Genomic DNA, 57,671 nt, shown 5'->3' with positions numbered 1-57,671 from the left:
GCTGCTTTTTAATAATTAATGGCGCTTTCTCATAAAAGATTATCGTCCTATTTTCCTGAGTAAAAAAGATATCTTTTTTCATATTTTGTGTTAGTTTTATTAGTTGTAGATAGGGAGGGAACTATATATTTTTGAATTTAGCTATGCGTATAATACTAATTACCTGAACTTCAATAAAAAAGCTCCGACCAATTAGCATGGTCGATAATAAATATGTAAAAGGGGGTCAAAATGAAAATAGTGTGAAAAACAAAATAACCTGTGAGGAGATCTTTCAAACTCCTTGACAATGTAGATAAATTTAATTATCCTTTTAAAAAACCTAATGAACTACTCAAATTCGTATAACTCCAATAATATGGTTTGGAGGTCTCTACCAGGAACCAATAATTCCTGATTACGAAGAAGATACAAGCATTTATTTGTATTTTCTTCGTAATCAGGAATTTTTTTTTTGAAAATATTGAGGAGGTCCAACGATGAATTTTTCTATAATGCCTAAAATTGAACTTCACTGCCATTTGGATGGGAGTGTTAGACCTGAGACCATCATTGATATCGCGAAGAGAGAAAGCATAAGTATACCTTCCTTTGATAAAGAAGAGATCAAAGAAAAACTAATTGCCCCATTGGATTGCGAATCCTTAGATGAATATTTAAAAAGATTCTCCATCCCTAATTTAGTGATGCAGTCAAAGGAAAATTTAAAAAGAATTACTTTTGAGCTTTTTGAAGATGCAGCAAAGGAAAATGTGAAATATATGGAGGTTCGATTCGCCCCATTACTTCATACGCGAATGGGGTTATCTGTAGAGAAAATCATTCAAAGTGTGATAGAGGGAATGAAAGAGGCAGAAGAACAATTTGATATTAAAGGAAATATCATTTTGTCATGTATGAGAACGATGTCGGTGGAAAATGCTTTTGAGGTCGTCAAAAAGGGTAAGATATTCCTTGGAAAAGGGGTTGTCGCGATCGATTTGTGTGCTTCCGAAGAGGAAGGATTTTGCGGGAAGTTCATTGAACCAATCGCATTGGCTAGAGAATATGGCTACAGAGTCACAATCCACGCCGGGGAAACGGGAATTGGAAAAAATGTGCTTGAGGCCGTTGAATGGTTAGGGGCTGAAAGGATTGGACATGGTGTATTTATTAAGGACTGTGTTGAGGCTTATAACATTGTTAAGGAACAACAGGTAGTGCTTGAGATGTGTCCAACAAGTAATGTTCAAACCAAAGCAGTAAACCAATTTAGTGAGCATCCAATTTATGACTTTCATAGGGATGGAATAAAAGTAACCGTTAATACGGACAACAGAACGGTATCAAATACAACGATGGCAAAGGAATGTGATTTAGTCTGTAATGAATTTGCTATGAGTGATGAAGATTATAAACAAATTTACATGATTAGTGTGGAAGCCGCTTTTGCAGATGAAAATACAAAGGAAAGGCTGAGGAAATATCTGCTGGACATTCAGAATTAAAAGTGCCTAATAAAAGAGAAAACAACTTGAAGAAAGGGCCTGAACCTTGCTGTGTCCCTACGTTAAGGAGCGATGGGACAGGCACTTTTTTCAAAGCAAAATGATTTATTATTTCGATACAAACAATTTTAGCTCTTCCGTTTCATTAAGAATTTGTTCCTTCATATTTCATTTTGATTTTTTCAAGCAGCCTGGAAGAGGCATAATTGTCTAAGGTGGTTATGGCGAGGATCCGCTTCAGACCCAGTTGTTCATGTCCATATCTCAGCGTAGCAGATGCTGCCTCAAAGCCATAACCTTGTGTCTGATATCTAGATAAAAACGCAAAGCCAATATCGACATCTTCTAAAGAATCTCTTTTTAATAAACCACACATCCCAATGGGTGTGCATCCTTCCTTTCGTTCAACAAGAAAAAGCCCAAAGCCCAACTGTGAATACATTTTCATGGGGCCGGTTAAAATATAGTTCTTAGCATCTTCCAGGGTCCGAACACCTTTGTCTCCAATATAACGGATCCAACCAGGTTCATTTAGAAGTTCGAGTATAAATGCTGCATCATCTGTTGTTAACCTGCGAAGAATTAATCGATCTGTCTCAAGTACTTTCAATTATATAGGCACCTCATTCAGTTATAGATTAGAACTCTCTCTAGAATAATATATAGATTAAACAACTTAAATAGCATGTTATAACAAAAAGTATAACTTAGGTTAATATAACAGCAATTGGAATACCTTTTTCATGATTGGTAATTCTCCCACCTATTCACTAATGAGATACCCTTGTAAACCTGTTAGCCTTATTAAAGGCCTGTTTTTATCCTAAAAAAGACAAACAGGAGGTTTACAAATGAAAAACTTATTTACATTTGTTGTTACCATTTCACTCATTATGGGTTCATATAATTTTTTTCCTGCGAATCATTTTGATGCTGAGTCAGTTGATCAAAAAGCTGCAGAAACCTTGACATATAAAAAAGTTGAGGTCAACACGAAAGAGGCTTCATCCACAGATCATCGTTTTATTAAAGCGGAAGAGAAAAAGCTGCTTGCGCGTCTTGTACAGGCTGAAGCAGAAGGAGAACCGTTTGAGGGTAAGGTTGCCGTGGCCGATGTTGTATTAAATCGTGTCGAACATGAACAATTTCCAGATACAGTTAAGGGTGTAATTTATCAAAAGAATGCTTTTGAACCAGTTCAAAATGGCTCCATTAATGAACCTGCTAGTAATGAAGCAGTTCAGGCCGTTGAGACAGCTCTCGTTGATAAAGAGAAAAACGTTGAGCTACTTTATTTTTATAATCCTGAAACTGCGACAAGTCAGTGGATCTTTTCCCGTGAAGTCGTGAAAAAAATCGGTAATCATGCATTTGCTATTTAAAAAGCGCGTACAGTATAAAAGCTGCGCGCTTTTTTTGCTAGGAAAGAAAAGGACATATAGCCGACTCAGTCACAAAGGAATTAGTGGCCGATAAGATAAAGTTAAGTAAGAACAAATACAATAAAAAGAGCTAGAATCAATTACCTGACCCACTAGCCTTGCATCACTTTTAAAAATAACCCATATTTGTAATAAAAAGTATTTACAAGCAATGAAAGTATAGGTCGAGAAATGCTAAATTGTCAATGCTTATCTCTTCTTCCGACAGAGGACCACGATTGTCCTTTAAAGATTATGGATACCATCTTTCTACGATATCTTTATTAAAGATCTTTGTCGCTGCCCAGGTAGACCGGTGGAGCTCATACGCTCACATAGAAAAAAATTATATGCTTACGGAAAGCAATTGGTATTAGGAAAATTAGCGGTTCTCAACTTAGTCGCCGATTCAACGATTTGCCAACAGAAGTTGTAGAAAGGCTATTCATTAAAGTAACTCAAAATATAAAGCAATTTACCAGTTCAAGTAAAGGGCTTCCCAATGGAATTGGCCGATTAAGTGTCGTTGATTCTACTGAAATGAGATTGCCTGAACAATTATGTGACTGGGCATTTATTTCAAAGGGCAAGATGCCGTTAAAATGCATACTAGGATGTCCGTTGTTATACCAGATGTCTCGTTTCCAAATAAAATTATTCCTTCAACTGGAACTGAGTGATTACGAAAGTTCCGATATTCTAAATGAAGAGGAAGATACTATTTATGTGATGGACCGGGGTTTTCATCAATAAAGGACCTAATGGATTGGCAGGAAAAAAGAATTTCACTTGTTGTTCGTATATCGAAAGCTATGCAATTATACACATTGGAAGAATATGGGTCAACTCGTCTATCCATTTAAAACAGATGCTAAAGTTCTATACGGTATATCCAATATTCCGCAAAGGTATATTGAGTTTGTAAATGATAAAGATAAAACCTACCGATTTTTATCTAACTAGATTTGATCTATCTGATCAATAAGTTATGGAGATATACCGTAACCGTTGGATAATTGAATTATTCTTCAGGTGGATTAAGCAGCATCTGAAATTAACTAAAATCAGGAGTACGAAACCACATGGGATTTGGAATCAAATGTTCCTGGCATTAATAGCTTATTGACTGTCACTCATTGTAAAGTTGCAAACCAAGCCAGACAAGACTCTTTGGAAATTCTTTCGTCTTTTACAAACATATCATTTTTAATCCGTAAGTACTTTTAAGAAAGCGTTGCGCAAAAAGAAAAAAGAAAATCGAAATTTGGTAACTTCGCATTGGTGAAATAAAAAACAATTAAAAATAAGAAAACTCATGAAAGAAAAAGGAAATTATTATTAATTGGAAAAGAAGGGAACAAAGTCATTTAAAATGTCCTCTTCCCTTTTTTGATTAATGCTTACACAAATTTGTAAAATTATTGAAATTATTCAATGATAAACATTCATACAAGGTTAGTGCGACAGGCACCTTTTTTCCTAAGTTAAATCCTATATTATGTGGACCCTTTATTCCTGTCTTTCAAGTTAGGATTTTAATGGTGAGAATCTTTTCGTTTGAAACAAATAATATATTTGGTCAATAAGGCATATTTTTAAATGGACATTTTCCCATTCTGACATCTACCTAATATTATGTATTATGGTTTATTTACTTAGTCTTAGGTGAAAAAGGAGTGTTTATGTATATGGCAGTTGATTTTCGTGAATGGAAAGGCACATACCGAATGCAGCAAAACGCAGTGGTTGTGTGGTTGGATATTACCGAACCTACCTTAGGTGGCTTGGCTATAAGTGTAAGAAATATGTACAACGATCGATTTAATGGGCAAATTATTAAAATGGATGAAAATAATCGACAAATGCTTTTTTATATTGACTATCCATACGGTAGGGATATATTTAATGCATATATATTGGATGCTATGACTAACCAGCCTAGAATACACATTGCTGGTACTTTCATGTCAACAGACGGAAAAACATACGGGTGGTTTGCTACTAAAGTGTGAACACTATAATAGGTTTATAACTAATTTTTCTCCCGAATCTGCTATGATTTATTACTGGTCAAGATAACAGGTAGGCCTGGGTCCATCGGATCTCTAAATAGCGGTGACATCTATGTTAGAGGAATTGAGAAATACCGACAATCTTCACACATTAGGTTCAGTTTAAATCTTATATTTGAGAGCTGAAAGTCTCTCTTCTAGATCGACTATTTTTGCTTATAAATAAGTATTAAGTCTCTCGAGTTTTGTGAATTGCAGTTAATGCAAGTATACCAAACCAGGTTTGGAATTTTAAAGATGAACGGCCAACGTTTTTCATATTGTTGTTTAACTTTCTGTGGCAAAATTAATCACACCGTGATGACCCTATTAGTGTTTGTATCAACAAATGGAATCCACTTAACTGTTTTCGAGAAAAACTACAAATAAAAAAAATTGAGGACAAGTGTAGGAATTAGGATAACTGTCCCCAATTTTTAAAAATACATTCTTGTGGGCGAGTACATTTCAACTCGAAAGTTTTAATCAAACTTATTTGATAACCTCAGCTGAGTAGATCCAACAACCACTTTCTTGCCCACGAACTTTAATGGTTTGTCCTTCATATTTGGACAGGTCAATTTTAGTACTATCAGGAGTCATCGCTGCTTGAACAGGCATGGTTGTTAGTTTAACAGCATCCGGACATTCTGTAGTATCAGATTTAAACTCTCCATTTTCCACAATTCCTGAATATAAATTTTCTTTCATATTTTCCTCCTAAATTATGCAGTTTATTTCTAAAACCACTTTATAAGCATGCAGATATATTTTTCACTTTTTTCTGGTTAGTATACAAACAATAGACACGAATTTATAAATAAACAGTATATTAATGACTTATTACAAGGTATGCACAAGTAGGTCTATAACATAACCTTCTAACAGTCATTAGGATGAATGCGATTTAATTAAGAAGTATTCTTGCAGCTTTCCTCGAAACTCCTCAAGCTCTCGTAGAGGTTGCTTCATTTGTGAGATACGAAATACGGTATACTCAGCATATGTCTTGTCAAGATTTGTGTCTCTATTGATCCACATCGCACAGAATTGATATGCGGCGAGTACATCAAGATCAGCCATTGCTCCATCACTTGTTCCAACGCGCATAAGAAACCGGTTGAGTACAATATCCTGCCTGGCGTCTATGTTTGCAACAACAGACGGGTGCCATTCCTTTGCATTTGTGAGCGAAGGGTGAGTATCAAAACACACACTAATGGCTGAATTAGAAGGTATGGATAACTTATATTTACCATCCTCATCGGTGAAGACGTGGCCTAGATGCTCCCAATCAGTATATGCCGAGACTTTAATGTTAGAAATAGGTACTCTATTAAACCCTTGTACCTGTCCAGAAATGGAAATAGTTTCTGTCATAGTAATCCCCCTAAAGATGTTTTGATAACGTTCTAAAATCCATGAAATAGGATGCCCTTTAAGACTTTTTTTATCAATAAAAATGCTTTAGATTGAAATTGGATCAAAGGAGTCGTAAACCTTAGTTGGGTGTAAAGTAACTTACAGAATTGGCAGAGGATAAACAGAATCTTAAATAGGGAATTGTTAAACAAGTATTTAGATGTAGTATGGGGCATGGGCATAGAAGAGCAAGTGACCATTTAATCCAAACCTTTATAAAAGAATTAGTTTGTATATACATATATGTTGAAAAATGTATATTTAGTAAATGTCTTGTAGACTAAATTCTTATTGGGTTTATGTCTATAGCTTTTTTTCCTTCAATTAATTAGGATAGCTCATTCGTATTTGCTAAAGATAAATAAAGTATGGACGCAGTCTTTATAGAGCTTTCATACTTGAAAATTTAGACTTTCATCAAACAAAATATAAGGGTGGGATTTAATATGCCAGCAACTGCTGTTAGAACACATGTAACCGCTGACCAACTTAGAGCGTTTGGATGGAAAAAAGTTAATGATCATATGGTAAGGGATTTGAATTCCACTTTAGAAAAATATGATATAACTACTACGGAAAGAATCAGACATTTTCTAAGTCAATGTATGATTGAATCCGATTATGGAAATGCGACTCAGGAATATGCAGATGGAAGTGAATACGAAAACAGAAGGGATCTTGGTAATGTAAATCCTGGAGATGGGCCAAAATATAAAGGAGCGGGATATATTCAATTAACTGGCCGATATAATTACCAGAAGTTTGAGGAAGAAATGGGTGATCCCCGAATTATGGAAGGGGTGGACTATGTTTCTAAAAACTATCCATGGTCGAGTGCTGGGTTTTGGTGGAAGATGAACAATATGAATGCACTAGTTGACTCAGGTGCAACAGTGAAAGACGTTACTTTGAGGGTAAACGGTCGTGGAATGAGGAAATTAGCTGAGAGAGAAGATTATTATCAACGAACTGCTGCTATTTTTGTTTAATAGCGCCTAATGTTCTAGGAAGGTGACAAAAACGGAGATATGTTCCTTTTGTCACCTTCTTTCTTTGCATTCCTTTTTGATTAGGGTCTTGTTTTTGCAATTACTTCTTTTATAAAAGTTTATTAATTATGTTCTCATTTTTTTAGAGGGTTGTTTGCTAGTAAAGCATTTTGGTGAATATAAGAAAGCTTGTATGTACAGGGAGCTGATGATAACTTTAAACAACCAATATTAAATATGTAAAAGACGCTATCCGTAGGATAAGATAATTATTAACACAAAAAATTAAGGTTAAGTTAAGAAGTGTAGATCTTATAATAACTAGAAAGCCCGGTGAATCGACCGTGTCCTTTGAAAATCAAATGTGTATTTAGTGAGTAAGTCTTATCTACTTTCTTTTATAAATCATATTTTCTCTTTTTGACTTTTTAATCAATAAAATATTAATAAGCTATGGCCTTACTTTACAGTCTGTTATCTTTTATTATTCAGAAACTACAACTGTCAATTTGTAGGTTTGATCGACAGCCATTTCGTCCCAAGGCTGTTGATAATGAAAAATGATGACACTATGCCCAGGACTTACGGCGGTGAAAACCCAACGTTGAAAACCGCCTTTACCGTATTGGCCAACAGGCCCATCTGTCATTAAATCCGAACAATCCAATTGTAAGTTATGCAAGCTGGCTGCTATACCTTTCTCTACCCACATGTAACCCGTGGATGGATTGGAGGGGAGAAGGATTTGCATTTGATTGTTTACTTTTAATGAAAGGGACTGACCATTTAACTCAAATCCTGCATGTACCATCATAGTAACCTCATATTATTTGATTCCATAGCGTTCCGCTTCATCCCGGCTGACCACAAATTCCTCTCCACGCTCGATAAGAACTACTTCTTTTTGTTTTACAAGGACTTCTAGATTTGTAATCAAGTCGGTAGCTCCGTAAGCTTCTTTACCGTAATCCTCCATATAAGCGTAGGGAAGATATCCGAAGCCGCCATCTCCCCATTTTGGTCCCCAAGAGTTTTGAAATTTGAAGACTTGTTCGTCATTATTATAACCAACTATGCAAACTGCATGCCCGCTCTTTAGGTATTCCTTGTTTTTTGGCATTGGAATGAAACCGTCTTTTGAAGCATTTATAAGCCAATCCGTCATTGCAATGGGCAATCCTGCAACAAAGGGACCGTTTACGGAAAGACTTCTTTTCATCGCCTGAACATTGGTTAATTGAGCATATGCCTTAATACGGTATTGGATTGCATTTTCCTCGGCACCAGGTAGGGGGGGGATGCCTTCTTCAGTTTTGTAAGGGTGATAGCTCTCTTCGCAAATCCCCGTCTTTTGGAGAATTTTGGCCGCTATACGTGGATGAGTTCCGCCAGCTGGAATATTGTCTACCTCTTTGCATTTTTGATAGAGATACAGCGGAGAGAATTGAATATATCGACCATGTTCCTTCAACTCTTGGTATTCTTTCATCACCGCAAAGGCAAATCCGACGCATGCATCCTTTGTTCCTTGAGACCTTACGGGCACCTCTATTGTCGAGTAGTCGATTTTTGCCGGCAGAAGGACAAGGGGCAAGATACCCTCCATAATAATGTCTCTTTTGTCAATCGGACCGGGTACATAGCCAGTTCCAAACGTATCCACAAGAAAATTCCCCTTTCATGTTGTTTACTAAATACTTTAGGCAGTTAATCAATACCTACCGAAAAACTACTTTATATAATACATACATTATGCAGTGATCAAACCAATTTCGAACGATCAAAAAGTATGAACGTTTGGTATAAACGAAAGGAATAATGGATTTTCAGTCTCGCTACCTTCTAATAGGACAAACCCGATCTAAAGGTGAGACCGGGTTTTAATCATGTATAATTGACATTTATTTTGCCCTTTCAGTGAACGGACTATGTGGATCGCTCCCTAATGCCACCGATGCAATGGCTGATTCTTCAATATCAGCATCTTGAACATCTTCTGTTTCCAGGGGATACATCTGGCCGATAAACCGTTTATCTGTTTCCGATAGAGTTACGTTCCAACCAATTTCATAATCACCGATTGTCAATTCGTTTGGAACAGGGTATTGCATGATAGATAGTCGATCATGCGAGGTGAACAAAACTCCTTGTGGCTCAAGTTTGTCTAATACGTTATGGTCAATCATTTCTGCTGACCACCCTTTTTTCATGTAATATTGGTAGACAGCGGGCTTATCCCAAGGAATATTTGCTGTGGGACTTGCTTGTTCGTGTGAGATACCGATACAATGCCCAAACTCATGTAACACCACACGGGCTATTTCCTCTTCTGGAGTATTACGATTAAATCCTTGAAAATTCATGGTTGCTTTATGTTTACTTACGCCCAAATTATCCGTTCCAACATGTGACCAATAACCGCCTTTAGGATCTCTGAAAGAAATGCGAATTTCTGCATTCTGGTCATTGCCGAAATCGAATTTAATGTTTGCATAGCGGCTCCATTCTTTAGCATATTTTTTGACTTTTTCTTGAACAACTGGGTCTCCGTCAAGGAAACGAACCCGTAGAGTCTGACCATTCCCCCACTTTTTTCCAACTATTAAGGCCATTTCAAAGCTGTCAATTTCTTCGCTCGAGGCAACATCCTCACCAGGTGCATTTTCGGGGTTCTCCAGGATCGCCAAGCGAGCTGCTTCGAATAATTGATCATCTGGCAAATTCATTTGAACACAATGGTTAAGAGGTTTGTTGGGTGTCATATAAAGAATCCTCCTTTTTTGATTCGCTATATAGTGTGAAAGAAGGAGAATGGTTTTATGTATATATAAATTCTCTAACTTAGAGCAATAACCCATATATTTTAAATGATTTTAGAAATCCTGACTAAAGCTATCTTTTTTCACTAACAATGAGCCAAATCATATATGTGATAGCTTTACTAACTTAGTAGTTAGAAATGACCTGGGGAATTTGCCTCCACGCCCCCTAGAGCTCGATGATGATAAAAGAATGGGAGTCGTTTTAGGGGAATAATTTTATTCGTTTAAACTTGGATGGTAAAAGCCGCTAGGAACTGCCAAAAGGCTTATGGTTATTAGTTAACAGTGTAAAAGTGATCCATTTTTTTATTTAGCTTACAAACCTGAGAATGCGGCCATGCTCTTGCCTATCCTGCTAACGTTCCTAACTAAACCTCTAAAAGGAGGATAGAATTTTCAATATTAATTGGAAAAATATTATAAATATTTGAGAGGGACATAGGGAAAAATACAAATGATAAAAGACATTTTATGAATACGAAGCTTTTTAAAAATCTTGGTATTTTTCATTAAGTAGATAGTTTTTTAAAAAAACAAAAAATTAATCATTATAAAATTTGGAGGTCAATACATGCAGCAGTATTTGATTGTTCGGAGAGAAGACTTTGTCCACTTTGGCATACAATGGTCGGACTTCCGATTAGATAAAGATTTGGAAGGACGTCCGCGGCTGGTGGCAAATAGCGACAATGCACGAATTACTCTCACCTTTCCCCCGCAGGCATTCGCCGAGCAAGTGAAGACGGCATCTGGTTTATTTCGTACAAATTATGAATACAACAAAATACAGAAACAACTGTCAGGTTACAGCCGAGTTCAATTCGCAGTACTAACCGGAGTGGTTATGGATCTCAATGCAGAGGGGATACTTAGCTTGTTAAGGGGTCCTGGGGTCAGCGTTGTTTCCCAAGGAATTAACGCAGGGGAAGAGCCTACAGCCATTGAAATTCCCTGGGGGTTAATTTTGTCGGCGGTTTCCAGGTCCCCTGGAGGAACAGTAGTCTCCGATCACTCCGTACTACCCATTACGTCTCCATCGGGAGTGACAGGACTTTGGTATACACGACTTCAAGCTAGTGATGGGGAAACAGAAGATGCCCGTCTCGCGCTTCTTCCTCTTAGGAACATTGAAAGCCACGACATGGATACCTGGGAGAATGGACAAATTATTGTTGGACCAGCACTTAAGAATTTTGACCGCAAAAGCATTGTTTCAGAAAGCTTGTCCCAATCCCAAAATTTTTCCGTAATAGAAGAGCTTCCTAAAGCAAAACGTCTGGAATTAAGTACACTTGGAGGCTCGCTCTCCGCAACTGCAAAATGGCCAAACTTGGAGTGGGAACATGATATTGTGCTAGGAAGGGACCAGAAGGTACGAGTGCAGCATGCGGGATATCTCTTTCCTTTTGGACATCGTGCGCAGTTAGAAGAAAAAATCGTTAGAGAGTTTTCCGACGGAGAAGCAATGCTAATGAATACGGCTGTTAACCTTGTGGTTACAGAGCCTGTTCGCAAAACCGAAAACCGTGAATTTCCGTTTAATGAAGTTGAAATACTCGCTCAAAAATTTGTTGATTTAGAAACACCGGGAGCGGATTTTTTTCTTCTAAAAAAACTTAACGGAGAGCTGCTGCAGTTTCCAGTGCGGCTTAAAGGGAGCAAAGGGGATTTGTATTTCAATGTTCCGCTGGTTTTTGTAAAGCAGCTTTTACCCGAACAGAAAAACACTATTACAGATTTATGGAAGCCCTACAGCAACATTCCAGTCCCAGGCGTTCCCATTGATTTGGTCCGAGGCGGCACGGATGGCGATGTTCACGAGGTACACGAAATCACAATTGCCACTGGTGATCACCCTGAAGAAGGGTTCATCCCTAAGCTGGAACAATTCATGGTAGAGCTTCCGGCAATGCGGAGGATACTAAATGAACAATCGCGCTTACCACTTAAATACAGCCAAGAATACCTAGATTCTATTGATATTGGAGATACCCCACTAAAACCAATAGAGGACATTGTGATTGACTTTACGAATCAGCCTGGGCTCTCGGGAGGGCTTCTTGCACCAAAGTTCAACGCAAATAAAATTTCACGTACATTAGGTCCAATTTCTGTACCTGACGTAGATATCCCTGTGTCGGAAATATATAAGGATGCAATGATACTTGGCTTACCTCTTGGAGAGCTTCTCAAAGTCGATCAGTATCTTCCGCCCAAAATGATTCAAGTGCCAGGAAATCCCCCAGGAGCCATAATGGAATGGGACCTGCACTTAAAAGATTATGGACCGTTTAAAACCATTGAAAACAAGACGAAGGCTGAGCTAAGGGTTGAACATTCAGCAACGAAATCGGAGATAAAGTGTGAGGTAAAACATTTTATATTTCGTCTTCCTCAGACTGATCTTGTAACTCTAAAGATTGGTTCACTTGTATATATACAGAAGCCAGGATGCGAACCAAATTTAGAGATCAATGGATTGGAAATTGATTTCAAAGGTGCGCTCCAGCTAGTACAGAAACTCTTGGAAGAACTCAAGCCTTTACTGGGCGGTAATAGACCGACACTCAGTTCTACACCAGCTGGGATCAAAGCAGGCTACACGTTTCAACTTCCAAGTGTAAAAACTGGAGCGTTTATGATGAGTAACATTGCCATTCACTGTGGGGTTAATGTCCCCTTAAAACAAAACCCAGAATCAAATTCAATGGACCCAGTTACGATGTCGCTCAGTTTCGGAAGACGCGACAACCCTTTCAATCTCTCCGTGCTTATGTTCGGAGGAGGGGGCTATATTGACGTTGAGTTCGGCAAGGAAGGACTTACGAAGTTTGAGGCATCAATGGAGTTCGGGGCAACGGTAGGCATCGACTTTGGTATTGTTAGCGCTGAGGTTCATGCGCTCGGAGGCGTCCGTTTCATCAAATCCGGCCAAAACATTGAGCTCGACGCTTTCATCCGGATTGGAGGCAGTGTTGATATATTTGGCCTTGTGTCGGTGTCTGTTGAATTATATGTAGAACTCAGTTATGAGTCTCCACCATTAAACCGATTGGTCGGTCAAGCGGAACTTGTCATTGAGGTTGATTTGACATTGTTTTCTGAATCTATAACTCTTAACAGCGGTGAATGGGTATTGGAGGGACCTGATATACAGCCTTTGGCGTCCCCGGATGGTGAGGTCGCGGAACTTCAAATTGATAAATTAGCTGATTACTACGAGGCTTTTGCGTACTGACAAGAAGATACACACAATAAAGTGAAATATTTCATTTCAGCAATAGATATAGCAGCCATTGGAAAAATAAAGTAATACAAGAAAGGATGAATTTTTTAATGAGCGAGTTAATGTGGGTTGCAGTCCCTGGTGGGACCATTTTGCGGGGTGAGGAAAGCGATGCAGTTCTTCGAGTTTTGATTACACCAAAGTTAAAAGGTAACTCACTAGCCAGTCACGGCATGGAGAATTGGCCTCCGCAGAGCCTTGTAAATGCAACATTATTAGTGGATCTCGCGGAAGATATCAACGGTGAGCTATACACAGTAGAGGTTAAGCCTCCACACATTCAGGCACAACCTGGTGTCTGGGAGGCTTTCTTTGGCCCTAACACCATCGTGACATCACCACGAAAGCACGACCCTAATGCTCCAATGGTTGAGGTCGACAGTACATCAACTAAGGCTGAAACGATAAATCATATCTTTACGACCGTTGCAGCAACAGATTTTAGGTTGGATAATTATAAAGAAGATCAGCCTATACTAGACGAAATTATTAAAAAAGAGCTGATAAACTGGGTCAATGAGGAGCAGCCTGTGATGGCACTGAGACCGGGGGAGCCAAGTTCAAACTCTCCCCAGAATAATCGTTTTACACCGCCTGATTTTCACCGGACAATCGCTATCCTTAGAGAACATCCCGCGGTCCTTAAGGCACTTGGTCTTATAATTGAACTAAGGATCCCTGTCTCAATGCTGCCTACTCAATTTCCAGAGGGGATTATTCGGGTACGCTGGACAGATGTGCCAGCTCCTTTACCACCAATCATTTCCCCATGGACCAAGTATAATAGCATGTTTCTACCTGGCTCTACAAATAACATAAGCGCCGGCTTGGTAACCTTGACAGATGATAGGGAGGAGACGAATGAAGAAGGCGCTCCTTGCTGGAAAGTTGTAACTGTAGACGTTGACAACGGGGTCAAAAAGCTGGAAGCTGCTGCCCGAGCTATATCTGATAAGGGGGATGAAGAGAAAACTTCAGTCGATACCCAAACCTTCATGTTTCCTGCCATGCGTACAGCTGGTTTGATGCTTCTAAGATGCGGTCGTCAAGCTGATTTTGAAGAGCGGCGCCAGGCTGCGGATATTAACGCGCAACGGAACTCTATGAGCGAGGCAGTCCTTACTGCCGACGACCTTGTGCTTGGATATCGGATTGATATAAAACTTCAGGGAAGAGATTGGTCCTCACTGCACGAACGAGATGCTAAATACACGACGGCCAGCCGGGAGGGTAATGAAATCGTAATTGGCGGAGGGACTGTAAGGGAGGAAGGACATTTAAAATCTCATGCTGCCATAAGGGTTGAAAATGTGCTCCGCTCTGACGAAGTTGTTGCCAGGTGGACAGGGTGGAGTCTCTCAGTGCCTCGGCCAAGTTTCAATTCCCAGGCAGATATCAAGCCTTTAGCGCATCCAGACATGCCGTTTAAGTTTGATTGGAAATTCAGCGTCCCGAAAGGCAGTCTTCCTCTATTGCGTTTTACCCACACATACCGTTTGCGTGCGCGGGTGGCCGACATCGCTGGAGGAGGTCTTGCTCTTAATAATCCTGACGCAGACCGCTGTTTTACCAAGGCGGTTCTATACCGGCGTTACGAACCTGTGTCACCTCCTGACCTTTTACTTCCCAATGAGCTTGATCAAAATACACTTAGCCCAGGGGAATCCATTAACCATCTTCTAATACGAAGCGAGAATGATTCAAATGCAACTGAGTCTAATACCACTCGATTGCTGTTTGCTCCAAAATCCTCGCTTACTTTGGCTGAGCAGCATAATGCTCTAGAAGGCATGAGTGTCCAACAAATTGTGAATCTAGTAAAGCAAGCGAAAGAGGATGCCAACAAATTCAGATCTTCAAATTCTGACGAGGTGCTGCTTCCCGACTTCGCTGCAGGAGGAGTTTGTGTGTTTCCAAAGGAGGCATCCCTAACGCGCAGCGAATCGGGTGACCCGGAAGTTATTAAGACCGAACGTTCATGGAGCCAACCATGGCCTGAATTCAAGCCAAAGGAGATCGTTCTCAGGGACCGTGCGCCGGGTGAAACGAAGATCCTTGAATGGGAGCCTGCATCACATAGCGAGGACCAAGATATCAGTGAACGACTTATTGTTCGCCTGGCCAAGGCAGAAGAAATCACCCTTGATCTTTCTTCGTTCTTAAAAGAGGATACCCTTGACCATTTTGAGATTAACGAGTCGCTATCGGAAATTTCGGGTATTACGGCGAATGAGGGCCGCCACCCTATGGTTACACCCGCACGTACTGTGACTTTTACACATGCGGTGCGACGCCCGCTAAGCTACCCGAATGGAACTCTAGTAGTCGATCGTAGTGAAGGCATGAATTATGCATTACTAATCCTAGATCCGCGTAATCATGGTATCGATCCTAAAAGTACGGTAAAGCTTGAGATTACCGCATCCTGGAAGGAACAAAATGACAACATGACCCAAGAAGTAGTGGATTATCCGGTGAACGTTCTTAATATTGACCGAGAGGATTATTACATATCAGACGAAATTCGACACGAGTTTGGTGATACAAAGCATCGTATAGTTACTTATACATTGACGGCGGTTAGCCGGTTCCAGCAGTTCTTCGAAGAAGATAACGAGGAGGCGTTTGTCGCTCGAACAGTCCAAAGTCCTATCAGCATCCCTAGTTCCGCTCGACCGTCACCGCCGATGGTAGTGTCAACTTGCCCGGCATTTGTTTGGGAAGAGAATCACGAAGATGGGGAAGACTTCAGCCTAAACCGACGCCGAAAGGGTGGTTACTTGAGAATTGAACTTAAGGGTTCTTGGAACGAGACCGGTGAAGGAGAACAGTTGGCAGTGCTTGTTTGGAAGGACAATAATCCGCCGAAGGAAATAGAGCCATTCGTCACGCAGGCAGGACGTGATCCCATCTATGATGCTCCTTACTATGGGACTACAGGGCCTGAACGTTGGCCAAAGGCTGCAGATTTCACTCTGGCATCCAGAGAATCACGTGAAGTATATCTCAAGGAGGCAGGGACGAATGTTTTAGCAGTCCCACATGAGCCTTGGAATCAGGATGGCCGCTGGTTTGTAGACATTGCCATCCCGTCTTTGGTAGAAAACTCATACTGCCCCTTCGTGCGACTTGCATTAGCGCGCTACCAGCCTAACAGCCTCGAAGGATTAGAGATCTCGTCTGTAGTGATGACGGAAATGGTTCAACTGCTGCCAGAACGATCACTTCGTGTTAGACGAGGACCCAGCACTAATTCAAATGGAAAAAGTCTGTTCGTCTCGTTTTCCGGCCCATACTTACAGGCTTTTGATATAACCTTAGAACAATTCAAATCACCGCCTGGTATAGATTCAAATATGGTTGATTTGACTTACGTAAATATTGCAAACAATAATGAGGGGCCCAACCTAGAAATCCCCACATGGGTACAGGTTAACTATCAATTAGGAAACTGGGGGATGTGCGGGTATGAAAATTGTCCAGACAAGGAGATTCTCCTTGATTTAGGGCATACAGGCAAGCTTCGCCTTCGAATTCAAGAGAAGGAGCGCGGGGAAGTAATGGGACTTGAAGGGTATAAATACGATGCTATCGGAGCACGTACTGTTTACAGTGATATCGTAGATTTACCGGAAAATACATTACAAGAAAAGAAATTTCTAAAGATATTTCATGGAGGTAATGGAACAACAACCAATAATAATGGGTTGCCTTTGCAGGGAATATTTTACGGTGTGATGAAGAATGGAGATCTCATTTGGAACAAGTATGTTGGTCATGGAGAAGAAGTTGGGAGTACAGAGAATACCCAGAGCTGGGATGTTAATACTGGCAATCCTATTGGCCGTGGTTTCAATCATATGCTCCATATCTTTGGATGTGGAGATGGTGTTATCATGGCTATTCACCCCAATGGCAATCTACATTGGTATTGCTACAATGGAAATGGTGAAAGCGACGTGACTGGGACACTTGGGTGGCATCCTAATTCAGGAAACGTAATTGGAAGCGGGTGGAAAAACTACCGTCAAATTTTTGTAGTTCCAAGGGAAGGGCCATCTAATGATTCCGCTCAATTGCAAATTTTTGCAGTAGCACAAAATGGCGACCTGCACTGGTATTCCTATAATGGGAATGGGGAGCAAGATCCTTCTGGTACTCAGGGCTGGCATCAAAACTCTGGTAACCCGATTGGAAATGGGTGGCAAAATTTCAAACACATTCATGGATCGGGGAATGTTATTTTCGCCGTTCATGAAGACGGGAATTTGCACTGGTATTCGTATAGCGGCAATGGAAAAGAGGATGTGTCGGGAACTGAAGGTTGGAACCCAAATTCCGGAAATCGGATTGGCCGAGGCTGGCAGAACATGCAGCATGTTTTCGGAGGAGTATCGGATGATGGAGGATTAGGTCATATGGTAATGGCTGTCAATTTAACGGGCGATCTTATTTGGTACCGGTACACAGGTCAAGGTGAGAGTGATGTTTCTGGTGCACTAGGGTGGGATCCGACATCTGGGAAATATATCGGAAATAGTTGGTAAATAAGTGATTGCCAGTTCGTGCTTTGTTGTCCTTCTGGTCATGAGGCAAACAAGCTATTCATAATGAGCCAATCATACAGATTATTACGGAACTTGATGATTAAACATAAATGTCCGAATAGTTTTTTTATAAAAGGTTTATCGGAGTCGTAAAAATACGGTTAATGCCATGTTTTAGCCATAGAAACACCTATCTTATCTAAGATCTAAAGGAATAGGCCACTGCCTCTCTAATCGTTGCAGTGACCTATTTTTGTTTTAGGGGTGGTTCTCGAATTATAGAAATCGTTCGAGTACTTGAGGAGCAAACTTCAAGCTTCTACTTGGAGACGGAGTAATAAAAAGGTTGCCCATCATGTTGAGGGAGGATATATGTATCCCTGATAAGCATTTTCTCTAAGATCAGAACTCCTATAAATCAGTGTGCCGTGAGTGGCATCTCTAAATTTTTACCTCCTTTTGTGTTTGAATTTCATAGCGCATGGTATTGGGCTAGCTTTTGCCATGGTGGCATAATACTATAGCTAAATCTAAAGACAATTTTATTTTATCTCACATCAAAATTCTTCCTAGCTATGATTCGTTCCTATTTAATTTAATAATCTAAAAACTGAAATACCTATAAGTCTTTTTTAAAAAAGGCAGATTAGTAGAAAGGATACAGCCGACCATTTGTAATTTTATACCAAAGTTTTTATTAATTTTTTCAGAATAATTAAAGATAATTAAGAAAAAATAGATATGGAAAATGGAAGGAGGTTACTATAATTGTCTGTTACATTAGAAACTTTAATTGACCGTTCAATTACAAATATGAAAGAGGGTATACATCCTACAGTTAAAGAAGCTGCAATAGAGTTGATTAAACGAGCTTTTAAAGAGAACATATATGTTCTCATAACCTCTGGTTATAGGAGTATGGAAGAACAGGCAGTTCTTTACGGCCAAGGAAGACAATCCTATGTTTATAATGGAAAAGATTATGGTGATCCAAGTAAGCCAATTGTAACACAAGTAAAACCAGGGAAATCAAACCATAATTTCGGATTAGCGATTGATTTTGTTTTACTTAGTGACGATGGTAATCGAGCCATTTGGGATGTTAATGATAATTGGATTAGAGCAGCAAATATGGGTAAAGAGTTGGGATTTAAATGGGGAGGAGATTGGACTTCATTTAAAGATTATCCTCATTTGGAAATGAAGGATTTAAATCCTAATTCCTCCCGTCCAATGCTTCGTATGGGAGACACTGGGGAGTTTGTAAAACAACTGCAGGAAGCACTTACAAGGGTTGGATTTTTCACGGGAAAATGTGATGGGATTTTTGGTGAGCAGACTAGACAAGCATTAATAAATTTTCAAAAAGCAAATAATCTATCTGCCGATGGAATTGCGGGTCCAAATACTTGGGAAGCTCTTGAGAGATAGAGGTGTAAAGATTTTAGGTCTAAAAATTTTTAGAGGACCTTATTGAAATCGAAACGGCGGTATTTCTGGGCTCTATTCTTACCATTTTTAAATAGTAATTCTATAGTTCGATTATTTGAAAGGCAGGTTGAGATGAATGCAACCGCGAAATCCTGATAATGTACAAGGGCTGGATGTTTCACAACATCAAGGAGATATTAATTGGACGTTGGTTTTTGAAGCAGGAAAGTCGTTCGTTTTTATAAAAGCAACAGAAGGTGCAACCGTTAAGGATGCGAAATTTGATTTCAATTATACAGAGGCCCAAAACGCAGGACTTTACGTTGGTGCCTATCATTATGCTTATCCCGAATCAATGGATGATCCTATTCTGGAAGCGGATTATTTTATTGATACAGTTAACGGAGCTGGAGGCTTTGAAGGTGATTTACGTTTACCACCAGTGCTTGATTTTGAAACCAACCAGGGAGGGTTGGATAAAGATCAACTATCTGAATGGGCAAGAATCTGGATGGAACGTGTTATGGAGCAGGTGGGGATCAAACCTATAGTCTATACATATCTGGATTTTGGACGAAGGAGTCTAAATGAATCACTCGGTGAATATCCATTGTGGTTTGCACGCTATGATGTACAGCAGCCAGAAGATTTTTCAGGATGGAGTGAGTGGAGATTTCTGCAATATACGAACAGTGGACGTGTATCTGGAATCATGGGAAATGTAGATTTAAACGATTTTGATGGCTCAATTGAGACATTAGAACAATTTAGAATTGATAGTATGCTTTGGTAGGAAATTAGAGAGTAATGGGAGTTTCATCTATAACCTTGCACATCGGTTAATTAACGAACATAGCAAGAACATGATCAGAACACAGCACCTACAATTATGATGTATTTCTGATGTTCCTTTTAATTTTGAGACACCTTAAAAACCCTGGTTTTTCAAGGGCTCATAAGGTGTTTTTTAATGTGCTTTGCAGATATTCGGAAGAGTTTCAAAAAGTACAAAAACTGTCCTAATGAGCGCTGCTTTATTCCAAGCAGTAGGATAATCAATGTGGCGGAATTACAAACCTTCATATGAAAGAACTAAAACCGGTTAATCAATCCGTCTCCCTGGATGTGCTCGAGTTATCCTTAATACCCCCTGACCGGTATTAAAAACATAGAAGGTCCAGTACTTATTGGGGCTTCTTAAATCTATGAACCAAGGGGCAGAGGTAACATTTGCGGGTACGTTCTGTTGAAGAATGTCCGGTTCGTTATCTGACATCCCACGATCCAGCCAAGAACCTTGGCCAGGTGCTAACCCTAATCCTGCTGGACGTGTTCCCTTATTGAAAAATAGCCCAAGTATGTTGAAAGTTCCCTGTACATTTCCCGGATGCCACCTAACCCCAATCGTGGGACCACCCCGCACAAGTAGTGGAAAGGTTTCCACCTCTAAACGTTGCCAAGGGTGTTGCCAAACTTCATACCCAGCTGGATAGCCAGCCTGAAACCGGGCCTCATATTCGGTTTGTTGACCAACTTGTTTTCCTGTTTTTCGCACTGATATCTCCCCTCTCAGCTCACCTATTGTTGTCCAAGCGCTAGATTAGGTCTCTTAATAATTTATTGATGTAATGTAATACTTTATCCTGGATATATGATATTCACTTTTAGAATAAATACAGCATTTCCATAAAAAAACAAGTCTAAAGATCTAAGCTAGTTATAAGTCTTCTTACATGGACATTTAGATGAATGTGGCTCCTCTATTCATCACAAATCGATTTACTAGCAATGATTTGATTTGAAGAATGGCTGCCAAATAGCGATTATGACGCGGATTAGGATAGATACAACCTTGAATATAATCTAAATAATCCTACTGAAGATGCAGAAGGGAAATGTAAAGTTGATTTATTTGTGCTAGTCAAGAAAAAAATTACCTGATGCACCTACAGGAAAGTCTAGACGAAATCTTTACATGAAATTCCCCAATTATTGGCAGGGGAGTAAATAAGTACTTGCGAATAATTTACCGCGTATTTGCAGGAGGTGTATTTTATTATCAATATAACATGGGGCTTTTTATTATGGATTTCAGCAACAATATTATTCATTTTATTTGGATTGATTTTTCTAATTCCTGGCCAGGTTTTTTTAGTGATTACGACTTTTATTCTGGCAATCCCCTTAATTACAATTGCAACTAATGCTTACAATTATATTAGGAAAATTTCAGGCTCAGGACGTATATTAGCTGCTGTCCAGATTGCTCTTTCAGGAATAATTTTGGATATATTAAGTATTATTTATTTTGCAAAAGTGTTTCAGAATTTAACTAATGATTCCCTTCCGTTATTCGCTGCCTGGCTGCTTTGGGCGTATAACCTGATATTATTATCAAGCTTTACAAAAAAGTTAAGGTTAAATGATGCCATTTGAGAAAAGGTGCTGGACCCTAGTTGCGGGGCGGGCATTTTTTCATGCATTGTTTCTTAGCCCATTTCCTCCATCCATTTAAAAATCCATTTACCAACAATTCCACAACTAGTTTATAATAAAAATGATGCCTATTAGAATTGCAGGAGAATATCAATATGGCTCAAAGAAGTTTAAGAAGGTGAACAAAATCAACATCATCGAAACAAGGGTGAGAAGTTTTATAGAAGATATTCAACACCCGAAGCAAAAAAAGAAATTAAATATAAACGATTTAGAATTTCAGCTGCGGAAGCTGTTACATGATTATTACGAGATGGATGGTTATTTGCTGTTTCATCAAGCCATCGAATCGTTGCAAAATGAAGGGCAGCTGACTCCCATACATAATAGTCAATACAATGGCAGGACACCGTCTCTGCCTTTATATTACTGGGTTAACTTGAAGGTTCAGGCAAATAAATGGGACCGGCTCCAGATGATGAAGTTAAGTGATCTGTTTGATTTTTCGTTTTATGAACGGCACCCGGAATGGCAGACGAAAGAGGAATGGGACCGAATCCAAAATTTATATGCTTTTCTCCAATCAAATCAGGAACGGGAAATCGTTTCACTCGAAGAAAGAAGCCTGGAGCTCTTTGGTCATGAAAAATTCTTGCTGGATGGGATTAGTTTTCCTGATGGAAAAGGCTTTTTAACCCGAATTGGTGTTTCAGAAGAGCAGCTTAAAGTGGTGAAATACGGGGAGCCTTTTGTATTTTGGATGAAGCAGGGGAAAGAAATCAATGATATTCAGCGAGTGATGATTGTCGAGAATCTATCTTTCTTTCATACTACCATTCAATTATTGGAAGCGGATCAGCTGGATTATGAACCTGAACTGATCATTTATGGGGAAGGCACTAAAATTGAACGGAGCTTTTCCTTTTTCTTTAAAATTTTCCCGCCAAAATCATATCTTTTCTATTATGCAGGAGATCTCGATGCGGCAGGGTACGGAATCATGAATCGGCTGATTGAAAAATATCCGAATTGCTGCATTCAGCCTGCACTAAAGATTTATCGAAAAATGCTCGAGTGTGTTGATCAAAGAAATGAACAGAAATCAGGTCAAATTCAAAATCTTAAATACCGTGATGCGTTCTTTGAGTGGTTTACAGAAGAAGAGCAAGGACTATTAATGCAATTATGGCAGGAAAATAAAAGGATTCCTCAGGAAGTCTTAACAATTGAAACATGGAGGAGATGGATGTGAACGAATCATGGGAAGGGTTCGCCCAGAGGATGCAGCGTTTAAACCCGCTGTTTGAGCTAGGGAGAGGAATGGAAGTCGGAGAGCTGAAGCCTCATATCCAAACGATTCTCATGCAGGTGCTCCTCACCATTTTTTATCGGGAATTGAATGATGATGATCATCGGAGGAAATCGGATATCAAGTATATGGTGGAAGATTCGATTAAGCAAATGAAGCTTTTGGCCGATGAGAAGCAGATTGAACGGATTACCAGCGGGCTACTGTATCAGGGAAAAGAGGAGTACAGCAGACCGTTTGAAGCCCTTTATTACGATGAAATCAGGCAGTCATGGGAGATTCAGGTTTTCCGCTATGTGACAATGGATGAATTATATACAAACCTGGAGATGGGAGGATCCATTGTTTACAAACTCACCGATGTCTCACAGGAAATGATATTTATGAGCAGGGAAATGGCAGAGGAATTCTCGATCACGATTGAACAGCTCTATAGCATGCAGCTGATTAAAAACGGTAATTTCCGCAAAGCTACTCGAAACCTCGATCACCTCATTTCACGTGTAAACCGCTTAATGGCAAAAGAATTTTCCTTTCAAAAAGAAATGATCAACAATCCCAAAATCTTATTGATGGAAGAAGAAATGCAAAGGGCCGACAATCGTGCGGAAATCGAAAAGCAATTTGAAGAAGAAAAAAATCACTTCCGCACCATCAGCAGCATGATTGAGAAAACGAAACGAAGAAATGAAGAAGATGATCTCATTCAAAAAGAATTGATCCTTCTCCAGGAGAAGATTGGCCATACAAGGCAGCTGCATGACCGTTTTGCCAAGCTTGTTATTCAAAATATCTCTTATGAGATGAAATTAAAAGCGGAAAACCCATCGCTGTTTTGGGAAACCAGCCTGGTTTCATTTCGGGAACATATTTATGAGAACTGGTTCATGAAGGAAGGCGTTTCTTCTTTTGATATGGTTGAAAATGTACTATCACCTTTATTTTCGCCTAAAAATGAATTTATTTTGCCCTTGGATTGGATTTGGGGCGAACAGGAATTTGATGAAAAGCAGCTGACGGAGACGCTGGTGGAAGAAAAGGAAGAAGAGGGCATTACGCATCTGCGGGTAACGAACTGGGATTCCGTCATTAAGGCATGGAGTTATGTTTTTCAATATTTACAAACGTACGGAGAGTTTTCACTGGCCGATTTATCGACGCTGCCGCTGGAAGTTCAGGATTTATGGTTTGAAGAATCGGAAACGATTGATTTATGGATGATGTTTGATAAAAAGCCGTTGAAGGTTCAAGTGCTGCATCGGAAGGAAGAAACCTTAAGCGATGAACGGGAAATTCTTCTTTATAAGCTCATGCAGGAGTATCCGCAATTTCAAGTGTTTGAAGGACTGAAGATCTATACCGAGTTTGATCATCGGGCGGAACCTTTCCTCTGGTATCAAATGAAAATCACCCCGTTTAAAATTTGTGTACAGGAGGAGAAATGATGAGTGCAGAAACGATCAAAAAAGCATCAGCTGTTTATTTTACGCTTTTAAAAGAGAAAGTCATCGACGAAAACAGCGAGCACTTCCAGGCGTATTTTGATCCGGATGTGAGACAGACAGTTCTTTTATTGGCAGACGAATCTGGTACCTATATCATTGAATCGCCAAAACGGATTCAGCTGGTTGTGCAGCCGACCGGCTCTGTTTTTGCTACGAATTTTACTCATATGAAAGAGAAGCATAAGCAAATTGAAACGAAGAAACACTTTCATCTGATTAGCGTTGTCATTATGGCTTTTTTAGCTAGCATAGATCGCAACCAGGCTGCAAAAATCCGCACGAAGCGGGAAGGAATTAGCTACTACGCATTGGAACGGCGAGTCAATGATCTCATCATGAATTGGGATGCCATTCTTAAAGCGAAACCGGCCTTTGGAGAGGAAGAAAAAATTGATATGAAGGATGTCGTGACAACATGGAAATACATGGAGGTCGACACCGACGATTACGGAGCGAAAAAAGCCAATCGGCGAACTCGGATCGGTTTGATTGCAAGCAGCATGCGTTTATTGGAGACGGAAGGGCTGATTATCATCCTCGACCGTGATGATATTCCAAAGGTGATTCCCAAACAGGAACTTTTTGAGCGGATTGAATATCTCTATCACGATTATGACCGGTATGAAATGTTTAAGGAATTAATGAAGACAGAGGAGGATGAGCATGCCGAAAATCCATCGAATTAGAATTGCCGGCCTGAAGTATGATGGCATGCAAAAACAATATAAGGACACCACGTTCAACTTCCATAATGAGGAGACCTCAACCAATGGCCTCATTTCCATGATGAATGGGGGAGGGAAAGGGGTGTTCCTTCAAACCATCTTCCAGATCCTCAAGCCTGGAACATCGTGGGGAAAACAGAACAATCGCTATTATCAGCAATTCTTTTTTAATAATAAAGAGCAATTCATTCCTTATACCTTTCATGTTCTCATTCAATGGGAGCTGGATGGGGCTGACCGCAGGCATTTGGTGACAGGCGGAATGTTTTCTGCTGAACAGCGGATTTCCATGAATGAAGAAAGCGGAAATGAAAGCAAAACGCTGGAGCAGGAAGCGAAGATTGTCCCTAATATTACGTTTTATACAAGGGAATTTGAACGGAAAGAAGAAGCATCGCTTGAGCATATTCCACTCTATGAAAATGGTGAAGCTGCGGAAACTGAAAGCTTGAAAGACTATTTAAAATGGAATGGCTATGACGTTTACCGAGATACGAAGAAGCACTATCGCATCCTTGATACATATGGCATTAACCGTAAAGACTGGGATATTATGAAAGACATTAATAAGGATGAAGGCGGCGTTGGAAAATTTTTTGAAGGAGCTGAGGATGATCATTCCCTGTTCCAAAAGCGAATTATTCCTACTGTCAGTCAGGTCCTTCACCGGACAGAGCATCAAAAGAACGATCTTGTGGAGATTTTTAAGAGTCAAGCAAGTATTGCAAAGGACCTGCCTGTTCTTTTAAAAAGAGAGCAGGCGCATAAGGAGTTCCTGGAAGATATTGTTCCTTTTGAAGAGAACCTGGCAAAGGGTGTCAAGCATAAAGAAATTGCTGAGGACAGCATCAAGGTGGGAAGTCAGCTGCTTGGTGCTTTGGAACATTTGAAGAAAACGGAAGAGGAAACCCTGCTTGAGCTGGAAAAGGAAATTGAAAAATTAACAAACAAGCAAGTGGATCTGCGCTTTCAGAAAGATAACCTCGAGTATGCAAAGGCCCATCGGGAAGTGCTTGATTGGGAGAAGAAATTAGCGGAAGAACAGAAAAAGCATACGATCCTGAAGGAAGCTGTGAAGGAAAAGCAGGAGCGAAAAGACGAGCTGGCTTTTCAGCTTTTATTGAAAGAATGGCATGAAGCGGAACAAAGCATTCGGGCGCTTTCACAGCAGATTGCGAAATTGGAGCAAAACAGCGGCTTGGAGCAAGTAAACCAAAGAATGGATGAAATCAAAAAAGAAGCGGCTCAGAAATGGGAGCAATCTTCCGGGGCCATTCAGGAAGCAGTACAGCATTATTTGGGATATCAAAAGTTCCTGAAGAAAAAATCAAACGATCTGTCAAAACTAGATAAGCAAAAGACAAAAGAGATTGCGAAGCTTCATACGGAAATTGATTTTCTATATACGCAAATTCATGAATTTGAGTCGAAAGAAGAAAAACTTATCAAAGAATTTGGCGATCGCTTAACCTATGATTTACAGGGCTTTATCGAAAATCTGTTAAAACAGATTGAAACCAAAAGAGCTAGTCTGGAAGATCTGCAGGTAAAAGATAAACAATCGAATGAAAAGCAGAATCAGCTTGCATCTGCACATGGTACCCTCGCACAATCGATTCAGTATTCAGAAGAAAAACGTGAAGAGTTAAAGATGAAAAGTGAAGAGCAGCATCGCAGAGAATCGAAGCTGGCCGATAAACTGCATGGGTTATTGGATGATGTCACGGCGCCATTCACGAACGCGCTTTTATCAAAATATGCCCTGCAAGTGGAAGAGCTCCTCGTTCAGAATCGAGAGCAAGGGGAAGAAGTTAAAAAAGCTCTTTGGGAAACGCAGCTGGATTATGCCTTGAATGATGAGCACTTCTGGATTGCGAACAATGACGTGAAGGAATTAAAAGAATGGATTGATGAGAAGACGGGCATTGACGTATTTTTTGGGTCCCAATTTCTCCAATCGTTAAGACCGGATGAAATGGCGAACCATTTGCTGGCGCACCCGCTTCTTCCTTATGGCTTAGTTGTAAGCAAGCCGCAATGGGAGAAAATTAATCAGCAGGTTTTGTCAGGAAGAATGTTTAAAAGCCCGGTTCCGATTTTTATGCGTGAAGAAATGACGAGCGAAAATCATCAGGGTTCTTTTGTGATGATTACTGGCACGGAGAAGGAACTGCTGACAGATAAAAATCAATTCACGAACTGGAAAATTAAGATTGCGAAACAAATAGAAGAAAAGAAAGATACACTTGCAGAGATCGAAAAAACGGAAACATCTTTACGACGAATTTTAAAAGAAATCGACCGCTTCCTGGCCAATGACCTTGCCAGTGATATCGATAGAACACTAAATCAGGAACAGGAAGCGATGATTGCCAAGAAGACAGAATTACAGGCAATCATCGTGCATGAGGAAAAAGAAAGAGAACTGCAGCTTGGGCTGAAGGAACAGCTGGAGAAGACAAAAGAAAAGATTGAAAAACTAGTAAAAGATGTGGAAACGCTTGAGGAATTTGACCGTGAAAAGTCGCTGAACCAGGAAAATAAACGGGTAAAGCTGGAAAAAGAGAAACAAAAGGATTCATTCACAGCCGCCCAGCAGGAGATTGCCAGTGAGCATCAAACCATCGTTGGCCTGCAGGAAAAGTGGAGTCAAACGTATCTGGAATGGAAGCTATCAACCGAGCAAACTATTAAGGAGATTAGCTTCTTTATTGAAAGTGCGGCCTTTCCTGCAGCTGAGAAAGCTGACGCTTCTGAAGAGGTCCCACGGTTATCATCTCATATTTTAGAAGAGATCAACGGAAGCATCGATGAACTAAAACAGCTTCAAAAATCAAAAGAAGAACAAGCAAGTGAATTGCTTGCGATTCAAGCGACAAGAGAATCCGAACAGAAGCAGCAAAAGAAGCTGGAGAAAAAACTTCATGCTCTTAACGAAGAGTGGAAAGAAGCTTTTGAACCAGATGAACCAATGAGTATTTTAGAAAACTTGGTGCAGACGGCTGCAAAGGAAACAAAGGCAGCTGAGAAAGAGGAGCGCGAACAGGGAACGGCCGTAACCGTTGCTGAAACGTCTTTAAAGCATGCGATTGATCTGCGTAAAAAGTCAGCAAAAAAAGTGGACAAGCATGACAAACAGCCGGAAGAATGGGAAGAGCTTGATCTGGAAGTGAAGACAGTTGAAATTACTGACCAGACTAAACAGACGAAGGCAGGAATGAAGCAAACGGAACAGCGCAAAAAAGAAACCGAACAAAACATTGCTGGTTTCGAAGGCGATCTGTTAACTCTATCCGTTATTCTGAAAGAGGAAGCGGCTGCCTTTACGGAAGAAGATGTCGAGAAAATTAAGAGTCAAGGAAGGCAAAGCATCATTTCCTGGAGTGAAAAACATCAGGATATTCAGGAAGAAGGCCAGGAGAAACATGCGAAAATTGAACAATCCCTGCGCAATTTAAAGCTTAATATTGAAGGCAAGGATTGGGAGATCCGCTTTAAAAATGAAGTCTTAACTACGCTCGATCACATGGATACAAGGCATTATGGGCATATTCAAAATGTCGTTCAAAACATGAAGCGTTTTTCACAGAGCGGCTTAGAGCAATTGGAACGAGACAAAGAACGGGCAGAGAAAGCGCAGAACTTCTGGGCCAGCCGGGCAAGCATGAAGGTAATGAGCATTTCAGAAGCGATTCGTTCCATGATTACGAAAATGAAGCTGAAGAATGAACGGGGATCTTTCCCGCTTGTTCAGCTCAAAGAAGACATCCTGCCTAAAAAAGCGGAAGATGTCGAACCGTTGCTGAAACAGCATTTTGTTTCAGCGATTAACAAAATTACGAAGCGATTTGAGATGATTGACGACAATAATCTGGAGCTGGACCAGGACATAAAGCAACTCATCAGTGATGAGCAGATTTTATTTGTCTCCCTCAGAAATCGTTACCCAGAACTCTTGGTTTATAACATGCGTACAGACAATGCCTTCATGTACGGAAAACCGCAGCGCGAGCATTATTCAACCTGGCAGACGATCAACCAGGGTTCGAAAACGAAATCAGATGGCAGCGGCGGCCAAAAGCTATCTGCCCGCATGGTCATGATGATGATGCTCCTATCCGTTAAAAGTGAAACCGATCAAAGCTGGGTTCCATTAGTGTGTGATAATCCATTCGGACAAGCAGCGTCGGCTCATGTGCTTGACCCGATCTTCGCCGTTGCTGAAAAACTGAAGTTCCAATTTATCGTCGTCACCCCGCCTGAATTGGTGAAAACAGAAATAAGTCAAAGGTTCGATGCTTATTATAAATTGGATTTTATTCGGGAAAAAGGGAAAGAGATTGTGTCGGATACGATTGTTCCGGCATTTCGGATTTATCAGGGAGAGGAAGTTGTTCAATAGTGGGACTTAAACGTAAAAATATCCACTATTAACTTGGAATTTTCTCTTGAGGGGATATGGTGGATTAATTAGAAAGGTGTTAGTCTGTGAGTTCCAGCTGTAGGAACACAAAAGCCATCTATCCCTATTAATCTATTCTAGCACCAATATCATTTATTTTTCTTCATAAATGAAAGTCTGTTCGTTAAAGGTGAACGGTAACATAATCTTCTCTTAAATTTTTCAAAAAAATAATATGTCAAATTTGGTCATTATATGTTATATTAGTAAAAAATTAATATATCAATTTAAATAAGTGCTCACTTTTGTTGAGGTAAAAGGGAAACTAGTGAAAGTCTAGTACAGCCCCCGCTACTGTAAGAGCTGATGAAATTACAATGCCACTGAGAAATCGGGAAGGTGTAAGAGTAAGAAGAAGCTCAAGTCAGGAAACCTGCTTATTTAAACGACACTTGCTTTTCGGAGGGAGAAGTATAGGCGGGACAATTCATGCAATTGTTTTTGAGTTTCAGTATGTATGCTTATTTTTATACTGTCATTTCATATGCCTGTATTCCTTTGAAAAGGAGTGCAGGCATTTTTATTTGGTAAGAAAGCATTAAACTTTAAGAACTGTCTAGCGCAAGCGCCTGCTCCCTCGCTTGCTGTAGTAGGCAAAGCGCATGAACTTTATTTTATAACAAAACGGGCAGTAGAGCATTATGCACAGTATGTTACTTTTTTAAAGAAAGCCCGTCACCGAATAGTAAAAAAGTTTACGGGCGATACAAAAAAACAGCTTTTAGCAGAGCTATTAGACCCACAGTTATTGCAGTGGGTGGAACAAGGCGATGCGCAAAAATGTGAAGCCTGGCTGTTTAAGCGTTTAGGAGAAGAAAAGTGCGTGGATTTGTATATATTGTTGGAGCAGGCCCAGGTGATCCAAACTATTGACGATTCGCGGATTGGAATGCATTTAGCAGGCGGATGTAATTTTGTATGACCGCCTTGTGAATGCTGAATTATTAAATATGCAAAAGTGGATGCTGAGCTGATTTATTGCGGATAAGAGCCGGGCAAACATGGACTGATCCAGGATGAAATTTATCGTTTACTGGTGGAACAGGGAAACCTTAGCAATCAGGTGCTTCGTTTAAAGGGCGGCGACCCATTTGTTTGACGATGTGTTGCCATTATCTTAGGTGTTAGACGCCATTGAAAACCGTCCAAAAAAGATGCATCTGGTTATCACAGGCCGTTCTGCACATCCATCCATTCTAGATTTAGCCGATTTAGTGTCAACCATCAATGCCACCAAACATTATTATGCTGAACAGGATATTAAAGCCATAAAGGGGCTGGAGTTTTAAGCAGCAAGGGCCGCTGTTTTATTTAAAAAGATTGTCCATTGGGCTTTGGAAATTGAGGAGAATTTAAATGATAAAAGAATCCCCTTTGCAATTTGATTTTGAGAAGCTCTGGAAGGAAGGCATGCTGGATTGGCATGGCAAGATGCCGGGGCGAATGGTCGATGATGAGCTGGAAGAAGCCTTTTGGGCGCTGTCCATGAAGAAAAAAAGATACAAGCAAACAGATGAGTATGCAAAAAAGATCTACGAAAAAATGAAGCCGTATATACCGGAAAACTCAAGCTGCATTGAATTTGGGCCTGGATGGGGCAACTATACATTCCCGCTCAGCAAAGATGTCAGAAGTTTAACGCTGGTTGATGGTTCGGAGAGTGTGCTCGCTTATTTAAAGCAGTACTTTGAAGATGGTGCCCCTATCCAATTTGTCCATAGCAAATGGGAAGAAGCACAATTGGAGCCGCATGATGTTGTTATTGGGGTGAACTGCTTTTATCGGATGTATGAAATGAATGAAACGCTGAAGAAAATGAATAGGCTGGCCAAAAAGCGTGCCATTATCGGCTTAACAACAGGGCCTATTCAGCCGCATTACGTCATTTTAGATGAGCAGTTTGGCTATGACATTAAATATCCGCGCCGGGATTATATCATGATCTTCAATATGCTGTACCAGTTAGGCATTTTTGCTGATTGTGAAATGATAAAGCTTGAGCGTGAGCATCGTTATGATACATGGCAGCAGTTATATGAAGCCCAAAGCAAGAAAATCTTATCACCTAAGATTGATAAAACACATGTGGAAGCCTCATTAGAACGATTTATTTCCAAAGAGGATGGCCAGTATGTGTACCGTTATCCTTTCTATGCGGCGGTCATTAGCTGGGAGCCAGTGAATCTTATATGACTAAGACTCGGTTTACATTACTGATAGGTGCACTGGTCGTGGGATTGCTTGCTTCCATGACTATTGCCGTGATGGTAGGATCTGTTGATATTACACCGCGCTTTATTTGGGAAGTGCTATTCTTTAAGCTGGGTATATTAATAGAAACAGATGCTTCTAATGCACAGGCGGTTATTATATGGGATATACGATTCCCCCGTATTGTACTTGCTTCTATCGTAGGAGCCGCACTGGCCATTTGCGGCGCAGCCATTCAAGCATTAGTGAAGAACTCAATTGCAGATCCCTACATTCTGGGTGTATCCTCAGGAGCATCCGTTGGAGCGGCTTCGGTTATTTTACTCGGTGCATTCAGCGTACTGGGGGTCTATGCCATATCCCTGGCCGCATTTTTAGGGGCCATTTTTGCGGTCGTGACTGTGTTTTTTTTAGCACGTGTCAATGGACGAATATCGGTCATTCGACTACTTTTGGCTGGGATTGCGGTTTCAATGGTCTTATCCGCCATTACAAATTTTATGCTGATGATGTCCAAGCAGCAGGGCGGCATTCAAGCGGTCATGCATTGGATGCTCGGCAGTCTGGCAGGTGCGAAATGGTCCAATCTGGCCATCCCATTTTTCTCACTGCTGCTGGTTTTTATTCTGCTGCTCATGAATTATCGCCAGCTTAATGCTTTATTGCTTGGAGAGGAAACGGCAGCGACTCTTGGCGTTAATCTGGACCGGTTTCGAATCTTTATTATTCTCTTTGTATCCCTTCTGACCGGTGTTGTCGTTGCAGTTAGCGGAAGCATTGGCTTCGTCGGGCTGATTATCCCTCACATAGTACGGATGATGGTGGGGTCAAATTACAAAATGGTTCTGCCGATAAGCTCCCTAAGCGGTGCCATTTTCTTAGTTTGGGCGGATATGGCCGCACGTATTGTCCTGGCGCCTGAAGAAATGCCAATCGGGATTATTACCGCTATTTGCGGAAGCCCAATTTTTATTTGGATGCTTAGGCGAAAACGTTATTCTTTTGGGGACGGTGAATAAGGATGCTCCAAGTCAAAAATATGTCCTTTTCAGTGCCAGACAAGCAAATCTTAAACAATATCACTTTTTCCGTTGAACAAGGAAAATTCGTTGGCATCATTGGACCTAATGGAAGCGGAAAATCAACGATGCTAAAAATCATCTATCGTTATTTAAAACAAACGAGCGGTTTAGTGACGTTATATGAAAAAGATATTGGCCATTTTCCACAGAAAAAGCTTGCTCAGGAATTAGCCGTGGTGAGTCAGGAAACACCGGTACTCTTTGATTTTACCGTGAAAGATTTAGTCATGATGGGGAGGACGCCGTACAAAAAATGGCTGGCAGCTGATAATCCCCAGGACTTTGCCATTGTCGAAGAAAGCATGATGCTTGCAAATGTGCTTCACTTAGAGAGCCGCACGTTTAGCCAATTATCCGGCGGCGAAAAGAAACGGGTTATGCTCGCACGTGCCCTTGCACAGCAGGCAAACATTTTAATTTTAGATGAACCGACCAATCATCTGGATATTGAACATCAATATCAATTAATGGATTTAGTAAAGGATCTGCCAATAACCATTGTGGCAGCCCTCCATGATTTAAACTTGGCAGCTGGGTATTGTGATATACTGCTGGTCATGAAAGATGGAGCTCTTTATATGGAGGGAACACCGGAACAAGTCTTGACAGAAGAGACATTGAAGGAAGTCTTCCACATGCAGGCTGGTGTTTCGAAAAACCCATTTACCAAAAAACTTCATTTATTTTTTTACACAAATTATTAAATTGAATTGAGGGACCTATGAACATGAAAAATAGCAGAATTTGGGCTTTCCTGTTCCTAGCGGCATCATTATTATTAGCCGCTTGCTCAGCACTAGAGGCAAACACAGCAAAGATGAAAAGCAAACAAACAGAGCAAACGGAGAAAGTTGTTATCGAAAATGAAGGGGTTGTCAATGAATACGAAGAAGCACCAAAGCGTGCTATATCATTAAATCAGCATGTGACCGAAATCATGCTGGCACTTGGTTTGGAAGACTCAATGGCCGGGACGGCATTTCGGGATAATGAGATTTATGAGCCATTACAGGAGGCATACGACAAGGTACCAGTATTAGCTGAGCAATATCCATCAAAAGAGCAAGTCATCTCGGCGGAAGCTGACTTTCTATATGGAGGCTGGGAAAGTGCCTTCAATGAGAAAAACATTGCAACACGCGAAGAATTAAAGGAGCTGGGCATAAATAGCTACTTACAATCTTCATCTGTTAAAGTGGCACCAACCTTGGAAGATATCTATAGTGACATTCGCAATATCGCAAAAATTTTCCTGGTGGAAGAACGCGGTGAAAAACTAATTGGCCAAATGAATAAAGAGATTGAAGCGATTACTTCACAATTACCCGAAGTAAAAGAGCCGCTCGATGTTTTGGTATACGATAGCGGTGAAACAGATGTGTTCACTGCCACACAAAACATCATGAATGCACTTGTGACAATGGCAGGAGGCCATAATATATTCGGGGATGTAAAAGGAAACTGGGCGACCGTTTCAAAAGAAGATGCAGTAGAACGCCAGCCTGAGGTCATTGTAGTAATCGATTATGGTTCAACAACAGCCCAACAAAAAATTGAGTTCCTAAAAAAGGACCCGGCATTAAGCCAAACACCTGCTGTACAAAATGAGCGATTTGTCATCTTGCCACTATCAGCAGCATCTGAAGGAGTTCGAGTTGGGGAAGCCATTGAAATTTTGGCAAAAGGATTTTATCCGGATGCTTATTAAAATTATACTTTTTTTGTAAATTTTGTTAATTTCGAACTAAGTTTAACCGCTGAGTTGATGGAGCGGAGGGCACTTGATCCTCGAAAGTGCATTCGCATTTTCTTCGTGCGGTGTTGATTCAGGGAGATTATTCAATGTCCTGCGGAAGGAGAGGGAGCGGGAGCCCCCGCAGGCGAAGCCGAGGAGGCTCCCGTTCCTCCCCGCGGAAATCAAGTGTCCGCAGCGGAAATCAACGGGCAACATCTATAAGCTTAAAAACAACTATGTGAATAAAGCTTGTAATAAAGAGAGGGAGGTCAGTTTTTTGACAACCTGGAATTTAGAACAAATGCAGCGCCAACTGCTCGATTGAATTACGAATTTACAAAAAGTTTGTATACTCCTGATTATCCTTTAAAACCCGATCTAATGCTTGCCAGGTCATCAAAGCGCAATTATGTCTGGCTCTTAATGCATGCACTCCTTGTAATGCCATACTGTCTCCTATATCTATGGATTCAGGTATGTGGCCTCGTCGAATTAAATTTTCCATGGCTTTTCTATAAGAAGCTGCTTCAGTGAGCGTTTTATTTTTTAACAGTTCTGTCATCATGGATGCTGAGGCCATACTGATACTGCAGCCCTCACCGAGAAAAGCTGCTTTTTTTATAGACCCGTTGTCAAACTTTAAGTATAAATTCATAATATCTCCGCAGGTAGGGTTTTTATAGTGTACTTTTACTACATCCTCCCCCTGGAGCTCTTCAAAATTTCTTTTGCTTTTATAATGATCAATGATGACTTGACGGTACAGATTGTCAAGCATAGGGCTGCATTCCTCCCTTGTGGAACAGATTTTGTATTAATTGGCAATACAGTTTTTGAATTGCCGTTCTAATTCCTCTTTATTTAAGTCCTTTCCAATAAACACGAGCTCACTCATTTTGCTTTCGTTTTCCTTCCATTCCCGGTCGGGAAATCCTGAGAACAGCATGTGTATGCCTTGAAAAACAACCCGTTTTTCTAAGCCTTTGATATGGAGAATCCCTTTATATCGGAGCAGGTCTTCGCCCTTTTCCTGGACAAGATAGCTCATCCATTGGTCTACCTTGTTCATATCAAGAGGTCTTTCCTCCCGAAAAGCGATGGAAGAAACCTTATCGTCATGGTGGTGATGATGATGCTCTTCAAGGAAATGAGGGTCGATTTCAAGCTTGCGGCTCACATCAAAAGTATGTATTCCCAGGATATCTGCTAAGTTGATTTTGCAATTCTTACTATACAGCCTTTTAGCAGCAGGGTTCATATTTGTGATTCTGCCCACTAGTACAGCCAGCTCATCCTCTGAAACCAGATCTGTTTTGTTTAAGATAATTACATCAGCGAAAGCAATCTGTTCCTGTGCTTCATCATGGACATCCAAATGACGGGTGATGTGTTTGCTGTCAATCACCGTAACAATGCTATCAACCTGGAATTTTTCGGATAAGAGGTCATCCATAAAGAACGTTTGGGCAACAGGTGCAGGGTCAGCCAGACCTGTCGTTTCAATTACGACACGGTCAAACTTTACATGACCTTCTTCCATCGAAAAAACAAGCGTTCTTAAAATACGGATTAAATCTCCACGAACTGTACAGCAAATACAGCCATTGTTCATCTCCAATATTTCTTCATCAGAGTTAACCACCAGCTGGTTGTCAATTCCAACTTCGCCATACTCATTCACGATAACAGCCACTCTCTGACTATGCTTCTCTGTTAGAATACGGTTTAATAATGTGGTTTTTCCAGCCCCTAAATAGCCGGTTAGAATGGTTACGGGTATTTTTTTGTCTTGCAGGAAATTCATGTTTTTCCCTCACTTTATAAAATTTTTGAAGCTTTTTTTACTTTTTCCTTATCCTTTGACACGCCTCTATTGATGCCTGAACTCCGAACAAAACCCTCAAGCGTAAACGTATGGCTAACTTTTTCTGTATAATCCTCATCCTCGAGAATTGAATCAATGAAGGGAGAAGTATCTTCAGCTTTCAAGTCTTTGTACCATGTTCCTTTTGGGTAATGAATGGAGACACATTTATCATAGCAGCGGCCGTTGCATCGCGTACGAGTGGTATGGATGACATCATCAAGGTCTCTTTTTTGAATTTCGTTCCGGATCGCTTGGGTCAGTTCTTCTGCTCCGGCTTTGTTGCAGCTGCTTCCATTGCAGATAAGAAGGTGATGCTTTGTATTGCTTAAATCCCAAGTTGCCATTTTTAAATACCTCCCAATGTTAATTGATGCTGAAATTTTTTGAGCGAACGAAGATTTCATGGCATTTTCCAGCCATCCGTCCTAAAAATAAATCGTAATCATTACGTTTTATGTTGTAATTTTATATGCTTTTTATTTTAAAAGCAAATAGAAAAGAAAAATGATAATCAGCCAGTCACATTTGGCGGGAGGTCATGTTCAAGCTGTAATAACAATTTTCTCAGTACTTCATGATCCAATTCATCACCGATAAAAACCAGCAATTCCTTCATCTTTATTCCAGCGTTTGTATGATAGGGAACTCCATAAGCATACTGAAAGAGGAATGTAGCTGGATCTCCTTCAAATCGAATGTAGCCCTTGATCCGATAAACGTTCTCTGGCATATTTCTCAGGAATTCTTCAAATCGATTTTTATTGACCGGATTTTCAAAGGTATGGACATATGTTTTTATATGGAGGTGCTCGGTTGCATGAACTTTTTCTCTTGCTGTATCCTTTGATGTTTTTCTTACTGTCATGCTATTAACATCAATATTCGTAAATTCAGCTGTCACTATTTTGCCTGTTTGATTTAAAGCATGTAGCTCATTCATGACTTCTTCCTGTTTTTCATCTGAAATGAGATCTACTTTGTTTAACACAATTACATCCGCATGTTTGGCTTGTTCGGTTATTAATTTTTGCAGCGGACGCTTAAAGCTATGGCGATTGGACCAGCCTGAAGCATCTATGACACTAATAATTGTTCCTATGTTTATCTTGTCTGCAAGAAGAGGGGACAAACAAGCATCCAAAACCTCCAGAGGATGAGCCACTCCTGTTGTTTCAATATAAACCACATCAAGATTATGGTTTTCCAATAAATCATACATTTGGACTTCCAGTTTGTCTGATAGCGTGCAGCAGACACAGCCATTTAATAGTTCTTTTAAAGGAGTATTCTCTGGTATTGCTGCGGAATCAATTGAGACCTGGCCAATTTCATTCATGATCACTCCCACTTTTCTTTTCCGGGTTTCTTCATTTTTTAATAACCTCTGCAGGAGTGTGGTTTTCCCAGAGCCTAGAAATCCGGATAATATATTGATTTCTGTTTTTTTTTCCTTGCTCACGTTCAATCATTCCTTTTGTATAAATAGTAATTATTCCGATTTATTATAAAAATAAAATATTGTCTGTACAAGAGAAAAGAACTAAAAAATAAATTTGTGCCTTGTTTCTATAAAAAATAGATGGTAAATTAACTTTATAGTAAATCGTAACCATTACGTTTTATTTATCTCCATACCAGGTGAGAAAAAGATATGAAAGGAAAACCATGGATCTCAAAGAGGTTTTTGGCTCCCTGAAAAAAATCTTAACGGTGTTGAGAGCGCTGAATTTTAGTGGAAAGTAGAAGTACCTAAATGGAAGCACCAAGAAGCCGAAAACCATTTTAAATATTAATGTAAATTGAATAGTGGTACAAATGTGCTTTTTATTAAGAAACGTCCTTATTCCTAGAGCAGCAAAAATATAATGAGATCTATTGTACATAACATTAGGTTTGCTGCATTTTCCGGTTTTGAGTTAAGGGGCTGTTGTTTTCTTGTCAGCTTGAACATCGCCAGGAGCAACAATTACCTAATTAATACTATCTCCTATTAATTGGTCTTATTTTTCAGCATCAATTAAGCCGGTTAATCAGCGTTCACAAGCAATGATTGAAAAACGGTAACACATAAATTAGATAAGGAGGTCCTTACATATGATTTTATCTCGTAAAACCATCGAAAAAAAGATAATAGACAAAGAGCTTGTACTTGAGCCCTTAACATCAGAACAGCTTCAGCCTGCTTCAGTTGATTTACGCATTGGAAGTCACTTTTTGCAGCTGGATGAATATGCAACTCCCTCCATTTCGCTCGAAAGACCAGCAGTTTATAAGGAAATTTATAAAGATCGCATCCTTATACCTCCAAATGCATTTGTATTGGCTACAACTATGGAATATATTCAGCTGCCAAACACTATTACTGCCTTTGTGGAAGGGAGGAGCTCGATTGGCAGGCTAGGACTTTTCATTCAAAATGCAGGCTGGGTTGATCCCGGGTTTGAGGGAAATATCACATTAGAGCTTTATAATGCAAATAGAGTGCCAATTGAACTTATTTCAGGGAGAAGGATTTGCCAGCTGGTCTTTGCTGCCTTAGATCAAGAAAGTGTGCCTTATAAAGGAAAATATAATGGTCAGCAAAAATCCACTGAAAGCAAAATCTATGAGGATGCTGATACAGAACAGATTAATAATCAAGTCAATAAATTTAAAATTTTTGATTAATAGATTATCGCAATGTTCAGCTTTTGTGGAAATTGTGAGTAAGATAGTTTTTTGTACTAAAATTAAAAAATAAAGAAATAAGGATGTATTTATGAACTTAAAATTACCTTCAAAACAAGAGCGGCATAAGCTGTTTGGGTCGGTTCAGCCAGGGGAGAAGCTGAAGCCTGCAATTAAAGATGAAATGGTTGATTTACAGAGCCAGAAAAATGATTTTTTGTTTAATATTGATAGCGTTGGTATAAGCAATGTTAAAATTCCAGTAACCATTAATAGCTTTATTGAACCTGTTAAACAAGGAACCATCGCTGCCTTTACGCTGACTTCTAGCATACCCGGTAATCAGAAGGGGACAAATATGAGCAGGTTTATTGAACAACTGGAGGAGTACAGGTTACGGGGATTTACAATGGAGCAAGAACAGCTGTATCAGTTTGTCAGTGATCTTTCAGCACGGCTAGGGCAAAAAAATGTCAGAGTAGAAGTCGAATTTCCTTGGTTTTATGAGAGAAAGGGCCCTTCTTCAGAGCTTTCCGGACTGAATCATGCAACTGTCAGAATGACGGTTCAACAGGATTCTGATAAAAATTATAAAATAAGCGGTGAATTGTCATGCGCGGTTACGACACTTTGTCCATGCTCAAAGGAAATCTCAGAGTACAGTGCACATAACCAAAGAGGGATTGTTAAGATTTCTGTTGATCCAACAGTGTTGAGTGAGGATTGGAAAGAACAATTACTTTATGCCGCAGAATCGAATGCCAGCGCTTGTATACATCCACTGTTAAAAAGAACTGATGAGAAGATTGTGACAGAAACAGCATATGAAAACCCAAGATTTGTTGAAGATATGGTTAGGCTTGTAGCAGCAGACTTATATGAGAAGGAATGGATAAATGGATTTACAGTCGAATGCAGAAACGAAGAATCAATCCACCTTCATGATGCTATTGCGACATTGACCTATAAAAAGAAAATTAAAGTTGAACAGCCCGATATAAAAAAATCGGGCTGGTGTCATTTAGTTAACAAGTTTTCGGCTATCGACTTTTTCTATGAAATCTTCTTTTAAATTTTCTATTTTTGTTCCATTTCCAATTAGTACGATGATAGGGTCTCTATTAAATCTTACGGGACTGATAGCCAGTTGGTTGGCTGCATACTGAAATGAATAAAACTGTTTATCCTCCTTAAAAGTAATAATCCCTTTTGCTCTTAAGAGATCAGGCTGATTATTAAACCAATCTATGAAAGTCTGCCTCTCAATGTTTTTAATCCCTTTTAACTGGACAGCTTTAATTCCAGAATGGTGTACGGGATGTTTAATCACATTTTCATTCCCTTTATCTGTTTTAAGTCTCAGAATCGTCGATAAAGGAATAGCCGCGTGTGTGGTTTTAAGTATTATCGCACTGGATTGTACATCTTCATTTAATTTAGCTATTACTTTATCCAGCTTGACTTGCTTTACTAAATCTGTTTTGTTTACACAGATTAAATCCGCAGAAATGATTTGCTGCCGCATTAATTCACGTTCATTTTTACTTGTCCATAAGATGCTCTTAAAATCTAAAAAATTGCTTGCATCAACTAAAGTGACAAGCGAATGAAATTCAAAGTACTTTTTGAACTCATCCCTTATGACCACATTTTTTAATTCTAAAGGATTAGCAACACCTGTCCCTTCTATAAACAAGATGTCAATAGGGGTGTGTGCTTGCTTAGTCAAAAGCTCCTCGAAAACCTGTTTTAAGGAACTTTTCAACGTGCAGCAAATACATCCGCCTAAAATTTCATACAATGGATTCCCACTAAATAAATGATCCTCTACATTTTCTTCACTTAATTCGTTCAACACCACTCCAGGCTTAAGTTTGTTTTCAATGCATTGTTCAATCATAATTTGCAGAAATGAGGTTTTGCCGCTTCCTAAAAAGCCGCTAACAATAACAACAGGAATTTTTTTCATTCGATCCTCTCCTTTACTGTTATATTAGAACGTAATCATTACGATTTAATTACGATATTAACTATATGAATATGAGATTCAAAGATATTACTTACTTTTTATAGAAACTGTCTATTAAAAAGGTTGCAAGTAATCCAGGAAACGTATATTAACTAATCGGAAGGAAAATGCAAAACGATTTTCAAAAACCCCATGTGAAATGACCCTTCATGAGTTTGTGCTATTTAAGAAGAGAATCAAGTTTGCATTTTTTTGATCAGACAGGAGTGTTGCATAAATAAAATATTTGTGATTTAATAGCTTTATTCAATAAACAAATCGTAATTGTTACGATTTAAGATAAAAGAGGAGTGAATTCATTGGCAAAAAAATCAAAAGTAGCAAAAGAATTAAAACGTCAAGAGCTTGTATTAAAGTATGCAGAATTACGGAAGGAATTGAAGGGAAAAGGGGATTTTGATGCTTTAAGAAAGCTGCCAAGGGACTCATCACCTACCCGTTTGAAAAATCGCTGCCAGGTAACCGGCAGACCTCGGGGATATCTCCGTAAATTTAAAATGTCCCGAATCGCTTTCAGGGAATTTGCACATAAAGGACAAATTCCAGGAGTAAAAAAATCCAGCTGGTAAAATAAAATTTGGAGGTAATGAGAATGAAGGAAAATATACATTCAGATTATCATAAAGTAGTATTCATAGATATGAACAGCGGCTTTAAATTTTTAACAGGATCAACAAAAACATCCAGCGAAACAATTGAGTGGGCAGATGGAAACACATATCCATTAATCAAAGTTGAAGTAAGCTCAGATACTCATCCGTTTTATACTGGAGTTCAGAAATTCACCGATCGCGGTGGACGCGCTGAACGTTTTATGAAGAGATATAACATGAAGAAAAACTAAGGTTTTCCACTTGGCAAGGTGAGGTTAAAGGTATGAATTCGCATCTGATGGAAATTATCTCAAGAGAGATCATAAAATCACTTCCTCCAAAGCAAAAGGAGATTTATGAATTTGTTGTTCAGCTGGAAGATGAATTGGCTCAAAATGCTTCGACATCAGAAGAATTTATGGCTCTTCTTGTGAAGCACTCACCTCATAGGCAGGCCGCAGAGCATTTTAATCTTTCATTTGGACAGCTAATTATGACCATGCATGAAATTGAAGACATTATCAACAGGAAACTGGAGAATAAACTAAGAAATGTTACATGGGTCGAATTAACAGATAGTCTAAGAACAAGAAAGAAAGATAGGCGCAATAAAGTCAAATACTTTTATTTTTCCCTAAACGAACGTCAATCGTAAAAATTTTTCCTTTTTAAATCGTAATGATTTCGTATTATAAGGGATATAGCAGGAGGCACGTATGGTCTATGAATGGATCGTGGTAGGAGGGGGCATTCAGGGCAGTACCATTGCAGCCTTCTTAGTAAAAAATAATAAGGTAACAACAGATAAACTGCGAATTATTGATCCGCATGAAATGCCATTATTTAAGTGGACTAAAAGTTCAGAACGGATTGGCATGAAATTTTTACGCTCACCATTTGTGCATCACCTCGATGTCGATCCGTTTAGCTTAAGAAATTATGCGGTGAACCACCATAGGAAGAAAAGTGAGTTCTATGGTGTCTATAAAAGGCCTTCGCTGGAGATTTTCAATGAGCACAGTCAATCACTGTTTCAAGATCTCGGCTTAGAGGCAAGCTGGCATCAAGGATATGTAAACGGAATCGATAGGGAGAACGAAATGTGGTGTATCAGCACAGCCAGCGGAGAACGTCTAGAAGCAAATAATGTCGTATTGGCGCTAGGCATCAACGATCAGCTAAATGTGCCTGAATGAGCAGATTCTATTAAGCTTGGCCAAAATCAGCTGTTTCATATTTTTGATGAAGCCGCAAATATTTCGAAATTTCGGCCGACAGTGGCCGTTATTGGGGGAGGCATTACAGCAGCACATTCAGTAATCAAGCTTTCATCACTCTACCCAGGTCAAGTCACTTTAATAAAAAGGCATCCCTTTAGGATTTTTGATTTTGACAGTGATCCAGGGTGGCTGGGACCCAAATATCAAAAATCTTACCTGCGAATCATGGATTATTCCGAACGAAGAGAAGTAATCAAAAAGGCAAGAAACCGGGGATCTTTGCCGTCAGAAATTATTTCATAAGCTTAAGAAACTTGAGAATAACCAAACAATAAAGCTGATAGATGGCGAGATCACCTCCGCGAAGGAAGGGGAAAACCAGGAAATTATCCTTTCAGTGCACACGCAGGAAGTTAAAGCGCATTCGGTTGTTTTTGCGACGGTGTTCAGGCCATCAAGACCTGGCGGAAGCTGGCTTGAAAAAGCAATTGAAAAGTTTGGCCTTCCTTGTGCAAATTGCGGATACCCGATTGTCAGCCAATCTCTCGAATGGTGTCCTCATCTATATGTAACAGGTCCTCTTGCAGAATTGGGAATTGGGCCGATTATCCGAAATATTTCAGGGGCACGCCAGGCTGCAGAAAGAATTGTCCGAAGTGTTTAAGAACTAAATATCAGGAGGAGTTTAAAATGAGAGTAAAGATCACACTTGCTTGTACAGAGACAGGGGACAGGAATTATATTACCACCAAAAATAAGCGGAACAATCCTGACCGGATCGAATTAATGAAGTATTCACCACGCTTAAAGAAACATACTTTGCACCGTGAAACCAAGTAAGAATCAATATTTTAACTTAGATTCTTATAACAATTTTTTGGTCAGCAGAATAGCTGTAGAAAGTGAAAAGAAAAAGGGTGGGTGTGTTTGTGGTTAAGCACCTAAACTCGTCTGCCCTTAGAAATCAAAAATATAGTGGGATGCTGAATTAAAATAGAAAAACATGCATACTGATTATTTCTTTTTTTTGGTAGAAATAGGCTGTTGTTCTTTAAAGAGGATTATAGATTTGAGTTTTTCTATATTCACTGTTAAAAGTACAGAAACCGAAAAATAGATGTCGAGCCTGTATTCGGACAAATTAAACACAACCGAAAATTTTATCTGATTTCACTAAGAGGCCTATCTAAAAACATCACGGATTGGTGTCTTATTTGTGTTGCCCACAATTTGAAAAAGTGGGATGAACTTAGAAAAAATAAAGTGTGAGAAGTTAAAGGGGGGATCCCACTAGTTTTGATTATTTAATTCGAAAATAAAGAGAAATGATCCTAAAATAAAAAACTGACTCAAAAGAATTGTCGTTCAACAATCTTTTGAGTCAGCCTCTTTTTCACATTATTAAATTATATACCACTTTTTTATTCATTTAAAGCAGTCTTAAGAGTTTCTAAGTTCTTGCGCATAATGCTGAAATAATCATCTTTTTCCTTAATGTTATCCTCTGTAACAGCTTCTAGGTTGTGGAGAGTGAGTGATTTTGCTCCGATTTCTTTTTGGATTATTTTTGCCACCTTTGGGGATACATTTTGTTCAAAAATCACATAGTTAAGGTTATGCTCAGATGATTCGTTGATAATTGCTTGCAGTTCCTTCTGAGAGGGCTCCTGTGTTGGCGATAAACCAGCAATGGCAATCTGCTCGATGCCGTAACGCTCTTCCCAATAACCGTAGGCCGCATGGGCGACTAATATATATTTCGTTTTGGAGCTGTCAATCGTCGTTTCAAATTCCTTATCCAGTTTTTCTAAATCGCTTTTCAGCTGATTAAAATTGGCTTCGAACTCAGTTTTGTGCTCTGGCATCAGATCAATTAACGAATCTTTGATCGTATTCGCAAGATCAATTGATAGAATTGGATCTAGCCAAACGTGAGGATCCTTATCACCATGAATATGTTCGTCTTGTTCATGTGATTCGGCTTCTTCACCTTCATGATCCTTTGAATGCCCATGTTCATCTTCATGATTTTCACTTTCTGAATGCCCATGTTCACCCTCATGATCTTCGTTTTCTGAATGATTTTCCTCGTCTTCATGATTGTGCTCATCATGGGCGGATTCAATAAGTTCAATTCCTTCTCCGGCTTTTAGTACTTTTACACTTTCCTTCTCCAATGCTTTAGAGGCTTTCTCTACAAACCCCTCAATGCCGACTCCTGTATAAATAAATAAATCTGATTTTGCCAGGCTAATCATGTCATTTGTGGAAGGCTCGTAAGAATGGGCATCGACATTTGGCGGGTAAATACTTTGCGCTTCAACAAACTGACCGCCTATTTTTTGGGTAAAATCCTCCAGAGGATAAATGGTCGTATAGACTTTTAAAGCTTCTTTATTTTCGTTGTCTGCCCCTTCACTAGCTGTTTCTGAGCTTCCACAGCCGGCTAAAAGAAGGCTGCAGGCCAAAAATGAAGTGGCTGCTAACTGTTTGATTCTCATTTTTTAACTCCTATCTAATTTATTTTGATAAATCGTAATTATTACGTTTTACATTCTAAATTAACCCTATGAATTTGTAAATGGATTTATGAATCTTTATTTTTGGAAACTTTAACTATGAAAAAATTCTTTATATGACCGTGGACTATTAGAATGGTTTTTAAAAAAAGCTTGCATTTAAGAAAAAGATTGATTTGGATGTTAATCGAAATTGTTGCGATTTAAAATATGGTTACGAATATGGGACCAATATAGAAATTCTTTAAAACGAAGCATACATATTTAAGAAGCAATGATTATCTATATCATTTAAATCATAATGATTTTGATTTGGTTGAATGAGATGAAATAATAAAAAAACTATCAGTTACGGTTGTTATTTAGGCTCAGTAAAAACAATATTCCTGAGATTAGGCCATTTAATAATGAAGAAAATAAAACACTTAAGAGCTCCTATTATATGAAGGAGCTCTTTTTTAGTAGCGTTATGGATGGGGTTTCACGTCAGTCTCGCTATTTAGCAGGACCTGTGAGTTTTAGCAGCTTTTTTATAGTAACTTTGTACTCATGATTTCGGACCTGCAAAAAAAGGAAAAGTTTTATTAAGGAAGATAATTAAGTTGCCATTTTTCTGAAACTATGCAATACTTATTCAAAATTAAACATAATTCCATAATCAAATTCTTATCCAGAGAGGTGGAGGGACTGGCCCTGCGAAGCCTCAGCAACCCCTGATTATTTCAGGAAGGTGCTAATTCCAACAGAGTTAACGCTCTGGGAGATAAGAGGTCGGATTGAAAGCAAAGGCCTCTTATGTTAAGAGGCCTTTTTTGTTGCCTTAATATAAATGGAGCCGGATTTAATGGATGGAAAGACACGATCTAAAAGATATGGAAGAGGGGGAATTGACATGGAAAGCAACGTTATAAAGATACCGGAAGCTTACGTGAAAATATTACAAGAATCAGAACTGCTCGGCTTCCAGCAGTCATGTGATCGAAAAACAGGATTTTTACTAAAGGGACTGGCTGCCTCAAAACCAGGAGGAAAATTCTTAGAGTTAGGAACAGGGACAGGAGCGTCTGCTTCATGGATTATCGATGGAATGGATGAAAGCTGCACGCTTACAACAGTTGACATTGATTCCAAAGTGCAATCCATCGCAAAAAAGTACCTCGGGCATGACAGAAGAGTATCATTTTGCTGCCAGGACGGAGCAGCATATATTCAAAACCTGTCTGAACGGTTTGATTTTATCTTTGCAGATACATGGCCGGGAAAATTCGAGCTGCTGGACAAAACTTTGGATCATTTAAATGTGGGAGGTTTTTATGTGATTCATGATGTGTTTCCGGTAACGAGATTGCCGGAAACATATCGAATCAGAGCAACTAAACTCCTGAAGACGCTACAAAACAGACCTGATCTGGACATAACAGAAATGGATTGGTCTACTGGGCTACTATTGGCAGTAAAGACTGCAGTTTGATTTATAAATATGAAATTATTAATTTGAACTGAGGGGAATCGTTCAATGACTCTTGTAAAAAATCAGGTTGAACAATTGCTGCAAGATGGTGAAAACATAATTGAATGTTTAAGCTGTTCATTCGTAGCTTATTATTGTTTAGTTCCACAGGCAGGCTATTTTGTTGCTACGAACAAAAGACTGTTATTCTATGGGATTCCAGTATCAGAATCAAAAAAGGAATTGGTTGAAGAGTTTGCGTATAGGAAAATCACATCCATTGAAGAAAAAAGAGGAATAACCGGCAAGCATATTCATATGTACTATAATCAAGATGTGTTTAAATTCCAGCAAATTCAAGGGATGAATATGTTTGAGTTTATGATTGCTGTTAAGGATAAAATATGCACTGAAGAAAAAATTCAGATTTAATCCAATGGGTCTAATGGTAAAGAATCTGCTTTTCTCTAAAACGGTGAAATATAGACATACGGTGTCGTACTTTGCTGCGCTTCGTTACTTTTGGCTATTTATTTCATAGTAGAAAAATGGTTTTATAGATTCAAGGAGTGATAACATGCAAAAATTAGAAAACAATGCTGTCCAGTTAATTCCAATGAAACTTGATCATGTCGAAGGAATTTATGAAGCTGCGCAGGATAAACGTATATGGGAGCATATGTCTGTCGATTTAACGGAGAAAAGCTGCGTACTTCAATATGTCCAAGATGCATTGCAAAAACGTGAGCAAGGTACCGATTTTGCGTATGTAATTGTAAATAAAAAAACAGAGAAAATAATCGGTGCTACCTGGTTTCTCGATATGTCAAAACAACATCAACGGCTTGAAATCGGTTCAACTTGGATGAACCCTATTTATTGGCGGTCAAATATTAATACAAACTGTAAATATTTATTATTAAAATATTGCTTTGAAGACCTTTCCCTTAACCGTGTACAAATCAAAACCGGACATGAAAACCTCCGTTCTCAAAAAGCAATAGAACGAATTTGGGCTGAAAAAGAAGGAATTCTTAGAAATCATATGATACGAAAAGAAGGGATCATTCGCCATACTGTCCTTTATAGTGTCATAAAGGAAGATTGGGGAAAAGTAAAAAAACATTTCGAAGAACACTTACTTTATTAAGGTTTTACTTTAAATTAAGAAAGAGTATGATCTTATGAACAACTAGGGGATAATCTGCACTAATAGCTTCTGAAGTAAGATTTTCCATTATGGGCGCTTTTCTGAAATAAGAAAAGCGTTTTTTTATGATAAGGTCTAGATAATGGAATAATACTTAGGATAAATAACTTATCAATAAAATGTTTTCATTTCATACTCTCCGTATCTTTTAAAGAAGGAAAAACGTTATATAAAATGAATGTATTTATTGCAAGCTATTAAAGTGAACGGGGGAAAAGTATGAAGGTTCTAATATTGGGAGGTACTCGTTTTTTAGGTAAAGCGTTGGTAGAAGAAGGGTTGAAAAGAGACCATGACATCACGTTATTCAATCGCGGGAACAATAAAGAAGCGTCTTCCGAAGTGAAACAGCTCATCGGTGATAGAGATGGTGATGTTTCACAGCTGAAAAACAGAAATTGGGATGCGGTAATGGACACCTGTGGATTCGCTCCCCACCAAATTAACAAAATCGCAGCTGTGCTTGGAGATAGCATCGAACATTATACGTACATTTCTAGCATCTCTGTTTATAAAGATTGGATTCCTCTCACTATAACAGAAGACTATCATTTACAGTCCATGCCTCAGGATCGATTGAAAGACGTTGAGGAAGGGAGAATTTCTCCTTATGAGTATTACGGCGCATTGAAAGTGCTATGTGAAGCAGAAGCAGAGAAATATTGGCCGGGGCGAGTGTTGCACATCAGAGCAGGTCAGCTTGTTGGACAGTTTGACTATACGGATCGGCTCCCATATTGGGTTCAACGTGTCGCGGAAGGTGGAAACATAGTGGTGCCGGGACGTCCGGACCGTCCAATTCAGTTGATCGACGTGAAGGATATAGCAACATGGGTGTTTGATATGGCGGAAAAAAGAAAAGCTGGTACATTCAATGTAACAGGTCCCGATCATAAATTGACGATGGAAGAGCTTTTGAATACGTGTAAATCAGTTACAAATAGCAATGCCAAATTTGTCTGGGCAGATGAACAATTTGTATTGGATCATCATATACAGCCATGGACGGAAATGCCGTTATGGATCCCTGAACAATTCCCATTAGAAGGAGAAACTAAACCGTGGAAAATGTGCATCAGCGTAAAAAAAGCCTTAGACAACGGGCTTTCCTTCACTCCGCTTGAAGAAACAATTCATGATGTATATCAATGGGAGAAAGTGAGACAGGATTCAGTACGAAAAGCAGGGATATCGCGTAATAAAGAGCAAGAGCTGCTGGATGCCTGGTTCCAAAAAGAGAAAAAGGAGACATTGTGATGGGGTAATTACCCCAATAGAAATAGGTTTTATTATTCCACAAATGACGATAGAGTTAAAGTTCACAAGCAATCATAAAAGCATCAGGTTACTTAGTTACTATTACATTATTATAGAAATGAAAGAGGCCCTATAATCAACTGGAATTAAAACAAAAACGAATACAAGAAAAAGTTCAAGCAGATACAAAAAAAGGAGTGATTCTGTGGAATTCAACGATGTTATACACGGGCACAGATCCATACGAGAATATGAAGATAGGGAAGTAAGACAAGAACTGCTAGATCAAATATTAGATGCGGGCATTCGTGCCTCTTCAAGCGGCAATATGCAATCTTATTCGATTGTCGTCACAAAAGGCAAAGAGCTTAAGAAAAAATTATATACCGCACATATGGAACAATCGATGGTTGTTGATGCCCTATACTATTAACATTTTGTGCTGATTTTAATAGAATGAGAAAATGGCTTTCGCTCAAAGATGCACCTGTACATTTTGATAATTTCATGAGCTTTATGATAGGTACCATTGATGCGACTTTGGCAGCGCAAAACTGTGCTTTAGCAGCTGAAAATGCTGGGCTAGGCGTTTGCTATATGGGCTCAACGCTTGCAAATTGCGATCAAGTTGGTGAGCTGCTAAACTTACCGCCAAATATCGTACCAGTTGTGGGTTATTCATTAGGGTATCCCGCAGAAAAACCTGCCCAGCGTGATCGACTGCCAAAGCGTGGTATTGTTCACTATGATCAGTATCGTGATTATTCAGATAAAGAAATTCTTGAAATTTACAAAGAGAGAGATGAAAAGGGATGGAAACGCTACATGGACATCCCTAAGCTTAAAGAAATGATAGAACGATTAGGATTAAAGAATCTTGCTCAAATCTATACCATTGCCAAGTATACGAAAGAATCTCACCACGAGTTTTCACAGACAGTGCTGAATTACTTGGAGATGCAAAATTTTATGAATAATGAGTGATGTTTGTTCTTGAACTAAAGGGAGCAATTCCAGCATAAGGTGTCGTCCTTTAATTACTCCAGAAAAGGGCGTATTACTGTAATAACTGAACCGGTATTATCTATAATGAAAGGTAATTATCCGATAATATTAAATACTCTAAAGAATACTCTTTGATTGCTTTGGCCTTGACAATCCCTCACTTTAATCATTCCTATGAGCGGGTGGTTTTTTTAAAACTTTTAGAAAAGAAATAATCTATTTATTCAAGTATTTGTATGTTATCTTTATTAAGGTGAATTTTATCAGGAGGTTTACCTTAATGATTGGAATGACACTTTTCTTTTTATTTACTATTGGTTTTGTAAATTATTTTTTATATAGGGATACAAAGAGGTTTTCTTCAGCTTACGAAGAGCTTGATCTAGAGCGGATTATTCCTTTTTTAGAAGAAAAAGGCGGAAACCATCTGTCACACCTCATCATACTGCAGGATAAAGATGTGTACTGGGCGCAGGATGGAAGAGTTTTAATTGCCTATAAGAAAATCGGAAATAAATTGGTTGTTCTCGGTGACCCTATTGGCGAAGAATCGTCTATTCAAGCGGCCATTAGAGAATTTAATCAGTATAGTAAAAGCATAGGGCTTACACCTGTTTTTTATCAAATTAGCCCTCGATTCATGCACTATTACCATGACACAGGCTATCGGTTCCTCAAATTAGGGGAGGAGGCGATTGTCAGTCTCGATAAATTTACCCTTGAGGGAAAACAGGGGGCAAGGCTGCGGACGAGGCTTAATAAATTCAACCGTAATTCTTACACCTTTAATGTGATTCATCCTCCTTATTCCAATGATTTGCTGTCAGAGCTTAGAGTGATTTCGGATTCATGGCTGGGGGAACAAAAGGAAAAGGGATTTTCTGTTGTATCTTTCAGTGAGGAGTATGTTTCTTGTTTTCCGATTGCTTGTGTTTCGGACCCAGAGGGAAATATCGTAGCGTTTGCGACACTGGCGAACGATTATAAAAAGACCATGACCATTGATTTAATGAGTGAGGAAGTTTTCCGACAGCCCGCATGGAACGATGGATGTTTTATTTATTCACATTTTTAAATGGGCAAAAGAAAGGGGCTATAAGCGCTGCAGCTTAGGAATGTCGCCTCTTGCACATGTCGGGGATAGTCCATTTTCTTTTAAAAAAGAAAAGTTGGCACGATTAGCCTATCTTCATGGAAATTCATTTTATAACTTTAAAGGGCTGAAAGAATTTAAAAGTAAATTTGCCTGCACGTGGGAACTGAAGTATTTAGCATACAAAAAATCCTTCCTGCCAATTGCCGTCATTCAATTGCTTTTATTAATCAACAGCCAGCCACATCCAAAGTATGTAATTGATAAGATTAAGTATTTGTTTAAAAATGCGGGATAAATAACTCATAATCTATTACTTAATTAATTAGAATTAAGGATCTTCCACAATCGAGCCAGATTGTGGAATAAAACTTAGATTTTTAAACCACTTTATCGTTAAAGTATCCTTTATAAACAAACATGTATACCCCCATCTAATACAGGATGGGGTATACGTGTTTGAAGTATTAAAATGAATAACTTATTGTAATCTTGACATTTCCTTATTGAGGGTGGTGACAGCTTTACTGGTACTACCCCTAGTTAAATCACGCAATTCACTTTGACTATGGTACTTTTTAAAGGATCAATTAGGCACTTTTCTTTTACAGGCTAATAAGATAAATAATGTAGTCTGAAAAAGGAAGGGTGCCATAGTGAAAAGAAATCCTGATTTTAAATATGTTGTCCAACCAGGTGATAATTTATATTTAATAGCAAAGAAATTCCATACTACTGTGGAAAGCATTGTCTCCCTAAATCAGCTTGTAAGACCGTTCATCTATATTGGCCAATCGCTTTTAATTCCCAATCAAACTTCGAAAAAGGATATAGTAGTTCGACAATTGCAATATAAACCTGTTACAGCCTACACTGCAGATAGACCCATTTTGGTTAATGAAGTAGATATTAATACTGGGTTGTATCCAGTATTAAATTTTCAACCTGAAGGCGCAACCTATCCATATATTTACGTTCCAATTGCTGAGTTTAGCCGGGTAGGAGCCAAGGTAGTATGGGATGCCACAAATCAGGTAATTAGGGTTACTTCTGATTATGATGAATTGAAAAATAGAGTCAATGTCCTAACCCAGGAGAATCAATATTTACTATCACTTACTGAAGATTTGTCTATGGAGGGGATGGGGAATACAGCAGGTAATATATTGAACAGTGGCATTGTTGGTAAAGAAAATGAATGGCTTTATTATAATAAACGGCAAGGTACAGCATTGTACGGAACATTATCTAAAATTAAAACAGATTTGACAATGGATACACCGTTAATGGCCAATGATGATCCAACCTATATTAATGTTTTAAATGGATGGGTTTATTATCGAAATGGCAGGGATAATGGGAAGATATACAAAATAAAAATTGATGGTACAGAAAGGACAAAATTAACGGATGATGGTTCTACCGATATTTTGGTTGCAGGTAATTGGATTTACTATGCAAATCAGTCGGACGGTGCTAAATTATATAGATTAAACGTAGATGGAACAGGAAGGATAAAATTAAATGAAGATCAATCCTCCGCTATTAACCTAATCGGTAATTGGATTTATTACCAAAATGTATCAGATGGCCAAAAACCATACAAAGTAAAAATTGACGGAACGGAAAGAACAAAACTAAATGATACAAGTGCCTACAATATTCAAATACATGGCTATTGGATTTATTTCAGAAATCCAGCAGATGAAAATAGAATTTATAAGATGACTTTGGATGGATCAAACAAAATCAAATTAAGTGATGTTCCTACTTCAACTTTCAATGTGTCCAATGGTTGGATATACTATACCACTGTAGATGTACCTGGCGGTGATCTCTTTAAAATGAAGCTTGATGGAACTAATAAAACATTTTTAAATGAAGAGTTTGTAACGAACATAAACATTTTTAATGAGTGGATTTACTACACAAGAACAGAAAAGATGGTTTATCGAATAAAAACAGATGGGACACAAAAGCAAACTCTGTATTAGTGCTTGAGCTTCAAAATTTACTCACATTGTACGTTTCATTAGGTTTAGGTGCATTAAATTACCGATTTGATGTACATCATTAAATTAATACTTATAGTATCTATTAAATTTTTTTGATATTATAGAGACATTGTTACAATTATCTTCCTAATTGTTTTTTATTAAAGTTTAATGATCTAAATTAAATAGAAATTTAAAAGTGCCCTTGATTAAAATGTTAAGGGATAATAGGGAAACCGGTGAAAATCCGATGCAGCCCCCGCTACTGTAAACGCTGAAGTCCCCGAAATATAAAGCGTAAGCCAGGAGACCTGCTTTTAAATTGAATTTCCGAATTCTTCGGTGGGAAGGAAAGGATTTTGTATATACACATTTTTAGAGATTGCTTTAATTCTATAATTGTGCATATCTAAAACCTTAACTTCTAAAGTTAAGGTTTTTTCGTGTACAATAAACAATTTTCACATGAGAAAGGACAATGAAGCTGTGGGGAAAGTAATGCCAACTATATCTATACCGATGCTTAATGATGAAATGGGAGCCATTGTAAAAAACTACGTAGATTCATTAACGAAGCCACCAGGGAGTCTTGGAAGGTTAGAAGAATTAGTGATTGAACTTGCAAAAATGACAAGTGATCCATTTCCAGAGGTTGCACGACCTGGAGTCCTTGTATTCGCGGCGGATCATGGTGTGACTGCTGAGGGGATTTCTGCTTTTCCTCAAGAAGTAACGAAACAGATGGTTGAAAATTTTTTAAATGGAGGGGCTGCTATTAATGTATTTAGCAAGTATATAGGCGCTTCGTTAAAAGTTGTGGATATCGGGGTGTCTGCTGATATTGAACAAGATAAGTTAATCTGTCAAAAGGTACGTTATGGAACTGCAAATTTTTATAAAGAAAATGCTATGTCGATTTATGAAGCAATCAAAGCGATTCAAATTGGATATGAACAAGGACAGAAAATGATTAATGACGGTATTAATTGTCTTATACTTGGTGAAATGGGAATTGGAAATACGACAACTAGCAGTGCAATATTAGCTGTTATTAGCGGGGAGAGTGTCGAGAAACTCGTCGGAAGGGGAACAGGAATTAAATCAGAGAAAATAATACACAAACAACAGATTATTAAAAAAGCTATCTATGAAAGAAAACCAAATGTTGAAGATCCCGTTGATATTTTATCAAAAGTCGGCGGGCTGGAGATTGCTGGAATGGCTGGTGCAATGCTTGCAGCAGCTAGTAACCGAACCCCCATACTGGTTGATGGTTTTATATCTACCACAGCCGCATTGGTGGCAAAAATGATATCAAGTCAGGTTACTGATTATATGTTTATCGGACACCGTTCAGTTGAGCCTGGTCATCATATAGCTATTGAACTGTTAGGAAAAAAACCACTACTTGATTTAGGAATGAGACTAGGAGAAGGAAGTGGGGCTGCAGTTGCTTTTCCTTTATTACAATCAGCTACTCTGATGCTAAAAGAGATGGCAACTTTTACATCAGCAGGAATATCCAATTAGAAACAAAAGATTTTATTATTTTTTGGCTCTGTAAGAATTATTGTTGTTAGAACGAATTTGCTCATTCGTGTGAAACAAGGGTTTCACAGCCCTTTTAGTTTATGCTGAAAGATGGCTTGCATATGCAGTAATACTTGTTTATAAATTGTTCTTACCCCTTAAAATTCAGATGTTGTCTAAAATAAAGAACTAGTAAACTTGTACAAGTAAATCGGAGGTGTTTTTCCCTGTTTTCTAATGAAGAAAGAGAAGCAATTTATAAAGTCATATCCACTAGAAGAGATATTCGAAACTTTTTACCTGACCCAGTACCAAAGGAAGCAGTAAGTCGCATTTTAGAAGCTGCTCACTATGCACCATCAGTTGGTTTTATGCAACCTTGGAACTTTATTTTGATTGAGTCTAATGAATTAAAAAAACGATTGGCTTGGGCAGCAGATAAGGAACGAAGAGCACTTGCTATACATTATGAAGATGATGATCGAGCAGAAAAATTTTTGAGCCTTAAAGTTGAAGGGATAAAAGATGCTCCTTTAACAATATGCGTAACATGTGATCCTTCAAGAGGGGGGGCACATGTACTAGGACGTAATTCAATTCCAGAAACCGATATCATGTCAACAGCTTGTGCAATTCAGAACATGTGGCTAGCAGCTTGTGCTGAAGGATTGGCGATGGGATGGGTTAGTTTCTATAAAAAGGCTGATATTCGAGATATTTTAGAAATACCCCTTCATATTGATCCTATTGCTATTATTTCGATTGGTTACACTGATGAATACCCCAAACAACCTATTTTAGAATTGGTCAACTGGGAAAAAAGACAAACATTAGAACACCTTATTTTTAATAACAAATGGGGGGGGAACTAAAAATTTAGATCTACTAAAAGTTTGGAAAAAATTTCAAATTATTCAGCTGTTTTGAACATTCCGATCCTTCCATTTGAAGGGTCATTTTTTTTGTTAATGATATTAGTTCAAGAAGTGATGTGGCATTTAAAAATGAAAGGGGGTGATAATGATGGGAAAGTTTTATTTAGATTTTCGCACATCTAAGTTTACTATGGTGAGAAACATAATTAATTGTAGAAGGGTACGTGTTAATGAGTAAAAAAGAGTTTATCTTAGATCAATTGGCAGTATGCCGTAACGAGGATAGCTGGATTCAACCATAAAGTACGGCATTGAAGGGACTGAGTTTAGAGGATGTATTGTGGAAGCAAAATGAAGGATCTCATTCCATTGGTGAGATCGTAAAGCATCTTCACTTCTATAATGAGCGGTGGCTGAAACGTTTTAGAGAAGAGGTAGTGAGTCCTCCTGTAGAAAATCCAACGACGTTTTCTGCTGAAGATTTTACCGAAATGAACTGGCAAGAACTTACGATTAGAGGAGGGATTAGCTGATTGGCAACAAGAGGTTCAGGCTGCCACGGAATCAAAACTGCATGAACGAATCCCACATTTTCCTGCAGATGCCTATGGTAGTGGGCTTTATCAAACTTTTGCACACATAACACTTATCATATTGGAAAGATCATTTAATCGTGCAACCAATTCTTTTGGAGAAAATCTACTGAGGCGATTTCACTGACTCCTCAAAAACTGTTCATGCATACTGTCACTCACGAATACCATCACAAAGGACAGATTATGGCGATGTCCCGTCAGTTAGGGTATGAACCCCCAAATACTGATGTGCTGGGGACGAGAGATTAGATTTATATAGGAAAGGATTGCCCAAAGGTATGCACTTCATACCTTTGGGCATCCTTTCTAACTTTTAAGACTGAAATTAAAATGATCTTTCCTTTTTTAGTTCTTTACTCCTGTATGATTAATTACCCGTTCCATCGCTTGAATATGTCCCAAATGGTTTGCTTCATGAAACAGCGCAAATCCGGCTATTTCTCCAAAGGATTCAAGTCCCAAAAATGGTTTTTCCAGCTTTTCATTGAATCGTTCAAATGGTGCATCAGGCAGGATAGGTTCAGCGGCGGTACAGATTGCCAAATACTTTGGCGCAGAAGTTACCGGCGTATGCAGTACCTTGAGATTAGAATTTGTGAAATCTCTGGGTGCTGATAAGGTCATTGATTACACAAAAGAGGATTTTTCCACGAACGGTGAAACGTACGATCTTATTTTTGACATATTAGGAAAAAGTTCGTTTTCAGGTTGTAAAGACTCTCTAAAGCAAAATGGACAATATCTTTTAGCCAGCTTTAAGATAAAACAGCTTTATCAAATGCTATGGACTTCGATGTTCAGCAGTAAGAAAGTGGTCTGTGCGTTGTCTCAGGAAAAGCCTGAAG

52 protein-coding genes, 5 pseudogenes and 4 riboswitches (1 of these 61 only partly in view) are annotated in these 57,671 nt (G+C 39.0%); of the genes and pseudogenes, 44 read left to right on the top strand and 13 right to left on the bottom strand.

The annotated features are described in order from the left end of the window. Nucleotides 1–320: 320 nt before the first annotated feature. Nucleotides 321–420, top strand: a riboswitch (purine riboswitch). Between the two features lie 59 nt (nt 421–479). After that, the gene (gene add, locus IQ19_RS18870) at nt 480–1,487 is read left to right on the top strand and encodes an adenosine deaminase (protein WP_144544085.1); all 1,008 of its coding nucleotides are present in this window, start codon (nt 480–482) and stop codon (nt 1,485–1,487) included. Between the two features lie 108 nt (nt 1,488–1,595). On the opposite strand, the pseudogene IQ19_RS18865 reads toward add, so the two are convergent. After that, nucleotides 1,596–2,097, bottom strand: a pseudogene (locus IQ19_RS18865) (GNAT family N-acetyltransferase). A 241-nt stretch (nt 2,098–2,338) separates the two neighbouring features. Between IQ19_RS18865 and IQ19_RS18860 the strand changes: the two are divergent. From IQ19_RS18860 to IQ19_RS18845, 4 genes are all read left to right on the top strand, one after another. After that, nucleotides 2,339–2,869: a cell wall hydrolase gene (locus IQ19_RS18860; RefSeq protein WP_144544082.1), complete on the top strand. Its 531-nt coding sequence runs from the start codon at nt 2,339–2,341 to the stop codon at nt 2,867–2,869. 456 nt (nt 2,870–3,325) lie between these two features. Then, on the top strand, nt 3,326–3,661 hold the full coding sequence (locus tag IQ19_RS18855; protein WP_144544080.1) for a hypothetical protein: 336 nt from the start codon (nt 3,326–3,328) through the stop codon (nt 3,659–3,661). 235 nt (nt 3,662–3,896) lie between these two features. After that, a complete protein-coding gene (locus IQ19_RS29310; RefSeq protein WP_144544078.1) occupies nt 3,897–4,034 on the top strand; it encodes a transposase in 138 nt (45 codons plus the stop codon). Nucleotides 4,035–4,596: 562 nt separating this feature from the next. After that, on the top strand, nt 4,597–4,920 hold the full coding sequence (locus IQ19_RS18845) for a hypothetical protein (protein ID WP_144544076.1): 324 nt from the start codon (nt 4,597–4,599) through the stop codon (nt 4,918–4,920). 531 nt (nt 4,921–5,451) lie between these two features. On the opposite strand, the gene IQ19_RS18840 is transcribed toward IQ19_RS18845, so the two are convergent. Continuing rightward, nucleotides 5,452–5,670: a hypothetical protein gene (locus IQ19_RS18840; RefSeq protein WP_144544074.1), complete on the bottom strand. Its 219-nt coding sequence runs from the start codon at nt 5,668–5,670 to the stop codon at nt 5,452–5,454. A 180-nt stretch (nt 5,671–5,850) separates the two neighbouring features. Next, the gene (locus tag IQ19_RS18835; RefSeq protein ID WP_144544072.1) at nt 5,851–6,339 is read right to left on the bottom strand and encodes a polysaccharide lyase domain-containing protein; all 489 of its coding nucleotides are present in this window, start codon (nt 6,337–6,339) and stop codon (nt 5,851–5,853) included. 488 nt (nt 6,340–6,827) lie between these two features. Between IQ19_RS18835 and IQ19_RS18830 the strand changes: the two genes are divergently transcribed. Continuing rightward, the gene (locus tag IQ19_RS18830) at nt 6,828–7,370 is read left to right on the top strand and encodes a glycoside hydrolase family 19 protein (protein WP_144544070.1); all 543 of its coding nucleotides are present in this window, start codon (nt 6,828–6,830) and stop codon (nt 7,368–7,370) included. A gap of 484 nt (nt 7,371–7,854) precedes the next feature. On the opposite strand, the gene IQ19_RS18825 is transcribed toward IQ19_RS18830, so the two are convergent. From IQ19_RS18825 to IQ19_RS18815, 3 genes are all read right to left on the bottom strand, one after another. Next, nucleotides 7,855–8,184 (bottom strand): protease inhibitor I42 family protein, encoded by a 330-nt coding sequence (locus tag IQ19_RS18825; protein ID WP_144544068.1) that lies wholly within the window; start codon nt 8,182–8,184, stop codon nt 7,855–7,857. Nucleotides 8,185–8,196: 12 nt separating this feature from the next. Beyond that, a complete protein-coding gene (locus tag IQ19_RS18820) occupies nt 8,197–9,033 on the bottom strand; it encodes a C1 family peptidase (RefSeq protein ID WP_144544066.1) in 837 nt (278 codons plus the stop codon). Between the two features lie 238 nt (nt 9,034–9,271). Further along, nucleotides 9,272–10,132: a zinc metalloprotease gene (locus IQ19_RS18815; protein WP_242021056.1), complete on the bottom strand. Its 861-nt coding sequence runs from the start codon at nt 10,130–10,132 to the stop codon at nt 9,272–9,274. A gap of 631 nt (nt 10,133–10,763) precedes the next feature. Between IQ19_RS18815 and IQ19_RS18810 the strand changes: the two genes are divergently transcribed. The 15 genes and pseudogenes from IQ19_RS18810 to IQ19_RS18730 all read left to right on the top strand — a co-directional run bounded on the left by IQ19_RS18810 (nt 10,764) and on the right by IQ19_RS18730 (nt 34,894). After that, complete coding sequence (locus tag IQ19_RS18810; protein ID WP_144544064.1) at nt 10,764–13,430, top strand: hypothetical protein; 2,667 nt, start codon at nt 10,764–10,766, stop codon at nt 13,428–13,430. Between the two features lie 98 nt (nt 13,431–13,528). Next, nucleotides 13,529–18,025, top strand: coding sequence for a tachylectin-related carbohydrate-binding protein (locus tag IQ19_RS18805; RefSeq protein ID WP_144544062.1), 4,497 nt, complete (start codon nt 13,529–13,531; stop codon nt 18,023–18,025). A 768-nt stretch (nt 18,026–18,793) separates the two neighbouring features. Next, nucleotides 18,794–19,456 (top strand): peptidoglycan-binding protein, encoded by a 663-nt coding sequence (locus tag IQ19_RS18800; RefSeq protein ID WP_242021055.1) that lies wholly within the window; start codon nt 18,794–18,796, stop codon nt 19,454–19,456. 136 nt (nt 19,457–19,592) lie between these two features. Continuing rightward, entirely contained in the window at nt 19,593–20,249 is a 657-nt protein-coding gene (locus IQ19_RS18795) for a glycoside hydrolase family 25 protein (protein ID WP_144544061.1), read from the top strand. A gap of 1,253 nt (nt 20,250–21,502) precedes the next feature. After that, nucleotides 21,503–21,892 carry a DUF5367 family protein gene (locus IQ19_RS18785; protein WP_277875352.1) on the top strand — a complete coding sequence of 130 codons (390 nt, stop codon included), beginning with the start codon at nt 21,503–21,505 and terminating at the stop codon, nt 21,890–21,892. A gap of 178 nt (nt 21,893–22,070) precedes the next feature. Next, on the top strand, nt 22,071–23,144 hold the full coding sequence (locus IQ19_RS18780) for a Wadjet anti-phage system protein JetD domain-containing protein (protein WP_242021053.1): 1,074 nt from the start codon (nt 22,071–22,073) through the stop codon (nt 23,142–23,144). Further along, nucleotides 23,135–24,646: a hypothetical protein gene (locus IQ19_RS18775; protein ID WP_242021052.1), complete on the top strand. Its 1,512-nt coding sequence runs from the start codon at nt 23,135–23,137 to the stop codon at nt 24,644–24,646. The genes IQ19_RS18780 and IQ19_RS18775 overlap by 10 nt, the downstream gene beginning before the upstream one ends. Beyond that, the gene (locus IQ19_RS18770) at nt 24,643–25,392 is read left to right on the top strand and encodes a DUF6063 family protein (RefSeq protein ID WP_242021051.1); all 750 of its coding nucleotides are present in this window, start codon (nt 24,643–24,645) and stop codon (nt 25,390–25,392) included. Before IQ19_RS18775 ends, IQ19_RS18770 begins: the two co-directional genes overlap by 4 nt. Further along, nucleotides 25,370–29,833: a coiled-coil domain-containing protein gene (locus IQ19_RS18765; protein WP_144544057.1), complete on the top strand. Its 4,464-nt coding sequence runs from the start codon at nt 25,370–25,372 to the stop codon at nt 29,831–29,833. Before IQ19_RS18770 ends, IQ19_RS18765 begins: the two co-directional genes overlap by 23 nt. Before the next feature lie 276 nt (nt 29,834–30,109). Then, nucleotides 30,110–30,288: riboswitch (cobalamin riboswitch) on the top strand. Between the two features lie 424 nt (nt 30,289–30,712). After that, a pseudogene (locus tag IQ19_RS28635) lies at nt 30,713–30,989 on the top strand (uroporphyrinogen-III C-methyltransferase); the annotation flags it as partial. A 1-nt stretch (nt 30,990) separates the two neighbouring features. Continuing rightward, nucleotides 30,991–31,182, top strand: a pseudogene (locus IQ19_RS18750) (cob(I)yrinic acid a,c-diamide adenosyltransferase); the annotation flags it as partial. Between the two features lie 67 nt (nt 31,183–31,249). Next, nucleotides 31,250–32,086, top strand: coding sequence for a class I SAM-dependent methyltransferase (locus tag IQ19_RS18745; RefSeq protein WP_144544055.1), 837 nt, complete (start codon nt 31,250–31,252; stop codon nt 32,084–32,086). Further along, the gene (locus IQ19_RS18740; protein WP_144544053.1) at nt 32,083–33,123 is read left to right on the top strand and encodes a FecCD family ABC transporter permease; all 1,041 of its coding nucleotides are present in this window, start codon (nt 32,083–32,085) and stop codon (nt 33,121–33,123) included. The genes IQ19_RS18745 and IQ19_RS18740 overlap by 4 nt, the downstream gene beginning before the upstream one ends. A gap of 2 nt (nt 33,124–33,125) precedes the next feature. Continuing rightward, on the top strand, nt 33,126–33,890 hold the full coding sequence (locus IQ19_RS18735) for an ABC transporter ATP-binding protein (RefSeq protein ID WP_144544051.1): 765 nt from the start codon (nt 33,126–33,128) through the stop codon (nt 33,888–33,890). A gap of 23 nt (nt 33,891–33,913) precedes the next feature. Further along, a complete protein-coding gene (locus tag IQ19_RS18730; RefSeq protein WP_144544049.1) occupies nt 33,914–34,894 on the top strand; it encodes an ABC transporter substrate-binding protein in 981 nt (326 codons plus the stop codon). A gap of 361 nt (nt 34,895–35,255) precedes the next feature. Here IQ19_RS18730 and sufU read toward each other — a convergent pair whose 3' ends face one another. From sufU to IQ19_RS18710, 4 genes are all read right to left on the bottom strand, one after another. Further along, on the bottom strand, nt 35,256–35,699 hold the full coding sequence (gene sufU, locus IQ19_RS18725; protein WP_144544047.1) for a Fe-S cluster assembly sulfur transfer protein SufU: 444 nt from the start codon (nt 35,697–35,699) through the stop codon (nt 35,256–35,258). A 36-nt stretch (nt 35,700–35,735) separates the two neighbouring features. Beyond that, nucleotides 35,736–36,725, bottom strand: coding sequence for a CobW family GTP-binding protein (locus IQ19_RS18720; protein ID WP_144544045.1), 990 nt, complete (start codon nt 36,723–36,725; stop codon nt 35,736–35,738). A gap of 14 nt (nt 36,726–36,739) precedes the next feature. Further along, nucleotides 36,740–37,132, bottom strand: coding sequence for a (2Fe-2S) ferredoxin domain-containing protein (locus tag IQ19_RS18715; RefSeq protein ID WP_144544043.1), 393 nt, complete (start codon nt 37,130–37,132; stop codon nt 36,740–36,742). Between the two features lie 167 nt (nt 37,133–37,299). Further along, complete coding sequence (locus tag IQ19_RS18710; RefSeq protein WP_144544041.1) at nt 37,300–38,247, bottom strand: CobW family GTP-binding protein; 948 nt, start codon at nt 38,245–38,247, stop codon at nt 37,300–37,302. Between the two features lie 635 nt (nt 38,248–38,882). Here IQ19_RS18710 and dcd point away from each other — a divergent pair. Together dcd and folE2 are read left to right on the top strand one after the other, a co-directional pair. Continuing rightward, on the top strand, nt 38,883–39,455 hold the full coding sequence (gene dcd / locus IQ19_RS18705) for a dCTP deaminase (protein ID WP_144544039.1): 573 nt from the start codon (nt 38,883–38,885) through the stop codon (nt 39,453–39,455). Between the two features lie 91 nt (nt 39,456–39,546). Continuing rightward, nucleotides 39,547–40,527, top strand: a complete 981-nt coding sequence (gene folE2, locus IQ19_RS18700; RefSeq protein WP_144544037.1) for a GTP cyclohydrolase FolE2 — start codon at nt 39,547–39,549, stop codon at nt 40,525–40,527. Here the strand turns inward: folE2 and IQ19_RS18695 are convergent. Then, nucleotides 40,477–41,424, bottom strand: coding sequence for a CobW family GTP-binding protein (locus tag IQ19_RS18695; protein ID WP_144544035.1), 948 nt, complete (start codon nt 41,422–41,424; stop codon nt 40,477–40,479). The two genes, folE2 and IQ19_RS18695, sit on opposite strands and share 51 nt — an antisense overlap. A 359-nt stretch (nt 41,425–41,783) precedes the next feature. Between IQ19_RS18695 and rpsN the strand changes: the two genes are divergently transcribed. The 7 genes and pseudogenes from rpsN to IQ19_RS18665 form a co-directional block, all read left to right on the top strand. Further along, entirely contained in the window at nt 41,784–42,053 is a 270-nt protein-coding gene (rpsN, locus tag IQ19_RS18690; protein ID WP_144544033.1) for a 30S ribosomal protein S14, read from the top strand. 23 nt (nt 42,054–42,076) lie between these two features. Continuing rightward, nucleotides 42,077–42,328, top strand: a complete 252-nt coding sequence (locus tag IQ19_RS18685) for a type B 50S ribosomal protein L31 (RefSeq protein ID WP_144544031.1) — start codon at nt 42,077–42,079, stop codon at nt 42,326–42,328. Between the two features lie 32 nt (nt 42,329–42,360). After that, nucleotides 42,361–42,732, top strand: a complete 372-nt coding sequence (locus IQ19_RS18680; RefSeq protein WP_144544029.1) for a hypothetical protein — start codon at nt 42,361–42,363, stop codon at nt 42,730–42,732. A gap of 61 nt (nt 42,733–42,793) precedes the next feature. Next, on the top strand, nt 42,794–43,273 hold the full coding sequence (locus IQ19_RS28630; RefSeq protein WP_242021050.1) for an FAD/NAD(P)-binding protein: 480 nt from the start codon (nt 42,794–42,796) through the stop codon (nt 43,271–43,273). A gap of 421 nt (nt 43,274–43,694) precedes the next feature. Next, nucleotides 43,695–43,961 carry a hypothetical protein gene (locus IQ19_RS28625; RefSeq protein WP_242021049.1) on the top strand — a complete coding sequence of 89 codons (267 nt, stop codon included), beginning with the start codon at nt 43,695–43,697 and terminating at the stop codon, nt 43,959–43,961. A 26-nt stretch (nt 43,962–43,987) separates the two neighbouring features. After that, nucleotides 43,988–44,137, top strand: coding sequence for a 50S ribosomal protein L33 (gene rpmG, locus IQ19_RS18670; protein ID WP_095312352.1), 150 nt, complete (start codon nt 43,988–43,990; stop codon nt 44,135–44,137). A gap of 258 nt (nt 44,138–44,395) precedes the next feature. Further along, nucleotides 44,396–44,566 (top strand): annotated as a pseudogene (locus IQ19_RS18665) (transposase); the annotation flags it as partial. A gap of 152 nt (nt 44,567–44,718) precedes the next feature. Here the strand turns inward: IQ19_RS18665 and IQ19_RS18660 are convergent. Then, nucleotides 44,719–45,798, bottom strand: a complete 1,080-nt coding sequence (locus IQ19_RS18660) for a metal ABC transporter solute-binding protein, Zn/Mn family (RefSeq protein ID WP_144544028.1) — start codon at nt 45,796–45,798, stop codon at nt 44,719–44,721. A gap of 681 nt (nt 45,799–46,479) precedes the next feature. Then, nucleotides 46,480–46,586, top strand: a riboswitch (SAM riboswitch). A 122-nt stretch (nt 46,587–46,708) separates the two neighbouring features. On the opposite strand from IQ19_RS18660, the gene IQ19_RS18655 reads away from it, so the two are divergent. From IQ19_RS18655 to IQ19_RS29305, 13 genes and pseudogenes are all read left to right on the top strand, one after another. Further along, nucleotides 46,709–47,287 carry an O-methyltransferase gene (locus IQ19_RS18655; RefSeq protein WP_144544026.1) on the top strand — a complete coding sequence of 193 codons (579 nt, stop codon included), beginning with the start codon at nt 46,709–46,711 and terminating at the stop codon, nt 47,285–47,287. Between the two features lie 45 nt (nt 47,288–47,332). Further along, nucleotides 47,333–47,698, top strand: coding sequence for a PH domain-containing protein (locus IQ19_RS18650; RefSeq protein WP_144544024.1), 366 nt, complete (start codon nt 47,333–47,335; stop codon nt 47,696–47,698). A gap of 145 nt (nt 47,699–47,843) precedes the next feature. Continuing rightward, complete coding sequence (locus IQ19_RS18645; protein ID WP_144544022.1) at nt 47,844–48,416, top strand: GNAT family N-acetyltransferase; 573 nt, start codon at nt 47,844–47,846, stop codon at nt 48,414–48,416. A 279-nt stretch (nt 48,417–48,695) separates the two neighbouring features. After that, nucleotides 48,696–49,733 (top strand): NAD-dependent epimerase/dehydratase family protein, encoded by a 1,038-nt coding sequence (locus IQ19_RS18640; RefSeq protein ID WP_144544020.1) that lies wholly within the window; start codon nt 48,696–48,698, stop codon nt 49,731–49,733. A 205-nt stretch (nt 49,734–49,938) separates the two neighbouring features. After that, entirely contained in the window at nt 49,939–50,166 is a 228-nt protein-coding gene (locus tag IQ19_RS28620; RefSeq protein WP_242021048.1) for a nitroreductase family protein, read from the top strand. Between the two features lie 23 nt (nt 50,167–50,189). Then, nucleotides 50,190–50,717, top strand: coding sequence for a nitroreductase family protein (locus IQ19_RS18635; RefSeq protein WP_242021047.1), 528 nt, complete (start codon nt 50,190–50,192; stop codon nt 50,715–50,717). Nucleotides 50,718–51,018: 301 nt separating this feature from the next. Further along, nucleotides 51,019–51,813, top strand: a complete 795-nt coding sequence (locus IQ19_RS18630; RefSeq protein ID WP_144544018.1) for a phosphatidylglycerol lysyltransferase domain-containing protein — start codon at nt 51,019–51,021, stop codon at nt 51,811–51,813. Beyond that, on the top strand, nt 51,785–52,129 hold the full coding sequence (locus IQ19_RS29030; protein ID WP_144544016.1) for a phosphatidylglycerol lysyltransferase domain-containing protein: 345 nt from the start codon (nt 51,785–51,787) through the stop codon (nt 52,127–52,129). Before IQ19_RS18630 ends, IQ19_RS29030 begins: the two co-directional genes overlap by 29 nt. A gap of 358 nt (nt 52,130–52,487) precedes the next feature. Then, complete coding sequence (locus IQ19_RS18620) at nt 52,488–53,825, top strand: DUF5050 domain-containing protein (protein WP_144544014.1); 1,338 nt, start codon at nt 52,488–52,490, stop codon at nt 53,823–53,825. 180 nt (nt 53,826–54,005) lie between these two features. After that, a riboswitch (cobalamin riboswitch) is annotated at nt 54,006–54,158 on the top strand. Between the two features lie 165 nt (nt 54,159–54,323). Next, nucleotides 54,324–55,355: a nicotinate-nucleotide--dimethylbenzimidazole phosphoribosyltransferase gene (cobT, locus tag IQ19_RS18615; RefSeq protein ID WP_242021061.1), complete on the top strand. Its 1,032-nt coding sequence runs from the start codon at nt 54,324–54,326 to the stop codon at nt 55,353–55,355. 227 nt (nt 55,356–55,582) lie between these two features. Further along, nucleotides 55,583–56,227, top strand: a complete 645-nt coding sequence (gene bluB, locus IQ19_RS18610) for a 5,6-dimethylbenzimidazole synthase (protein ID WP_144544012.1) — start codon at nt 55,583–55,585, stop codon at nt 56,225–56,227. 314 nt (nt 56,228–56,541) lie between these two features. Continuing rightward, a complete protein-coding gene (locus IQ19_RS18605; RefSeq protein ID WP_144544009.1) occupies nt 56,542–56,763 on the top strand; it encodes a DinB family protein in 222 nt (73 codons plus the stop codon). Nucleotides 56,764–56,907: 144 nt separating this feature from the next. Next, a pseudogene (locus tag IQ19_RS29305) lies at nt 56,908–57,075 on the top strand (DinB family protein); the annotation flags it as partial. Between the two features lie 96 nt (nt 57,076–57,171). Here IQ19_RS29305 and IQ19_RS29300 read toward each other — a convergent pair. Next, entirely contained in the window at nt 57,172–57,450 is a 279-nt protein-coding gene (locus IQ19_RS29300) for a hypothetical protein (protein WP_394139489.1), read from the bottom strand. Here IQ19_RS29300 and IQ19_RS18590 point away from each other — a divergent pair. After that, on the top strand, nt 57,341–57,671 hold the 5' portion of the coding sequence (locus IQ19_RS18590) for an NAD(P)-dependent alcohol dehydrogenase (protein ID WP_415802526.1). It continues 143 nt past the right edge of the window; 331 of the gene's 474 nt are visible here — the first part of the coding sequence; the start codon lies at nt 57,341–57,343; the stop codon falls past the right edge of the window. The two genes, IQ19_RS29300 and IQ19_RS18590, sit on opposite strands and share 110 nt — an antisense overlap.

The sequence above is a fragment of the Cytobacillus oceanisediminis genome (assembly GCF_007830235.1).
Classification (GTDB): Bacteria; Bacillota; Bacilli; order Bacillales; family Cytobacillaceae; genus Cytobacillus; species Cytobacillus oceanisediminis.
The sequence above is the reverse complement of the archived record's forward strand: the minus strand, read 5'-3'. Positions and strand labels throughout refer to the sequence as shown.

Coding starts and splice junctions, on each gene's coding strand:
- add (WP_144544085.1), top strand. CDS start 480: ATGAATTTTTCTATAATGCCTAAAATTGAACTTCACTGCCATTTGGAT.
- IQ19_RS18860 (WP_144544082.1), top strand. CDS start 2,339: ATGAAAAACTTATTTACATTTGTTGTTACCATTTCACTCATTATGGGT.
- IQ19_RS29310 (WP_144544078.1), top strand. CDS start 3,897: ATGGAGATATACCGTAACCGTTGGATAATTGAATTATTCTTCAGGTGG.
- IQ19_RS18845 (WP_144544076.1), top strand. CDS start 4,597: ATGGCAGTTGATTTTCGTGAATGGAAAGGCACATACCGAATGCAGCAA.
- IQ19_RS18840 (WP_144544074.1), bottom strand. CDS start 5,670: ATGAAAGAAAATTTATATTCAGGAATTGTGGAAAATGGAGAGTTTAAA.
- IQ19_RS18835 (WP_144544072.1), bottom strand. CDS start 6,339: ATGACAGAAACTATTTCCATTTCTGGACAGGTACAAGGGTTTAATAGA.
- IQ19_RS18830 (WP_144544070.1), top strand. CDS start 6,828: ATGCCAGCAACTGCTGTTAGAACACATGTAACCGCTGACCAACTTAGA.
- IQ19_RS18825 (WP_144544068.1), bottom strand. CDS start 8,184: ATGATGGTACATGCAGGATTTGAGTTAAATGGTCAGTCCCTTTCATTA.
- IQ19_RS18815 (WP_242021056.1), bottom strand. CDS start 10,132: ATGACACCCAACAAACCTCTTAACCATTGTGTTCAAATGAATTTGCCA.
- IQ19_RS18810 (WP_144544064.1), top strand. CDS start 10,764: ATGCAGCAGTATTTGATTGTTCGGAGAGAAGACTTTGTCCACTTTGGC.
- IQ19_RS18805 (WP_144544062.1), top strand. CDS start 13,529: ATGAGCGAGTTAATGTGGGTTGCAGTCCCTGGTGGGACCATTTTGCGG.
- IQ19_RS18795 (WP_144544061.1), top strand. CDS start 19,593: ATGCAACCGCGAAATCCTGATAATGTACAAGGGCTGGATGTTTCACAA.
- IQ19_RS18775 (WP_242021052.1), top strand. CDS start 23,135: ATGGATGTGAACGAATCATGGGAAGGGTTCGCCCAGAGGATGCAGCGT.
- IQ19_RS18770 (WP_242021051.1), top strand. CDS start 24,643: ATGATGAGTGCAGAAACGATCAAAAAAGCATCAGCTGTTTATTTTACG.
- IQ19_RS18765 (WP_144544057.1), top strand. CDS start 25,370: ATGCCGAAAATCCATCGAATTAGAATTGCCGGCCTGAAGTATGATGGC.
- IQ19_RS18745 (WP_144544055.1), top strand. CDS start 31,250: ATGATAAAAGAATCCCCTTTGCAATTTGATTTTGAGAAGCTCTGGAAG.
- IQ19_RS18740 (WP_144544053.1), top strand. CDS start 32,083: ATGACTAAGACTCGGTTTACATTACTGATAGGTGCACTGGTCGTGGGA.
- IQ19_RS18735 (WP_144544051.1), top strand. CDS start 33,126: ATGCTCCAAGTCAAAAATATGTCCTTTTCAGTGCCAGACAAGCAAATC.
- IQ19_RS18730 (WP_144544049.1), top strand. CDS start 33,914: ATGAAAAATAGCAGAATTTGGGCTTTCCTGTTCCTAGCGGCATCATTA.
- sufU (WP_144544047.1), bottom strand. CDS start 35,699: ATGCTTGACAATCTGTACCGTCAAGTCATCATTGATCATTATAAAAGC.
- IQ19_RS18720 (WP_144544045.1), bottom strand. CDS start 36,725: ATGAATTTCCTGCAAGACAAAAAAATACCCGTAACCATTCTAACCGGC.
- IQ19_RS18715 (WP_144544043.1), bottom strand. CDS start 37,132: ATGGCAACTTGGGATTTAAGCAATACAAAGCATCACCTTCTTATCTGC.
- dcd (WP_144544039.1), top strand. CDS start 38,883: ATGATTTTATCTCGTAAAACCATCGAAAAAAAGATAATAGACAAAGAG.
- folE2 (WP_144544037.1), top strand. CDS start 39,547: ATGAACTTAAAATTACCTTCAAAACAAGAGCGGCATAAGCTGTTTGGG.
- IQ19_RS18695 (WP_144544035.1), bottom strand. CDS start 41,424: ATGAAAAAAATTCCTGTTGTTATTGTTAGCGGCTTTTTAGGAAGCGGC.
- IQ19_RS18685 (WP_144544031.1), top strand. CDS start 42,077: ATGAAGGAAAATATACATTCAGATTATCATAAAGTAGTATTCATAGAT.
- IQ19_RS18680 (WP_144544029.1), top strand. CDS start 42,361: ATGAATTCGCATCTGATGGAAATTATCTCAAGAGAGATCATAAAATCA.
- IQ19_RS28630 (WP_242021050.1), top strand. CDS start 42,794: ATGGTCTATGAATGGATCGTGGTAGGAGGGGGCATTCAGGGCAGTACC.
- rpmG (WP_095312352.1), top strand. CDS start 43,988: ATGAGAGTAAAGATCACACTTGCTTGTACAGAGACAGGGGACAGGAAT.
- IQ19_RS18660 (WP_144544028.1), bottom strand. CDS start 45,798: ATGAGAATCAAACAGTTAGCAGCCACTTCATTTTTGGCCTGCAGCCTT.
- IQ19_RS18655 (WP_144544026.1), top strand. CDS start 46,709: ATGGAAAGCAACGTTATAAAGATACCGGAAGCTTACGTGAAAATATTA.
- IQ19_RS18650 (WP_144544024.1), top strand. CDS start 47,333: ATGACTCTTGTAAAAAATCAGGTTGAACAATTGCTGCAAGATGGTGAA.
- IQ19_RS18645 (WP_144544022.1), top strand. CDS start 47,844: ATGCAAAAATTAGAAAACAATGCTGTCCAGTTAATTCCAATGAAACTT.
- IQ19_RS18640 (WP_144544020.1), top strand. CDS start 48,696: ATGAAGGTTCTAATATTGGGAGGTACTCGTTTTTTAGGTAAAGCGTTG.
- IQ19_RS18635 (WP_242021047.1), top strand. CDS start 50,190: ATGAGAAAATGGCTTTCGCTCAAAGATGCACCTGTACATTTTGATAAT.
- IQ19_RS18630 (WP_144544018.1), top strand. CDS start 51,019: ATGATTGGAATGACACTTTTCTTTTTATTTACTATTGGTTTTGTAAAT.
- IQ19_RS29030 (WP_144544016.1), top strand. CDS start 51,785: ATGGATGTTTTATTTATTCACATTTTTAAATGGGCAAAAGAAAGGGGC.
- cobT (WP_242021061.1), top strand. CDS start 54,324: ATGCCAACTATATCTATACCGATGCTTAATGATGAAATGGGAGCCATT.
- IQ19_RS29300 (WP_394139489.1), bottom strand. CDS start 57,450: ATGACCTTATCAGCACCCAGAGATTTCACAAATTCTAATCTCAAGGTA.